We start from the raw sequence: 42,284 nt of genomic DNA on the forward strand, positions 1-42,284 counted from the left end.
GGGTGCGGGTCCAGGCTCGGAACGCGGAGGCGCCGCTGAGGGCGCCGTCCCGTGTGCCCACCCGTCCCGCCCTGCGGGACGATTGCCCACACGGGCAGCGGGGCGCGGGCCCACAAGGGGGGCGTACGGGCGAGCGGCCGGTCCCCGGGTGGGGCCGGCCGCTCGGGTGGGGTCAGGCCTCCGGCTGGGCCGCGGCCTTCTTCGTCGTCCGGCGACGAGGCGCCGCCTTCTTGGGCGCCTCGTCCGAAGCCGCCGCCTCGACCACCGCAGCCGCGGCCTTCTTGGTCGTGCGGCGCCGTGCCGGAGCCTTCGGCTCGGTCTTCGGCGCGGAGGCCTCGGGCGCCTCGGCGGCGACCGCCTTCTTCGTCGTGCGGCGACGGGGAGCCTTCGGGGCCTCCTCGGCGGAGACCGTTTCGGCGGCCGGCTGGGCCGCGGCCTTCTTCGTCGTCCGGCGACGCGTCGCGGCCTTCTTCGGGGCCTCCTCCACGACCGGCTCGACGACCGGCTCGGCGACCGGCGCGGCCACGATGATGACCTCGCCGGCGGACTCGGCGGACACCGGGGACCCGGCGGGGCGGCGGGCCGCACGCCGACGGCGCGGCGCGGGCTCCTCCGCGACGGGCGCGGGGGCAGGCTCGACGACCGGGGCCTCGGCCACCGGCGCCTCGGCGGTCACCGGCGAACCGGCGGGCCGGCGAGCCGTGCGGCGACGGCGCGGCGCGGGGACCTCGGCGACCGGGGTCTCGACGGCCGGGGTCTCGACGACGGCCTCGGCCACCGGGGCGGCGACGGTCTCGACGACCGGCTCCGCGACGGCCTTCTTGGCCGTGCGGCGGCGCGGCGCCTTCTTCGGCTCCTCGACGACCACCGGTGCGGCCTCGACGACGGGCGCCTCGACGGAACGCTTGGCCATCAGCGCGACCGCGGCGGTCTCGGGCGTCTGGAACGACACGGTCTCCTCGACCTGACGCACCACCCGGGCACGACGGCGGCGCGGGGCCGGAGCCGGCTCCGGGGCGACGGGGGTCCGCTCGACCGGGGCGGCGACCGGCTCGGCGGCCGGGCGGGCGACACGGGCACGGCGACGGGGGGCCTTCGGCTCCTCGACGACGGGCGCCTCGGCGACCGGGGCCTCGAAGACGGGCACCTCGACCGGAGCCTCGACGACAGGGGCGACAGGAGCGACCGGAGCCTCGACGGCCTGCGTCTCGACCGCCTGCGCGTCGACCTGGGCCGCCACCTGCGCGGTGACCCGCGTCCGCCGGCGGCGCCGCGGCGTGCGCGGGCCGGCCTCGGAGGGAGCCTCGTCCGCCGGGGTCTCGACGGCCGGGGCCGTCGTCGCCGGGGCGTCGCCGAGCTCGCTGCCGCCACGGGTGCGGCGACGCTGGCGCGGGGTCCGCGTGCGGGCCGGGCGCTCCTCGGTCTTCTCGGCGCGCTCGGCACCCTTCGGGGCACGGCCACGGCGGCCGCCGGGCTCGCCCAGGTCCTCCAGCTCCTCCGCGCCCAGACCCGCGCGGGTCCGCTCGGAGCGGGGCAGGATGCCCTTGGTGCCCGCCGGGATGTTCAGCTCCTCGTAGAGGTGCGGGGACGAGGAGTACGTCTCGACCGGCTCGTGGAAGTCGAGGCCGAGCGCCTTGTTGATGAGCTGCCAGCGCGGGATGTCGTCCCAGTCGACCAGCGTCACCGCCGTACCCTTCGCACCCGCGCGGCCGGTGCGGCCGACGCGGTGGAGGAAGGTCTTCTCGTCCTCCGGCGACTGGTAGTTGATGACGTGGGTGACGCCCTCGACGTCGATGCCGCGCGCGGCGACGTCCGTGCACACGAGCACGTCGACCTTGCCGTTGCGGAAGGCGCGCAGCGCCTGCTCGCGGGCGCCCTGGCCCAGGTCGCCGTGGACGGCGCCCGAGGCGAAGCCGCGCCGCTCCAGCTGCTCGGCGATGTCGGCCGCCGTGCGCTTCGTACGGCAGAAGATCATCGCCAGCCCGCGGCCCTCGGCCTGCAGGATGCGGGAGACCATCTCCGGCTTGTCCATGTTGTGCGCGCGGTAGACGTGCTGCTTGATGTTGGCGACGGTCGCGCCCTCACCGTCGGGCGAGGTGGCCCGGATGTGGGTGGGCTGCGACATGTAGCGGCGGGCGAGACCGATGACGGCGCCCGGCATGGTGGCCGAGAACAGCATGGTCTGGCGCTTCGCCGGAAGCATGTTCATGATCTTCTCGACGTCGGGCAGGAAGCCCAGGTCGAGCATCTCGTCGGCCTCGTCGAGGACGAGGACCTTCACGTGCGACAGGTCGAGCTTGCGCTGGCCGGCCAGGTCGAGGAGACGGCCGGGGGTGCCGACGACGACGTCGACGCCCTTCTGGAGCGCCTCGACCTGCGGCTCGTACGCCCGGCCGCCGTAGATGGCGAGCACGCGGACGTTGCGCACCTTGCCGGCGGTCAGCAGGTCGTTGGTGACCTGCTGGCACAGCTCGCGGGTGGGGACGACGACGAGCGCCTGCGGGGCGTCGGTCAGCTGCTCGGGCTTGGCCCGGCCCGCCTCGACGTCCGTCGGGACGGTGACGCGCTCCAGGATGGGGAGGCCGAAACCGAGGGTCTTGCCCGTGCCGGTCTTGGCCTGGCCGATGACGTCGGTGCCGGTGAGGGCGACCGGAAGGGTCATCTCCTGGATGGGGAAGGGGGTGACGATGCCGACGGCCTCCAGGGCCTCGGCCGTCTCGGGAAGGATTCCGAGTTCTCGGAAAGTCGTAGTCAGGGTGCTGCCTCTTCTGTGAGACGCGGCGCGAGGCGAACGAAGGGGGTCTCACCGTGCCGGGATCCTCCGGCGGGATCAGGGGAGATCACCGCCGGGTGGCACGGGACCACTGCCGTCGCTCGAGCGTCGTACCGCTGAGGGTGACCCTTCCGCGGGTCCGCCGGAAGGGCTGTCGGGCCGGAGCCGATCGGGCCACCGACCGGGCATCCTCATTCATGAGTCGGCCCACCGAATACGTCCGAACGTGCGAAAGCATGTCCGCATACTCAGCAGGCGCCTTATCACTGTACCCCGGATTCGCGCATGTGTGTTGGGAGAAATCGTGATGAGGGCACGGTCACACTGACTGACCAGGGCCTTCCCGGGCCGCGCGAGCGGGCTATTGTGCGCTCCATGGAGACGCCTGACAACGCCACACCCACCGGGATCGCCGCCAAGGACTGGGCGGAGGCTTCCGCCGAGCCGCAGTACCGCGCCGCTGTGATCGACCTCCTCGGCGCCCTCGCCTACGGAGAGCTCGCGGCCTTCGAGCGGCTCGCCGAGGACGCCAAGCTGGCGCCGACCCTCGCGGACAAGGCGGAGCTGGCGAAGATGGCCTCGGCCGAGTTCCACCACTTCGAGCGGCTGCGGGACCGCCTCGCGGCCGTCGACGCCGAGCCGACCTCGGCCATGGAGCCCTTCGCGAAGGCGCTCGACGACTTCCACCGCCTGACGGCGCCGTCGGACTGGCTCGAGGGCCTGGTCAAGGCGTACGTGGGCGACTCGATCGCCTCTGACTTCTACCGGGAGGTAGCGGCCCGCCTCGACTCCGACACGCGCGGGCTCGTCCTCGCGGTGCTGGACGACACGGGCCACGGCAACTTCGCCGTGGAGAAGGTCCGCGCGGCGATCGAGGCCGACCCGCGCGTCGGCGGCCGGCTCGCGCTCTGGGCGCGCCGTCTGATGGGCGAGGCGCTCTCGCAGGCCCAGCGCGTGGTCGCCGAGCGCGACGCGCTCTCGACGATGCTGGTCGGCGGCGTGGCGGACGGCTTCGACCTCGCGGAGGTCGGCCGGATGTTCTCCCGGATCACGGAGGCGCACACCAAGCGCATGGCAGCCCTGGGCCTCGCGGCCTGAGACCGGTACGGATGTCCGGGCACCGGCCGGGCGGCGGTTGAACCCCGGCCGGTCGGCTCAGACGGTGGCTGATCGGCGCAGGCGGCGGGAGCTCGGGCGGATCAGGAGCGAGAGCAGTACGGCCGCCACGGCCACGGCGCCGATCAGGGTGGCGAGGAAGTGGCCGGGGCCGAGCGCCCCGTGCGTCACCAGCGCGCCGAAGACACCGCCGAGGGTCCCGGTGACGAGGACGATCGCCCGGACGGGGAGGCGGTCGGGCAGCCGGAGCACGGCGGCCCAGGCCAGGGCGAAACCGAGCAGAGCGGAGCCGAGGGCTTCCAGGAACACGGCGGATCACCTCGCGAGGGGTGCGGGGCGGGTGTTGCGGTCAAGGGCGTCCTACCCCCGGCGTTCGGAACGCAATCCTCCCGTACCCCCTGACGTGGCCAAACGGGTATATGAAAGGCCCGGTGGACCGAAGTCCACCGGGCCTTTCCCGTCCGATCCGGGGCTCAGAGCGCGCCGAAACCCACGCGGCGCACGGCGGGCTCGCCGAGCTCCACGTACGCGATCTTCTCGGCCGGAACGAGGACCTTGCGGCCCTTCTCGTCAGCGAGGCTGAGCAGCTGTGCCTTGCCGGCCAGCGCGTCGGCCACCAGGCGCTCGACCTCCTCGGCGGACTGCCCGCTCTCCAGAACGATCTCCCGGGGTGCGTGCTGCACGCCGATCTTGACCTCCACGGCTATGTCCCTCCGAACGGTCGCCTTCGCGCGGACACCCGCGCCGTACGCTGCACACATTAGCCCGGTGAGGGGACCCGCACGGGTCAGCCGCCGCACGCCAGGAGCGAACAGCGTCCGGGAATGTTCAGTGACCCTCAGCGCTCAGCTGGCCGTCGACCGGGTGCAGCGGGAAGCCCGCGATGCCGCGCCAGGCCAGCGAGGTGAGCAGCCCGACCGCCTTGTCGCGGGGGATGCCGGAGCCGCTCGACAGCCAGTAGCGGGCGACGACCTGCGAGACCCCGCCGAGCCCCACGGCCAGCAGCATCGACTCGTCCTTCGACAGGCCGGTGTCCTCGGCGATCACATCGGAGATGGCCTCCGCGCACTGCAGGCTGACCCGGTCCACGCGCTCGCGTACGGCGGGCTCGTTGGTCAGATCGGACTCGAAGACGAGACGGAACGCGCCTCCCTCGTCCTCGACGTACGCGAAGTAGGCGTCCATCGTCGCCGCGACCCGGAGCTTGTTGTCCGTGGTGGAGGCCAGCGCCGTGCGCACCGCCAGCAGGAGGGACTCGCAGTGCTGGTCCAGCAGGGCGAGGTACAGCTCCAGCTTCCCGGGGAAGTGCTGGTAAAGCACCGGCTTGCTGACACCGGCCCGCTCGGCGATGTCGTCCATGGCGGCGGAGTGGTACCCCTGGGCGACGAAGACCTCCTGGGCCGCGCCGAGCAGCTGGTTCCGTCGGGCACGTCGCGGCAGGCGCGTGCCCCGAGGGCGTGCTGCCTCTGTCTGCTCGATGGCGCTCACGCGGCCTCCCAAAAATCGATCCATGCGCGCTGTCGCGCCGCGCCGCCATCGTACTTTTGGGTAACCCGGCTGTGCGCGGTGCGAACGCAGAATTTCACGGACCGGACGCCCAGGTCGACAGCCGATTCAAGATTAAACCGAACAAATCAGCGGGGAGTCGTCCGCTCAGCGGTAGTCGTCCTCGTCCAGGGCGACGACTCGCGCCTGTTCGGACGCGTCGGCCTCGTTCGCCGAGTCGCGCTCGAGATGGGTGGGCTGCTCGTCCTCGCGCTGCTGGAGTTCGGTGTGCTGCTCGGCAGCGTCGGCCTCCGGGATTTCCTGGTCCAGCACGTCGACCTCTTCCTCGGTGAATGTGTCCGGCTCGCTCGGATCGGCAGTCATGCGGTTCCTTCCGGGGTGCGGGTCGCGGTGCTCCCGATGGCCCTCTCTTCGAGCCTAGGAGCGAACGCGCCATGCCGCATACGCACCTGTGACCGCACCCACACACGACGGCGCGTGATCGTCTCGTAATATTGCGGCCATGTCCTCGACCGAGCTGCCGGAAACCCGGACCGCCGCCGCACCGACGACGTCGCGGACCCGCGCCGTACGGATCGCCGACGGCGAGGAGCTCCGCTCCGTCGCGCTGCCCGGACTCACCCTCACGGTGCGCGCCCGGCCCGGGAACCGCCCCGGTCTGCCGCCCGCGCTGTACGTGCACGGCCTCGGCGGCTCCTCGCAGAACTGGTCCGCCCTGATGCCGCTGCTCGCGGACCACGTCGACGGCGAGGCGGTCGACCTGCCCGGCTTCGGCGACTCCCCGCCGCCCGACGACGGCAACTACTCGGTCACCGGGCACGCCCGCGCCGTCATCCGGCTCCTCGACGCCGCCGGACGCGGACCGGTCCACCTCCTCGGCAACTCGATGGGCGGCGCCGTCGCCACCCGCGTCGCCGCCGTCCGGCCCGACCTGGTCCGCACCCTCACCCTCGTCTCGCCGGCCCTGCCGGAGCTGCGGGCCCAGCGCACGGCCTGGCCCACCGCGCTGCTCGCGGTGCCCGGCGTCGCCTCGTTCTTCGCGAGGCTCACCAAGGACTGGACGGCCGAGCAGCGCGTCAAGGGCGTCCTCTCCCTCTGTTACGGGGACCCCGGCCAGGTCACCGAGGAGGGCCTCCGGCACGCCGTCGAGGAGATGGAGCGGCGCCTGGAGCTCCCCTACTTCTGGGACGCCATGGCCCGCTCCTCGCGCGGCATCGTCGACGCGTACACCCTCGGCGGGCAGCACGGACTGTGGCGCCAGGCCGAACGGGTCCTCGCCCCGACGCTCCTCGTCTACGGTGGGCGCGACCGACTCGTCTCGTACCGGATGGCCCGCAAGGCGGCCGCCGCCTTCCGCGGCTCGCGCCTGCTGACCCTCCCCGAGGCGGGCCACGTGGCGATGATGGAGTACCCGGAGACGGTCGCCCAGGCCTTCCGGGACCTGATCGCCGAAGACGGCGGGAGCTGATCCGGGGCGTGGGACGACATAGCCGCAAGGGCGCCGCGCCCTCGGTGTCCGAGACCGGCCGACAGCCGGCGGCCGAACCGGCCCCCTCGGGCCCGCCGCCCGGCACGGGCCGCCGCCGCAGGGCCACACCCGGCCCCGCCCAGGCCGGACCGGCCCCCCAGGGGTACGGGACGCCGGCCCACGGCACGCCGATGTACGGGACGCCGCAGTACGACGGCGGGCCTGCGCAGGGCACCCCGGCGCACGGCACCCCGCAGTACGGGACGCCCGGCCAGGGGACCACTCCGCGGTACCGGACCCCCGGGGCACCTGCGCAGGGCACCCCTCAGTACCGGCCGTCCGCCCCCGGCACCCCCGCGCACGGGACTCCGCAGTACCGGCCGTCCGCCCCCGGCACCCCCGCGCACGGGACTCCGCAGTACCGGCCGTCCGCCCCCGGCACCCCCGCGCACGGCACTCCGCAGTACCGGCCGTCCGCCCCCGGTACTCCCGCCCACGGCACCCCCCAGTACCGCACCCCCGCCCCCGCCGACGGCTCCCTTGCCCACGCCACCCCCGGCACCCCCGCCCACGGCGTTCCCGTGCTCGGGGGGTCCGTGCGGGGTGGGCACCCGGAGCACGACGAGGGCTTCGGGCCGCGGCCCGCGCCCGTCGGGCCCCGGCACGGGGGAACCCGGACCGTCGCGCCCGAACAGGGCGAGGTCCAGGCGCCGTTCATCCCCGGGCCCCGTCATGAGGAGGAGGGGGACGGGACCGAGGCCGCCCCCGGGCGGAGCGGGGTCGGGCGTACCCTCACCGGCGTCGCGGCCGCCGCCGTCGCCACCGTGCTCGCGGTCGTCGTCGCCGGGCAGGTCGCCGACCGGGACGAGGCCCCGCCCGTCACCCGCGCCGCGGAGCCGACCGAGCGGCCCACGGACGACTCCGCGTCCCGTTCCGACGACCGGGCCGTCCCGTCGGAGCCGGCGCCGGCCGTCACCCCGCCGACGTACGAGCAGCTGATGACCCGCCAGTTCCCGATCGACCCGAAGCTGAAGGGCTCCGGGGACTTCGAAGCCGTGCCGGGCCTGGCGAAGGCGCCCGGCAAGGGGCGGCTGATCCGCTACCGGGTCGACGTCGAGAAGGGCATCGGTCTGGATCCGCAGCTGTTCGCCGACGCCGTGCAGAAGACCCTCAACGACAAGCGCAGCTGGGCCGGCCAGGGCGAGATGACCTTCGAGCGCATTTCCAGCGGCGAGCCGGAGTTCGTGATCACCCTCGCCAGTCCGGGCACCACCGGAGAGTGGTGCAAGAAGTCCGGGCTCGACACCACCGTCGACAACGTCTCCTGCGACTCGGCCTCCACCCAGCGCGTGATGATCAACGCGTTCCGCTGGGCGCAGGGCTCGGCGACCTTCGGTCCGAAGGCGATGTACGCCTATCGCCAGATGCTCATCAATCACGAGGTCGGACACCGGCTCGGGCACGGTCATGTGAGCTGTCGTACACCGGGCGCGCTCGCTCCGGTGATGCAGCAGCAGACGAAGTCCCTGGACATCGACGGGATCAAGTGCCGTCCCAACCCCTGGGTGTATCCGACGAGTTGACCCCCCCGTCCGGAGGGTGGCTGTCCGCATTCCGAGACGGTTGTCTCGGGATCGGGCGGATGCGCGTTGACATCGCTCACGCGTTCGTCCATATTTCTCGGCATGTCGCACCGTCACGCCGTTTCCGAAAGCGCCGCCCTTGAGCTGGCGCTGTTCGGCGTGACCGGACACACGGTCGCCGACATTCTCTGTAGCTGACGCAGCCCGAGCGCTCGTCGGCTTTCTGTTTTTCGCCGCGCCCGGGTACTTCGTTCCCGCAGGCGCCGTTCCCCCCTTTCGGGCCGATTCCCCGCGCCTGCGGAATTCTCCTTCCCTTTCCCGCAGTTCTCGCCGTTCCCCCGAGAGGTCTCTTTCCGATGCGCCATTCGTCCGTCATCTCCCGCCGCGTGGCAGCGGCCGCCGTCAGTGTCGTCCTGGCCTCGGGCGCCGCCGCCTGCGGTCCCGAGGACGCCGGCGCCAAGGGCGGAGCCTCCGGGAAGGCCGGCGGCGCCCCGCAGAAGGGCGGCACGCTGACCGTCCTCAACAACGAGGCCCAGAGCGACTTCGACCCGGCCCGCCTCTACACCTCCGGCGGCGGCAACGTCCCCTCCCTCGTCTTCCGCACGCTCACCACCCGCAACCGCGAGGCGGGCGCCGCCGGCACCCAGGTCGTCCCCGACCTCGCCACCGACACCGGCCGCCCCAACAAGGACGCCACCGAGTGGACGTACACGCTGAAGGAGGGCCTGAAGTTCGAGGACGGCACGGCCATCACCAGCGCCGACATCAAGTACGGCATCGAGCGCTCCTTCGCGGCCGAGCTCTCCGGCGGCGCGCCCTACCTGCGTGACTGGCTCGTCGGCGGCGACACCTACCAGGGCCCGTACAAGGACAAGAAGGGGCTGGCGTCCGTCGTGACCCCCGACGCGCGGACCATCGTCTTCAAGCTGAAGAAGCCCGAGGGCGAGTTCCCCTTCGTCGCCACCCAGACCCAGTTCGCCCCCGTCCCGAAGACCAAGGACGCCGGCGCCAAGTACGAGGAGCACCCCGTCTCCTCCGGCCCGTACAAGGTCGTCAAGAACGAGAACGACGGCGAGCACCTCGTCCTGGAGCGCAACGAGCACTGGGACCCCAGGACCGACGAGGAGCGCAAGGCCTACCCCGACAAGATCGACGTCAGGTCCGGGCTCGACGAGGCCGTCATCAACCAGCGGCTCGCCACCTCCTCCGGCGCCGACTCCGCCGCCGTCACCACCGACACCAACCTCGGCCCCGCCGAACTCGCCCAGATCGGCTCCGACAAGGCGCTCGCCGCCCGCGTCGGCACCGGCCACTTCGGCTTCACCAACTACATCGCCTTCAACCCGAAGGTGAAGCCCTTCGACAACCCGAAGGTCCGCCAGGCGATCTCGTACGCCGTCAACCGCACCAGCGTCGTCAACGCCGCCGGCGGCTCCGCGCTCGCCGAGCCCGCCACCACCTTCCTGCCCGAGCAGAAGGCCTTCGGCTTCACGGCGTACGACCACTTCCCGGCCGGCAAGACGGGCAACCCGGAGAAGGCCAAGGAGCTGCTCAAGGAGGCCGGTTACCCGAACGGGCTGACCGTCACCCTGCTGCACTCCACCGCGCAGAACCGCACCACGAGCCCCGAGATCGCCACCGCCGTCCAGGAGGCCCTCGGCAAGGCCGGCATCACCGTCAAGCTCGACGGACAGGAGCCCAACTCCTTCAACGAGAAGCGCTGGAGCGTCAAGGACGCCCCCGGCCTCTTCCTCTCCCGCTGGGGCGCCGACTGGCCGGCCGGCGGCCCGTTCCTCGCGCCGATCTTCGACGGACGGCAGATCGTCACCAACGGCTCCAACTACAACCACGCGCAGCTGAACGACCCGGCGGTCAACAAGGAGATCGACGAGATCAACAAGCTGACCGACCTCAAGGCCGCCGCCGACCGCTGGGGCGCCCTGGACAAGAAGATCGGCGAGCAGGCCCTGGACGTGCCGCTCTTCCACCCGGTCTACAAGCGGCTCGTCGGCAAGGACATCAAGAACGTCGTCATCAGCGACTGGACCGGCGTCCTCGACATCTCGCTGGTCGCGGTCAAGTGACCCCGACGACCGCGGCACCGGCGCCCGTGGCGGGCCTTCCCGCCACGGGCGCCGCCCGGCAGGTGTGGCGGAGGCTCCGCACCCGCCCCGCCGCCCTCGCAGCCTCCTCCGTCCTCGCCCTGCTCGTCCTGCTCGCCGTCGCCGCGCCGCTGCTCGCGGCCCTCTCCGGCCAGGACCCGCACACGTACCACGACGAGCTGGTGGACTCCGCACGCGGCGGCGTCCCGCACGGCTCCTTCGGCGGGATCAGCGCCGACCACTGGCTCGGCGTCGAACCCGGCACCGGCCGCGACCTGTTCGTCCGGCTCCTGTACGGCGCCCGCATCTCGCTGCTCGTCGCCATCGGCGCCACCGTCGTCCAGGTCCTCGTCGGACTGCTCGTCGGCCTCGCCGCCGGACTCGGCAACCGCTGGGTCGACGGGGCCCTCGGCCGGATCACCGACGTCTTCCTCGCGCTGCCGTTCCTCGTGCTCGCCATCGCGCTCACCGCCGTCGTGCCCCGCGACTTCCCCCGCCCGCTGCTGCTGATCCTGGTCATCGGGCTGCTCGGCTGGGCCGGCACCTCCCGGATCGTGCGCGCCCAGACCCTCACCCTCAAGGGCCTGGACTTCGTCGCCGCCTCCCGGCTCACCGGCTCGGGACGGTGGCGGACCGCCCGGCGCGAACTGCTGCCCTCGCTCGCCGCGCCCGTCATCACGTACGCGGCGATCCTCGTCCCCACCAACATCGTGTTCGAGGCCTCGCTCTCCTTCCTCGGCGTGGGCGTCACCCCGCCCACCCCGTCCTGGGGGCAGATGCTGTCCACCGCGCAGACCTGGTTCCGGGCCGACCCGGCGTACGTGCTGCTCCCGGCCGGACTGCTCTTCACGACCGTGCTCGCCTTCACCGTCCTCGGCGACGCCGTCCGCACCGCCCTCGACCCGCGCGAGGCCGGCCGGCTCGGCGTGGGCACGCGAAAGGAGACCTCCCGATGACCCGCTACGTCCTGAAGCGGCTCGCGGGCGCCGTGTTCGTCCTCCTCGCGCTCTCCGTCCTGGTCTACGCGCTGTTCTACGTCGCGCCCGGCGACCCGGCCCGGCTCGCCTGCGGCGAACGCTGCAACCCGCAGCAGATCGCCCAGGTCCGTGAACAACTCGGCCTGAACCAGAGTGTGTTCGCCCAGTACCTGCACTTCCTGCAGGGCGTCGTCGCCGGCCGCGACTACTCCACCGGCACCGGAGTCCTGCACTGCGACGCGCCCTGCCTCGGCCTCTCGTACCAGACCGACCAGCAGGTCACCGAACTCATCCTGGACCGGCTGCCCGCCACCGCCTCGCTCGCCCTCGGCGCCATGGTGATCTGGCTCGTCGTCGGCATCGGCACCGGACTGCTCTCCGCGCTCCGGCGCGGCGGACTCACCGAGCGGACCCTCACCGTCCTCACCCTCGCCGGCACCGGCACGCCCGTCTTCATCCTGGGCCTGCTGCTGCTCATGGCGGTCTGCGCCTACCTCCAGTGGCTGCCCTTCCCGACGTACGTGCCGCTCGGCGAGGACCCCGAGCAGTGGGCCTGGAACATGCTGCTGCCCTGGCTCACCCTCGGCTTCTTCGAATCCGCCAAGTATGCCCGGCTCACCCGTAGCTCCACCCTGGAGACGCTCGCCGAGGACCACATCCGCACCTTCCGCGCGTACGGGGTGGGGGAGCGGTCCGTCGTCACCCGCCACGCGCTGCGCGGCGCCGTGCCGCCGGTCATCGCGCTCAGCGCCATCGACCTCGGCACCATGTTCGGCGGGGCCGTGCTGACCGAGTCGCTCTTCGGCATCCCCGGCCTCGGCAAGACCCTCATCGACGGCGTCCGCCACATCGACCTGCCGATCGTCGTCGGCATCGTGCTCCTCACCGGAGTCGCCGTGGTCCTCGCGAACGTCGTCGCCGACCTCCTCTACGCCCTCGCCGACCGAAGGGTCGCCCTGACATGACGCTCCGCACCACCACTCCGCTCGTGGAGGTCGACGGCCTCACCGTCGAGTTCGACGGCGGCGCCCGGGCCGTCGACGGACTCTCCTTCACCCTCGCCGAGGGCCGCGCGCTCGCCCTCGTCGGCGAGTCCGGCAGCGGCAAGTCCACCGTCGCAGGCGCCCTCCTCGGCCTCCACCGGGGCACCGGAGCGCGGGTCGGCGGCACCGTGCGGGTCGACGGCATCGACGTCGCCGCCGCCACCCCCGCCGAGCTTCGGCGGCTGCGCGGCGGGGTCGCCGCCATGGTCTTCCAGGACCCGCTGTCCGCCCTCGACCCCTACTACGCCGTCGGCGACCAGATCGCCGAGGTGTACCGGATCCACCATCCGGTATCCGGAAAGGCCGCCCGGGCCCGCGCCGTCGAGGTCCTCGACCGGGTCGGCATCCCCGACGCGGCCCGCCGCTCCCGCTCCCGCCCCCACGAGTTCAGCGGCGGCATGCGCCAGCGCGCCCTCCTCGCCATGGCCCTCGCCTGCGAGCCGCGACTCCTCGTCGCCGACGAACCCACCACCGCCCTCGACGTCACCGTCCAGGCCCAGATCCTCGACCTGCTGCACGAGCTGCGGCGCGAGACCGGCACCGCGCTGCTCCTCGTCACCCACGACGTCGGCGTAGCCGCCGAGAGCGTCGACGAGGTGCTGGTCATGCGCGGCGGACGCGAGGTCGAGCGCGGACCCGTCGGCGAGGTGCTCGGCGCGCCCACGGCGCCGTACACCCGCAGCCTGCTCTCCGCCGTGCCCCGGCTCGACGGCCCGGAACGGACCCCCGCCGAGAAGGGCGAGGTCCTGCTCGAAGCGGTCGGCCTGCGGCGGGAGTTCGGGCGGGGCAAGAGCGCCGTGACCGCCGTCGACGGGGTCTCCCTCACCGTCCGCGCCGGCGAGACCCTCGGCGTCGTCGGCGAGTCCGGCAGCGGCAAGACCACCCTCGGCCGGATGCTCGTCCGGCTCCTCGACCCCACCGGCGGCGAACTCCGGTACGGCGGCCGGGAGATCGGCGCCCTGCCCGACCGGGAGCTGCGCCCGTACCGCCGCGAGCTCCAGATGGTCTTCCAGGACCCGGTCGCCTCCCTCAACCCGCGCCGCTCCGTCGGCGAGTCGATCGCCGACCCGCTGCGCGTGGCGGGGGAGCGGGACGAGACCCGGATCCGGGGCCGGGTGCGCGAACTGCTCGACCGGGTGGGGCTCGACCCCGACCGGTACGAGGCCTATCCGCACGAGTTCAGCGGCGGCCAGCGCCAGCGCGTCGGCATCGCCCGCGCGCTGGCCGCCGAACCCCGGATCGTCGTCTGCGACGAACCCGTCTCCGCCCTCGACGTCACCACCCAGGCCCAGGTGACCGCGCTGCTCGCCGAGCTCCAGGCCGAACTGGGCCTCGGACTGGTCTTCATCGCCCACGACCTCGCGGTCGTCCGGCAGGTCAGCGACCGGGTCGCCGTCATGCGCGGGGGCCGGGTCGTCGAACAGGGCACCGTCGCCGAGGTGTACGGCGCGCCCCAGGATCCGTACACCCGCCGGCTGCTCGCCGCCGTCCCCTCGCTCGACCCCGTCCTCGCGGCGGAGCGCCGGGAACGCCGCCAGGAGCTGGCCGCCGCCTGACGCTCCGTGACCTTTCCACCGCGTAGCGCGACAGAACGCGACCGTGGTGGGAAAGTTACGTGCATTCACCCCTTCCGGTGGTGCGACGGACAACCGTCCGTCGCACCACCGGTGTCTCCGCTTACGTTCTTCCCGCTGTGAGTCACCGGAGCCGCCGGTGACCGCCGTCAAGGGAGATCGGGGGTGCACACGTGCGGATCGGACTGCTCACGGACGGTGGCTACCCGTACGCCACGGGTGAGTCCGGACGGTGGTGCGAACGGCTCGTCCGCGGGCTCGGACAGCACCGCTTCGACCTCTACGCCCTCGCCCGCACCGACACCCCGCCGCCGCCCCTGCCGTCGAACGCGCGCGTGGTCCGCACCACCGACCCCGGCGGAGCCGACACCGCCCCGGCCGGCTGCGGGCACCGCGCCTCCCGCCGGGCCTACGGACGCCACGAGCGGCGCCGCTTCACCGAGGCCTACCACCGGCTCGCCACCGGACTCTGCGCCGAGGGCGACGCGAGTTCCCCCGCCGAGGAGGGGGCGACCGCCTTCGCCGAAGGGCTCTACGCCCTCGCCGAACTCGCCCGCCAGCGCGGCGGACTGCCCGGTGCCCTCCGCTCCGACGACGCCGTCCGCGCCCTGGAGGCCGCCTGCCGTGCGCCCGGCGCACGCCGGGGCGCGGCCGCCGCCGGACTCCGCGACCACCTCGCCTTCGCCGAACACCTGGAGCGGGCCCTGCGCCCCCTCTCCCTCGACTGGTACGGCGACGACGCGCTCGGCGCGGCCGACCTCTGCCACGCCGCCGCCGGAGGCACCACCGCCCTTCCCGGGCTGCTGGCCAAACGCTTCTTCGGCACCCCGCTGCTCGTCACCGAGTACGGGGTCCCGCTCCGCGCCCACTACCTCTCCGCGGCCGGCGCCGAGCACTCCGCCCCCCTCCGCGCCCTGCTCGCGGCCCTCCACGGCCGGCTCGCCGGCGAGATCTACCGGCAGGCCGCCCTCCTCACCCCCGGCAACGCCCACGCCCGCCGCTGGCAGGAGAAGTCCGGCGCCGACCGGGCCCGCATCCGCACCGTCCACCCCGGCATGGCAGCCGAACGCTTCGCCGAGGTCGGCGAGGACGAGGAGAGCGGCGACCCCGCCACCCTCGTCTGGGTCGGCCGCGTCGAACCCGCCAAGGACCTCATCGGCCTCCTCCACGCCTTCGCCGAGATCCGCGCCCGGCAGCCCGACGCCCGCCTCCGGATCGTCGCCGTGCCCGTCCGAGAACCCGGCGCCGGCGCCTACCTCACGTACTGCAAGGGGCTCGCGGCCCAGCTCTTCCCCGACGAGGCCCCCGGAGCGCACGCCGTCGGCGAGAACCCCGTCACCTTCGAGGAGCTCGGCGGCCCGGAGGCGCCCACCCTGGAGGACACGTACGCCTCGGGCGCGCTCGTCGTCATGTCGAGCCTCGTCGAGGGCTTCCCCGCGAGCCTGGTCGAGGCGATGTTCTGCGCCCGGGCCACCGTCTCCACCGACGTCGGCGCCGTCGTCGAGATCATCGGCGGCACCGGCCTCGTCGTCCCCCCGCGCAACCCCCGGGCGCTCGCCGACGCCTGCCTCGCGCTGCTCCGCGACCCCGAGCGCCGCTTCCGGCTCGGCGCGGCCGCCCGGGCCCGCGCGCTCGAACTCTTCACGGTCGAACAGAACCTCGCCGCGTTCCGCGGCATCTACCTCGAACTCCTCTCCCACGCGCCGGTGCGCCACCGCCCCGGGGACGGCGTCCCCTTCGCCCACCCGGCCGAGGCCCATGTGCCGGGCAGCTGGGCGCACAAGGCCGTGACCGCGGGGACAGGAGCCCCCGATGCCTGAAGGAGGCACACCCATGCGCGGCTCCGCCGCCCCGACGAGCCCCGGAGCCTGGGACGCCCGCTCCGAAGCCCTCCTCGGCACCCCGGCCCTCACCGCCGCCGGCAGCCTGGACCTGCGCGCGCCCGCCCCCGAGGACGACGCCGCCCCCTCCGGGATAGCCCCGGTCCCGGCAGAGACCACGCCGAGACCCGCACGACCGGCCACGGCCCGGCCCGCCCCGGAGCCGGGTCCGGAGTCCCCGGACGCGCGCCGCGCACCGGCGGGCGGGCCCGATGCCGTGCCGGAAGCCGTGTCCGGGCGGCGGCCCGCCGACCACGGCGGCTCCCCGGTGCGGGGTGCAGCGTGGCGTGCGGAGCCGGAGACCGCCCCGGCGGGCCCGCCGCCCGCCGCCCCCCGCCCCCGCCGCGGGAACGCCGACCCCGTCAAGGTGCTCATGCACCGGCACCGGGAGCTCTGCGAGCGGGCCGTCGACCCCCTGGAGATCGCCGCAGGACTCGAAGCGCAGGGCTTCACCGACCGGACCGCCGCACGCTTCCGGCACCGGGACGTGTTCTCGCTCGCCGAAGAGCTGTACGCGCGCGTGCCCCGCGGCCAGGAGAAGCCCGCGCCCCTCGCGGAGCCGGAGCCGGCCCGTGCGCCCTGGGCGCTCGCCGTCCTCGCCCCCGGCGGGGTCGCCGGGCTCACCGGACTCGGCCTCGCCCTCACCTACGGGCCCGTGCGGCTCGCCGTCGGGGCCGCCGGGGCACTCGCCCTCGGCGCCGCCCTGGTGCTCGCCGTGCGCCGGGGCCCCTTCCGTGCGCCCGACGGAGGGACCGTCCCCGCCGCCCGGCTCTGGACCCTCTGGCTGCTGGCCTACGCGGCCGGCGGCGACGGACTCCTGGAGGAGGTCCTCAGTGGCGGCCCCGACGGGGCCTGGGCCCTCGACCCCGCGCCGCTCCTGGGCCTCGCCCTCGCCGTCGCCCCCGCCGCCTGGGGCGCCCACCTCTTCGCCCGCCGCGCCCGCCGCCGCCTCGCCGACAGCCGCGGCCTCGCCGACTTCGCCGCCGCCACCCGGCCGCTGCTCCTCGGCACCGTGACCCTCCAACTCCTCGCCCTCACCGCCCTGCTCACCCTCACCGGGTTCAGCCCCGGAGCCCTCGCCCTCGGGGCGCTCCTGCTGCTCGCCCGGCTCCTCACCGTCCACGGCTCCGCCGAGACGGCCGCCGCCGCCCTCGCCGCCGCCACCGCCGGCGAGGCCCTCGCCCTCGCGAGCGTCCTCGCCGCCCGCGTCCCCGTCCCCGGCTTCGACGCGCTCGCCGCCCCGGTGCGCGCCCTCGTCGAGACCTGGGGACCCGAGGCCGTACCCACCCTCGTCTGCGGCGCCGCCGCGCTCGGCCTGCTGGCCCACGCGACCGGCACCCTCACCCGGGCATCGGCCCACGCCGCCCGGTGACCGCCAGCCCCGGTCTCGGTGACCAGAGCAACCCCCAGCCGCCGAGCCGCCCGTGAAGAACCCCTCCACACCCGCGGAGCCGACGCCGCGGGCGTGCCCCGCCACCTCTCTCATCACCCCGCAAGGAGAACGAAGACCATGACCCCTCCACCCCAGGCACCGGCCGGTCGGCACTCAGGGGCCGCACGATGAGGGTGCTACTGCTCGGAGCCAACGGGTTCATCGGCCGTTTCGTCGCCGACCGGCTGCTCGCCGACCCGGCCGTCCACCTGACCGCGCTCGGCCGGGGCGACGACGCCGACGTGCGCTTCGACCTCGCCTCGGGCAGCCCCGGCGCGCTCACCCGATTCCTGGACGCCGTCCACCCCGGGGTCGTCGTCAACTGCGCCGGAGCCACCCGCGGCGGCGCCCGCGAGCTGACCCGGCACAACACCGTCGCCGTCGCCACCGTCTGCGAGGCCCTGCGCCGCAGCGGCTGCGGGGCCCGGCTCGTCCAGGTCGGCTGCGCCTCGGAGTACGGGCCGAGCCAGCCCGGCTCCTCCACGGCCGAGGACGCGATCCCGCGCCCCGGCGGACCGTACGGGGTGTCCAAGCTCGCCGCGACCGAACTCGTCCTCGGCTCCGGGCTCGACGCCGTCGTCCTGCGGGTCTTCTCCCCGGTCGGCCCCGGCACGCCCGCCGGCTCCCCGCTGGGCCGCCTCGCCGAGGCGATGCGCCGCGCGATGCAGGCCGGGGACGGCGAGCTCAAGCTCAGCGGTCTCGGCGTGCAGCGGGACTTCGTCGACGTACGGGACGTGGCGCGGGCCGTCCACGCCGCCTCCCTCTCCGCCGCCCAGGGCGTCGTCAACATCGGCACCGGGCGCGCGGTCCGGCTCAGGGACGCCGCCGCCGTCCTCGCCCGGGTCGCGGGCTACGCGGGCAACCTGCACGAGCTGGACGGCCCGCACGGCATCCCGCAGCGCCCGATGATCGGCGCCCCCCGCACCGAGGGGACCATCGCCGACCAGCTGGGCTCCGCCCCGTACCCGTACCCCGACGGCTGCGGGCCCTGGCAGCAGGCCGACGTCCGCACCGCCCGCGACCGGCTCGGCTGGCGGCCCCGGATCAACCTGGAGGAGTCCCTCGCCGACATCTGGATGGAGGCGGCGTGTCGCATCTGACGACGACCACGGCCACCGGCGCGGTCCAGGCGCTCGGCTTCGGCGTCCCCGGCTACGCCCATCCGCTGCTCGCGCCCGTCGAGTGGGCCGAGCTGACCCGCCCCGGGACCCCGCTGCACTGGGCCGTGCTCAACGTGGCGGACGGCCCCGGCAGCCGCCCCGACCCGCACTGCCTGGAGGCGGCCGGGAAGCTGCGGAACGCCGGGGTGAAGGTCCTCGGACACCTGGACCTCGCGTACGGCTCCCGCCCGCTCGGGGAGCTCGTCTCCGAGGCCCACCGCTTCCTCGACTGGTACAAGGTCGACGGCTTCTACCTGGACCGCGCCCCCGCCGACCGGGCCGACCTGGCAGGGACGCGGCGGCTCACCGCCACCCTGGAGACCGTGCTGGGCGGCGAGGCCCACCTCGTCCTCGGTCACGGCACCCACCCGCACCCGGGGTACGCCGAGGCCGCCGACCAGCTGGTGACCTTCGCCGGCTCCTGGGTGGACTACCGCTGGTCGCAGGTGGCGGAGTGGACCGCCGAGTACACGGAGGCGAAGTTCGTCCACCTCGTCCACGGCGTGCCGCGCACGCACCTGGACGAGGCCCTGCGGATCGCCCGCTGGCAGGGGGCGGGGACGATCTTCTTCACCGACCGCGCGGGGGGTCCGGGACAATCCACCGCATTCCACTCGCTGCCCGGCTACTGGGACGAAATCGTCTCGCGGATCGGAATGGGTGTCTCGGAATGAGAAGGGGCGTGGCAGTGTTACGGGGAGAACAACCGTACTCATCCCGACCAGCTGTATTGATGAGGTCTCCGTGACGCTGCCACCCCTGGTCGAGCCGGCCACCGAGCTCACCGTAGACGAGGTCCGCAGGTACTCCCGCCACCTGATCATCCCGGACGTCGGGATGGACGGGCAGAAGCGCCTGAAGAACGCCAAGGTGCTGTGTGTCGGCGCCGGCGGCCTCGGCTCCCCGGCGCTGATGTACCTGGCCGCCGCCGGCGTGGGCACGCTCGGCATCGTGGAGTTCGACGAGGTCGACGAGTCGAACCTCCAGCGCCAGATCATCCACAGCCAGTCCGACATCGGCCGCTCCAAGGCCGAGTCGGCCAAGGACTCGGTCCTCGGCATCAACCCGTACGTGAACGTGATCCTGCACGAAGAGCGGCTCGAGGCCGACAACGTGATGGACATCTTCAGCCAGTACGACCTGATCGTCGACGGCACGGACAACTTCGCCACGCGCTACCTCGTCAACGACGCGTGCGTGCTGCTGAACAAGCCGTACGTGTGGGGCTCGATCTACCGCTTCGACGGCCAGGCCTCCGTCTTCTGGTCCGAGTACGGCCCCTGCTACCGCTGCCTCTACCCGGAGCCCCCGCCGCCGGGCATGGTCCCGTCCTGCGCCGAGGGCGGCGTCCTCGGCGTGCTCTGCGCGTCGATCGGCTCCATCCAGGTCACCGAGGCCATCAAGGTCCTGGCCGGCGTCGGCGACCCGCTGGTCGGCCGCCTGATGATCTACGACGCCCTGGAGATGCAGTACCGCCAGGTGAAGGTCCGCAAGGACCCCAACTGCGCGGTCTGCGGCGAGAACCCGACCGTCACCGAGCTCATCGACTACGAGGCCTTCTGCGGCGTCGTGTCCGAGGAGGCCCAGGAGGCGGCGCTCGGCTCCACGATCACTCCGAAGCAGCTCAAGGAGTGGATCGACGCGGACGAGAAGATCGACATCATCGACGTCCGTGAGCCGAACGAGTACGAGATCGTCTCGATCCCGGGCGCGCGGCTGATCCCGAAGAACGAGTTCCTGATGGGCAACGCCCTCCAGGACCTCCCGCAGGACCGGCGGATCGTCCTGCACTGCAAGACGGGTGTCCGCAGTGCGGAAGTCCTCGCGGTGCTCAAGTCCGCGGGCTTCGCGGACGCGGTCCACGTCGGCGGCGGCGTGATCGGCTGGGTCCACCAGATCGAGCCCGAGAAGCCGGTCTACTGAGACGCGAGCAGGCAAGGCCCCGGACCCGAGGTCCGGGGCCTTCCCGTTTCCGTCCTCACTTGCAGACCGTGCCCGAGGCCGGGACCTTGCCGTCGAGCAGGTACTGGTCCACGGCCCTCTTCACGCACGCGCTCCCGCCGTTGTAGGCGCCGTGGCCCTCGCCCTCGTACGTCAGCTCCACGCCGACGCCCTTGCCGAGCGCGTTCACCATCGCCCGCGCCCCCTCGTACGGGGTGGCCGGGTCGCCGGTGTTCCCGACGACGAGGATCGGCGCCGAGCCCGGCGCCGAGACGTCCGGGTGCTCCCAGATCCCGGGCACCGGCCACTGCGAGCAGCCCGCCAGCGCCCAGCCCATGAAGTCGCCGAAGACGGGGGAGGCCTCGCGGAACTGGGGCAGCCGCTCCTTGGCCTGCCCCAGGGTGTAGCGCTCCTTGAAGTCCACGCAGTTGATGGCGGCGTTCGCGGCCTGGATGTTGCTGTACGAGCCGTTCTCGCCGCGCCCGTTCATCGAGTCCGACAGCGAGAGGAGCAGCGCCCCGTCGCCGCCGTCGGCCGCGTCGAGCCCCTGCTCCAGATACGGCCAGAACTCCTTCGAGTACAGGGACTGCACGATGCCGTTGGTGGCCTGCGTCTGGGTCAGCTTGCGGGAGCCGATGCCGGGGATGGGCTCCTTGTCGAGGGCGGTGAGGAGGTCGGTGATGCCCGCCTCGATCTCGGAGACGCTGCTGCCGGGCAGGGTGCACTCGTCGGCCCGGTCCACACAGTCCTGGGCGAAGTTGTCCAGGGCGAGCTGGAAGCCCTTGGCCTGGCCGATCGCGCCGTCCTCGACGCCCGCGTCCGGGTCGACGACCGCGTCGAAGACGGCCCTGCCGACGTTCTCGGGGAACATGTGGGCGTAGACGCCGCCGAGTTCGGTGCCGTACGAGATGCCGAAGTAGTGCAGCTTCTCGTCGCCGAGGACCTGGCGCATCAGGTCCAGGTCCCGGGCGGCGTTCTCGGTGCCGACGTGCGGCAGGGCCGCGCCCGCGTCGCGCTCGCAGCCCTGCGCGTAGCGCTTCTGGGCGTCCGACAGCGTCCGCTCCTCCGCGGTGTCGTCGGGCATGAAGTCCAGGGCGTAGTAGGCGTCGAGCTCCTTGTCGGTGGCGCACTCGACGGGGTCGCTGCGGCCGACCCCGCGCGGGTCGAAGGAGACCAGGTCGTAGCGGCCGCGCAGGGACTCGTAGTCGTCGGCGAAACCGGGCAGGCCGGTGATGCCGGAGCCGCCGGGCCCGCCGAAGTTGAAGATCAGCGAACCGATCCGCCGGGCGCTGTCACGGGCCCTGGCGCGGATGAGGGCCAGCTCGATGGTCTCGCCCTCCGGCGCCGACCAGTCGAGCGGGGTCTGGAGGAAGGAGCACTCCCAGACGGTGCCGCCGGGCAGCGGGGAGGGCGGGGCGCCGCCGCCCTCGGCGGCGGACGGCGCCGGGCACGGCGCCCAGGACAGCTTCTGCGCGGTCAGCCCCGAGAGCCCGGCCGTGCCGGTCGGCTTCACCGGGTCCGCCGACTCGCCGCCCGCGTCCGAGCAGCCGGCGGCGAGCAGCACGGTGGTGGCGGTCAGCAGAGCGGCGCGCTGGGCGGCGGAGATCGGCATAGGCCCATCGTGGTCCGCCGCCCGGGCCCCCGCGCGGGACGGGGGGCCAAGCGGGTGGCGTACTCGGGGTCCTACAGGGCTTCCCGCTTGGTCAGCCAGTTGAAGCAGATCCACCCCGGCAGCACCGGGAGCCACAGGGTCAGCAGGCGGTACAGGAGCACCGCCGGCGTCGCGACCTCGAGGGGCAGGCCCACCGCCACCAGACCGACGGTGAGCGCGCCCTCGACCGCGCCGACACCGCCCGGCGTCGGCGCGGCCGAACCGAGCGCGTTGCCCGCGAGGAAGACGACGGCCACGCTCGCGTAGCTGATCGACTGGTGGCCGTGCCCGAAGGCCCGGATGGAGGCGTCGAGGCAGAGCACGAACACGCCGGTGAGGAGCAGCATCCCGCTGATGCCCGTCGCCAGTTTCACGGGCCGCTGGAGCACGTCCAGCATGCGCGGCACGACACCGGCGAACAGCGAGCGCAGCCGCGTCGAGACGAACTTGCGCATGAACGGGATCGCCGTCACCACCAGGACGAGCACCGCGACCGTCAGGAGTCCCGCGATGACCGTCCTCGACGGGGTGAAGGACTGCGACTTCTCGGTGCCCGTCAGATACCCGAAGGAGAGCAGCAGCAGGATGTGTGCCCCCAGCTGGAAGAGCTGCGAGGCGCCGACGCTCGCGACCGCGAGGCCGGGGCGCACTCCCGAGCGCTGGAGGAAGCGGGTGTTCAGCGCGACGCCGCCGACCGCCGCGGGGGCGACGATCTTCACGAAGGAGCCGGCGACCTGCGCCGCCACCGTCCGCCAGAACCCGACCCGCTCGGGCACGAAGCCGAGCAGGGCCATCGCCGCCGCCACGTAGCTGAGCGCCGAGAACAGCACCGCGGCCGACACCCAGCGCCAGTCCGCCTCGCTGACCGTCGACAGCGGCGTACGGGCGATCTGCGAGAGCAGGAAGTACGCGGCGACCGCGCCCGCGATCAGGCTGACCAGGGTCCGCGGCTTGATCCGCTCCAGACGGACCGGCTCCACCGGGGCCTGCGGGCGGATCAGCAGCACCTGCTGCCGGATCTGCGCGAGCAGGTCCTCCTCGCGCGCCTCGTCGAGGGCGGTGTCGAGGGCCCGCTTCTCGGCCTTCCTGTCCGCCTTCTTCTCGGCCTTCGTCTCGGCCCGCAGGGCCGTCTTGTCCGCCGCCTCGGCCTTGGCGAGCTCCCGCTCGTGCTTGGCCGCCTCCGAGGCCGCGAGCACGGCCTCCCGCTCCCGCGCGGACCGCTCCCGCGCCAGCTTCCGCAGCGTCGCGCGCGTGGAGCGGCTCAGCGCGATGGGCTGGAGCAGCGGCAGACAGTCGGCGACGGCGTCCGGGCCGAGCACCTCGACGGCCGCGGCGACCGCCCGCTCCGCGCCCACCCGCAGACCGAGGGTGGTGAGCAGCTGGGCGACGTCCATCCGCAGCACCAGGTCGCCGGCCGCGATCTCGCCGCCCCGCAGATCCGTGAGGATCACCCTGCCGGAACGATCCACCAGGATGGCGTCCCCGGTGAGCCGGCGGTGCGCGATCCGGCGCGACTGCAGCGCCCGGACCTGCCTCCAGGCGCTCAGGACCAGCTCGTCCGTGATCTCGGCGTCGTCGAGCGAGTCCAGACTCCGGCCGCCGATGTGCTCGTACACGAGCATCACCGCGTCCGGGCCGAGCTCCGAGGTGGCGATCAGCTTCGGCGCGTTCGCCCCGGCGGCGATCGCCGCGTACGCGAGGAGCGCCTCCTGCTCCAGGGCCTGGCGCAGCGAGACGATCGAGCGGCGGGTGGTGATCGCCCGCAGGGTGATCCGCCGCCAGGCGCGGTAGAAGAAGCCGTGCGCCTGCTGCTCCCGGTCGACGACGGTGACGTCGAGCGGCCGCCCTTCCTCCAGGGTCACGATGTACCGGCGGCCCCGGTCCCCGCTGTCGGCCGCGTCCGGCACGCCCTCGGCGCGCAGCGCGGTCACGGGCCGGAAGCCGACCCGGCGCAGGCCGGCGAGGAGGGTCTGCCCGGTGGGCCGGACGTTCGGCGAGCCGACGGCGTAGAGCGTGCCGTACGCGACCGTCCAGCCGATCAGTACGGTCAGGATGATCGAGAGGGCCGTGGTGTAGCCGGCCACCAGCATCGTGAACGCGTCCAGCAGCAGCACCACCCAGAGCGACACCCGCCAGCGGGGTCTGCGGGCCATGCCGACGGCGGTCATGTACGCGATGACCGGCGCGAGGTAGTTGTGCACCGGGTCCGTGAGCCCGCCGCCGGACTGCGGCTGGGTCAGCGCGTCCTGGATGGTGCCGGGCGCGGCCTGGGCGACCCAGAGGTCGGTGGCGAGGGTGACGCCGTGCGCCAGGACGGCGGCGAGGACGCCGTCGGCGATCCGCAGCCCGTCGCGTTTGATCAGCCGCTCGATGGCGAAGGCGACCGGTACGAGCAGGACGGCGATGGAGGAGACGAGACCGGCGATCTTGACGAACACGTCCGGGGTGCCGGTCGCGCCCTTGTTGATGTCCTGCTCGAGACCCGAGGTCGTGGCGTGGGCGAAGGCGGCGACGGCGATGACGAGCCCGATGGCGAGCAGGCCGACGAGCAGCCGCATCAGGTCGGAGGGCCGGTGCACACGGGCGGCGAGCAGCGGCTCGTCGCCGGAGACCTTCTCGGGCACGTCGGGCTGAGCCCCCTCAGGAGGCTTCGTGTCCATCACCATGTCCGTCTCTGCATGCGCGTCTTGTCGATCTTGTTCGTGTTCTTGTACTTGTCGCTCTTGATCTCGTATCACCAGTCACCGCCCGGACGATGGTGGCACGAAGAGCCGCCGGGCGGAGGCATCAGGGCCATGTCGGTGCGGTGAGGCAGGATGGGGCGGATGAGCATGGAGGAGCCTGTGGGGGAGACCGCCGGGAAGCCCGTCGGGGAGACCGGAGAGCTGCCCGAGTACGCGGAGCGGGTGCTCGACGTGGCCGACGCGATCCCTCCCGGCCGCGTCATGACCTACGGCGACGTGGCCGAATGGCTCGGCGAGGGCGGACCCCGCCAGGTCGGCCGTGTGATGGCACTGTACGGCGGGACCGCCCCCTGGTGGCGAGTGGTCCGCGCCGACGGCACGCTGCTCCCGGGCCACGAGCCGAGGGCCCTCGCCCACTACCGCGAGGAGGGCACCCCGCTGCGTACGGCGGGGGCGGCGGCCGAGGGGCACGTACCGAGGATCGACATGCGGCGGGCGCGCTGGGACGGCGGTGCGGGCGAGGGGCCGGCGATCGGCGGGGACGCCGGTCGGGACGCCGGTCGAGGTGCCGGAACTCACACCTGAGGGAGGAGCCCCGGTCATCCAGGCCGGGGCCCCGGCCGGGACGGGTCCGCGGGGGTGGACGCGGTACGGAGTACGGCTCGTCGGCGGCCCGCTTCGCGTAACGTCGACGTTCGCGTCTCCCGAGGCGGCGGCCACGGCACAGGGCCGCCTCACCCGCACCACCACACCCACCAGGACCGGCGAACCACGTGAGCTCCTCCTCCACCACCCGGCATACGCCGCCGCACCAGGGACAGCCGTACCCGGGTCAGGGACGGCAGCGGACCCCGGGCGCCTACCGACTGGTGCGCACCACGCCGGCCCCGCTGGATCCCCCTCAGCTGGACGCAGTCCAGCGGGAAGTGGTTGACCACACCCGCGGACCTCTCCTCGTCCTCGCCGGACCCGGCACCGGAAAGACGACCACCCTGGTCGAGGCCGTCGCCGCCCGCATGGAGAACGGCGCCGACCCCGAACGCCTCCTCGTCCTCACCTTCAGCCGCAAGGCCGCCGTCGAACTCCGCGACCGCATGGCCGGGCGGCTCGGCGGCCGCCGCCCGCCGCAGGCCACCACCTTCCACTCGTACTGCTACGCCCTGATCCGCGCCCACCAGGACGCCGAGCTCTTCGCCGAACCGCTCCGGCTGCTCTCCGGACCCGAGCAGGACCTCGCCGTCCGCGAACTGCTCGCCGGCCAGATCGACCTGGAGAAGGCGGGCCTCGGACGCGTCCGCTGGCCCGACGAACTCCGCGCCTGCCTCACCACCCGCGGCTTCGCCGACGAGGTACGGGCCGTCCTCGCGCGCTCCCGCGAACTGGGCCTCGGGCCGGACGCCCTGGCCCGCTTCGCCGACCGGGTCGGCCGCCCGGACTGGAAAGCGGCCGCCGGCTTCCTCGCCGAGTACCTCGACGTCCTCGACCTCCAGGGCGTCCTCGACTACAGCGAGCTCGTCCACCGGGCCGTACCGCTCGCCCGGGACGCCCGCATGCCCGCGTACGACGCGATCTACGTCGACGAGTACCAGGACACCGACCCGGCGCAGGTCCGGCTCCTGCACGCGCTCGCGGGCGGCGGCCGCAGCACGGTCGTCGCCTTCGGCGACCCCGACCAGTCCATCTACGCCTTCCGCGGCGCCGACGTGAACGGCATCCTCGACTTCCCGGCCACCTTCGGCGGGTCGACCGTCCGCGTGCTGCGCACCTCGCGCCGCTCGGGCGCGCGGCTCCTGGCGGCGACCCGGCTGCTCGCCCAGCGGATGCCGATGCCCCGGCTCCCCGCCGACAAGGTCCGCGCCCACCGCGAGCTCGCCCCGACGCGGGACGGGGGCCGGGCGGAGGCGTACACGTACCCCACGGCCTCGGCGGAGGCCGAGAACATCGCCGACCTGCTGCGCCGCGCGCACCTGGAGGACGGTGTGCCCTGGCAGGACATGGCGGTCCTCACCCGCGCCGCCGCCTCCCTCCCGTCCCTCCGCCGAGCCCTGACCTCGGCGGGAGTCCCGGTGGAGACAGACGCGGCGGACACCCCCCTCCGCCACGAACCGGCGGTGGCTCCACTGCTCCTTGCGCTGAGGGCCGTGGCAGGGGCCGCGGGCGAGCCCGCGCCGGAGCCGGCCGACACCCCCGACTGGCTCCCCGTGGAGACCGCACTCGAACTGCTCGCCTCCCCCCTCGCCGGCGTGGACCCCGCCGACCTCCGCCGCCTCGGCCGCGCCCTCCGGGACGAGGAGCGCGCCGCGGGCAACAAGGTCCCGCCCCCCTCCGACGTCCTCCTCGCAAGGGCCCTCGCCGAGCCGGAGCGCCTGGTGGCGCACGACCCGGCCTACGCGCGCGGCGCCCAGCGTCTCGGCCGGCTGCTGAAGGAGACCCGCACCCTCCTGCAGGACGGCGGCACCGCCGAAGAGGCCCTCTGGGTCCTCTGGAGCGGCACCCCCTGGCCCGGCCGCCTGGAGCGCGCCGCCCTCCGCGGCGGCACCGCGGGACGCAACGCCGACCGTGACCTCGACGCCGTCTGCGCGCTGTTCGAGACCGCCGCCCGCGCCGAGGAGCGCGTCGGCGGCCGAGGCGTCCTCAACTTCCTCGAAGAGCTCGACGCCCAGGACATCGCCGCCGACACCCTCACCCGCCGGCACACCCGCCCGGACGCGGTCCGTCTGATGACCGCCCACCGTTCCAAGGGCCTGGAATGGAGCTTCGTCGTGATCGCCGGCATGCAGGAGGGGCTGTGGCCGGACCTCCGCCGCCGGGGCTCCCTCCTCGAAGCGGACCGCATCGGCCGCGACGGCCTCGCCGAACCCCTCACCCCCGGCGCCCTCCTCGCCGAGGAGCGCAGGCTCTTCTACGTGGCCGCCACGCGCGCGCGTGACCGGCTCGTCGTCACGGCCGTGAAGGCCGCCGCCGAGGACGGCGACCAGCCGTCCCGCTTCCTCACCGAGCTCGGCGCCGAACCGAAGGACGTCCCCGGCCGCCCCCGCCGACCGCTCGCCGTCGCCGCGCTCGTCGCCGAGCTGCGCGCCACCACCGTCGACCCGGAGGCCTCGCCCGAACTCCGGGAGGCGGCCGCCGACCGCCTCGCCCGGCTGGCCGCGCTCACCGACGAGGACGGGCAGCCGCTGGTCCCGGCCGCGCACCCGGACCGCTGGTGGGGCCTGTTCGAGCCCACGCACAGCACGGCGCCGCTGCGCGAGCGCGACCGGCCGGTGGCCCTGTCGCCGAGCTCCCTGGAGAACCTCGTCGGCACCTGCTCCCTCCAGTGGTTCCTCGGCCGTGAGGTCAAGGCGGCGGCCCCCGCCACCGCCGCCCAGGGCTTCGGGAACGTCGTCCACGTCCTCGCCGACGAGGTCGCCTCCGGCCGCACCCCGGCCGACCTCGACGTCCTCATGGCCCGGCTCGACTCCGTCTGGGACGCCCTCGCCTTCGACGCGCCCTGGAAGTCGGCCCAGGAGAAGCAGCACGCGCGCGTGGCCCTCGAACGCTTCCTGAGCTGGCACGTCATGGACCGCGGCGGCCGTACCCCCGCAGCCTCCGAGCACGGCTTCGACGTGACCCTGGAGGCGGGGGAGTACGAGGTCCGCATCCGGGGCTCCATGGACCGCGTCGAGACCGACGAGCACGGGCGCGCGTACGTCGTCGACTTCAAGACCGGCAAGTCCGCCCCCACCAAGGACGAGGTCGCCCACCACCCGCAGCTCGCCGTCTACCAGCTCGCGGTGCGCGAGGGCGCCCTCGACGAGGTCTTCGGCGGCGACCGCCCGGAGCCGGGCGGCGCCGAACTCGTCCAGCTGCGGCAGGCCGCCCCGAAGAAGGAGGGCGGCGACGCGCTGCCCAAGGTCCAGGCGCAGGAGCCGCTGACCGGGGAGTGGGTCGGCGAGCTGCTCGCCAACGCGGCGGGCCGGGTCCTCGACGAGCGGTTCACCCCGAGCACCGGCCAGCACTGCACGACCTGCGCCTTCCGGGCCTCGTGCAGCGCCCAGCCCGAGGGCCGTCAGGTCGTCGACTGACCCCGGATCGTGTGCGGAGCGTCACGTCGTCCTCCGTACATCCCTCACCCCCGCTCACCGGTCTCCCTTTGCGCGCCCACCTGAAGGCGTGGTGAAGAGAAGCTGTGAAAGACGCTGTGAGGAGTACGCGCATGAGGGCCAACCGGAAGCTCTGGGCGGCGGCGACGGTCTGTGTGGCCGTGGTCGCGGGTGTCACGGGCTGTTCCATGGGCGACGACAAGGCCGCCGACCCCTTCGCGGGACTCACGGCCGACGCCATCGCCGACAAGGCCGTCGAGACGACGAAGTCGGCCACCGCCTTCCACATGAACGGCAGCGGCAAGACCGACGGCGAGGAGATGACCGTCGACTTCGCCGTCGACGACAAGGGCAACTGCAAGGGCACCATGACGGCCCCCAAGGGGGGCAAGGCCGAGATGCTCGCCACCGGCGGCGACAGCTACATGAAGGGCGACGACGCCTTCTGGAAGTCCAGCGGCGGCGAGGAGGGCGCCTCCTCGGAGGAGTCCGACTCCATGTCCGCGCTGCTCAAGGGCCGCTGGATGAAGATGCCCGCCGGGGCCGCAGAGGACGAGGACAACTTCTGCGACCTGAAGAAGATCGTCAAGGACATGGACGAGGAGACGCCGCGCAAGGGCCTGACCCGCGAGGCCGACGCCGACGTCGACGGCAAGCCGGCCGCCGTCCTCACCAAGAAGGACAAGGACGAGACCACGACCTTCTACGTGGCCAAGGACTCCGCGAAGCCGTACATCCTCCGCGTCGTGACGACCGGCGGCGACGACCCGGGCACGGTCACCCTGAGCGACTTCGGCACGCCGGTGACCGTCACCGCCCCGCCGGCCGGCGACGTCGTCGACATGGAAGAGCTGATGAAGGGCGCCTCCTGACGCACCCCGGGCCGTGAGGCCCAGAAGTCGCGGGCACGCGCGCGTGGGGCGACGCTGGTGGGAGCCTCGGGGAACCGCGAGGAGGTACGCATGGCGTCCCACTCCCACCGAAAGCTCCGCGCCGCGGCCGTCGTCTGCGCCGCCGTCGTCGTCGCGGGACCCGTGACGGCGACGGCCCACGCGGCGGCGCCCGCGACGACGGCGGGCCCCGGGGCGGCCGTCGTCCCCTCCCCGGACCCGTTCGCCGGCCTCACCGCCGACCAGATCGCCGAGCGGGCCGTCACCGCCACCCGGTCCGCGACGTCCCTGCGCATGACCGGCAAGCTCGTCAGCGAAGGACAGCCGCTCGGCATCGACTTCGCCGTCAACGACAAGGACGAGTGCACCGGCCTCATCAAGATCAAGGACGGCACCGCCGAACTGCGCCGGCTCGACGACATCACGTACATGAAGGGCGACGAGGCGTTCTGGCGGGCCTCCATGGCCTCCCAGGGCATGCCGGAGCCGCAGATCACCGTCACCCTCGAACTCATCAAGGGCCGCTGGCTCAAGATCGCCCCCGGACAGCCGGGCAGCCAGGACCTCGGCAGCGTCTGCGACCTGAAGTCGCTCCTCGCCGACCTGGACAAGGACAAGGAACAGCGCAGCGGACTGACCCGCGGACCGGACGGCAAGGTCCACGGCACACCCGTCGCGACCCTGGTGAAGAAGAAGACGGGCGGCGAGACCACCACCGTGTCCGTCTCCCGGACGGGCAAGCCGTACATCCTGAAGATGGTCAAGACGGGCGGCGACGAGCCCGGCGCGATCCTGCTCTCGGACTACGACAAGCCGGTCGTCGTGAAGGCCCCGCCGGCCGACGAGACCGTCGACCTCTCCAAGCTGGACGGCGGCGCACCCGCCTAGAACCCGCCCCCTCCTCGCGTAACACCCCAGGTCAGAGGCGCACGGGGCCGGAGTGTCAGTCGGCCCCGTTAGCCTCTTTGAGGTGACCGCACACCTCACCGACCCCGAGCAGCTCAAGGAGGTCCTCGGCATCCCGTTCACCCCGGAGCAGACGGCCTGCATCACCGCGCCGCTCGCCCCGCAGGTCGTCGTGGCCGGAGCCGGCTCCGGCAAGACGACGGTGATGGCGGCCCGCGTGGTCTGGCTGGTCGGCACGGGCCAGGTCGCCCCCGAGCAGGTCCTCGGTCTCACCTTCACCAACAAGGCCGCCGGCGAGCTCGCCGAGCGCGTCCGCACCGCCCTCGTCCGCGCCGGCGTCACCGACCCCGACGTCATCGACCCCGACAACCCCCCGGGCGAGCCCCGCATCTCCACCTACCACGCCTTCGCCGGGCAGCTCCTCACCGACCACGGCCTCCGCATCGGCCTGGAGCCCACCTCCCGGCTCCTCGCCGACGCCACCCGCTACCAGCTCGCCGCGCGCGTGCTGCGCGAGGCCCCCGGCCCGTACCCCGCGCTCACCCGCTCCTTCCCGACCCTCATCACCGACCTGCTCGCCCTCGACGCAGAGCTCGCCGAGCACCTCGTACCACCCGATCGGCTCCTCGCGTACGACTCCGAGCTCCTCGACGCCCTCGCCGACGCCAAGCTCAGCAACGCCGAACTGCGCAAGATCCCCGAGGCCTCCGCCGCCCGCCGCGAGCTCCTCGACCTCGTCGTCCGCTACCGCGCCGCCAAGCGCTCCCGCGACCTGCTCGACTTCGGCGACCAGATCGCCCGCTCCGCCGAGCTCGCCACCACCCGGCCCGAGGTCGGCGCGATCCTCCGCGAGGAGTTCAAGGTCGTCCTGCTCGACGAGTACCAGGACACCTCCGTCGCCCAGCGGCTGCTGCTCTCCGGACTCTTCGGCCAGGGCCCGGCCGGCCGCAGCACCGGACACGCCGTGACCGCCGTCGGCGACCCCTGCCAGGCCATCTACGGCTGGCGCGGCGCCTCCGTCGCCAACCTCGACGACTTCCCCGAGCACTTCCCGCACGCCGACGGCAGCCCCGCGAGCCGCTACTCCCTCTCCGAGAACCGGCGCAGCGGCGGCCGCCTCCTCGACCTCGCCAACGGGCTCGCCGCCCCCCTGCGCGCCATGCACGCGGGCGTGGAGGCGCTGCGCCCCGCCCCCGGCGCCGAGACCGACGGCACCGTCCGCATCGCCCTCCTGCGCACCCACGCCGAGGAGATCGACTGGCTCGCCGACTCCCTCGCCCACCTCGTACGGACCGGCCGCGAGCCCGGCGAGATCGCCGTCCTGTGCCGCACCGCCACCGACTTCCCCGCCATCCACGCCGCCCTCGTCGCCCGTGACGTGCCCGTCGAGGTCGTCGGCCTCTCCGGCCTGCTCCACCTGCCCGAGATCGCCGACCTCGTCGCCGTCTGCGAGGTCCTCCAGGACCCGGGGGCCAACGCCGCCCTGGTCCGCCTCCTCACCGGCCCCCGCTGGCGCATCGGCGCCCGCGACCTCGCCCTCCTCGGCCGGCGCGCCCGCCTCCTCGTCCACCGGGGCGGCGAGGAGGCCGACCCCGAGCAGCGGCTCGCCGCCGCCGTCGAGGGCGTCGACCCGGCCGAGGTCGTCTCCCTCGCCGACGCGCTCGACACCTTCCTCGACTCCGGCGGCGCCGCCGACGACGGGCTGGCCTTCTCCGCCGAGGCCCGGGTCCGCTTCGCGCGCCTCGCCACCGAACTGCGCGCCCTGCGCACCTCCCTCGCCGACCCCCTCATGGACGTGCTCCACCGGGTCCTCGCCGCGACCGGCCTGGAGGTCGAGCTCTCCGCCTCCCCGCACGCGCTCGCGGCCCGCCGCCGCGAGACCCTCGGCCACTTCCTCGACATCGCCGCCGGCTTCGCCTCCCTCGACGGCGAGGCCAGCCTCCTCGCCTTCCTCGGCTTCCTGCGGACGGCCGTCCAGTTCGAGAAGGGCCTCGACAACGCGCTGCCGGGCGGCGAGAACACCGTGAAGGTCCTCACCGCCCACAAGTCCAAGGGCCTCGAATGGGACGTCGTCGCCGTCCCCGGCCTGGTCACCGGCCAGTTCCCGAGCGCCCGCGCCCGCGAGTCGTGGACCTCCCAGCCCCAGGTGCTCCCGCACGCCCTGCGCGGCGACGCGGCGACCCTGCCGGGCATCGACACCTGGGACGCCAAGTCCCTCACGTCCTTCAAGAACGCGATGCGGGACCACCAGCACACCGAGGAGCTCCGCCTCGGCTACGTCACCTTCACCCGCCCCCGCTCCCTCCTCCTCGGCTCGGCCCACTGGTGGGGCCCGGCCCAGAAGAAGCCCCGGGGCCCCTCGGACTTCCTCCGGGCGCTGTACGAGCACTGCGAGGCGGGCCACGGCGAGATCGAGGCGTGGGCCGAGGAACCGGAGAAGGACGAGGAGAACCCGTCGCTGACGGAGGCGGGCAAGGACCAGGCCTGGCCGCTGCCGCTGGACGAGGAGGCGCTGACCCGCAGAAGAAAGGCGGCGGAACTCGTCCGTCGCCACTTGTCGGCCGGCGAAGCCGAGAGCTCGGGGGAGGGCGGGCACCACCCCACCAGCACGGCGCCCGACCTCCCGGACCCCGATCCCGAGGACCTCTGGCCCGACGAGGAGGAACCCGTCTGGGACGAGGAGGCCCTCCCGGAGGACCTCCACAAGGACGCGATCCCGGCCCCCCGTGAAGAGCCCCGGCCCTCGGAGCCGTACAAGGAACTCACCCCCGAGGACACGAAGACCATCGCCTCCTGGGACCGGGACCTCACCGCCCTCACGACCGAGCTGAAGCGCGCCCGCGCGACCACCCGTGACGTCCTCCTCCCCGCGTACCTCTCCGCCTCCCAGGTGCTGCGCCTCGCCGCCGACCCCGACGGCTTCGCCCAGGAGCTGGCCCGGCCCATGCCCAAGCCGCCGCAGCCCGCGGCCCGCCGGGGCACCCGCTTCCACGCCTGGGTGGAGTCCCGCTTCGAGGAGCTTCCGCTGCCGTTCCTCGGCCCGGAGGAGCTGCCCGGCGGCGAGGACTTCGCGGGCGAGCCGGAGATCCTCGACGAGCGGGACCTCGATGAGCTCAAGGAGGCCTTCGCCCGCACCCCGTACGCCCACCGCACCCCGTACCGCGTCGAGGTCCCCGTGCACCTCTCCCTCGCGGGCCGGGTCGTGCGCGGCAGGATCGACGCCGTCTACCGGGACCCGGACTCCGGGCGGTACGAGATCGTCGACTGGAAGACCAGCCGGGACCGCTCGGCGGACCCCCTCCAGCTCGCGATCTACCGGCTCGCCTGGGCCGAGCAGCACGGCCTCGCGCCCGAGGACGTGGCCGCCGCCTTCGTGTACGTCCGAACGGGTGAAGTGGCCCGTCCCGCCCGCCTGCCCGGCCGGGCGGCCCTCGAGGCCATCCTGCTGGGAGGGGCACCCCCGGACGCCGGATAGGCTCGGGGCATGAGCGAGACCCCGGACAGCGCCGTCCGCACCGTACGCACGTACGTCGAGCAGCACCGTGCCGCCTTCCTCGGCGACCTGGCCGAGTGGCTGCGCATCCCCTCTGTGTCGGCCCAGCCGGACCGTGCCGGGGACGTACGGCGCAGCGCCGAGTGGCTCGCCGCCAAGCTGACGGAGACCGGCTTCACCACGGTCGAGGTGTGGGAGACGGACGGCGCTCCCGCCGTCTTCGCCGAGTGGCCCTCCGGGGACCCGGACGCCCCGACCGTCCTCGTCTACGGCCACCACGACGTGCAGCCCGCGGCCCGTGAGGACGGCTGGCACACGGACCCGTTCGAGCCGACGGTGGTCGACGGCCGGATGTACGCGCGCGGGGCGGCCGACGACAAGGGGCAGGTGTTCTTCCACACCCTCGGCGTCCGCGCCCACCTGGCCGCCACCGGCCGCACCGCGCCCGCCGTCAACCTCAAGCTGATCGTCGAGGGCGAGGAGGAGTCCGGCTCCCCGCACTTCCGCGCGCTGGTCGAGGAGCACGCCCAGCGGCTCGCGGCCGACGCCGTGATCGTCTCCGACACCGGCATGTGGTCCGAGACGACCCCGACCGTCTGCACGGGCATGCGTGGGGTCGCCGACTGCGAGATCGAGCTGTACGGCCCCGACCAGGACATCCACTCCGGCTCCTTCGGCGGCGCCGTGCCGAACCCGGCGACCGTCGCGGGCCGGATCGTCGCGGCCCTCCACGACGAGCACGAGCACGTCGCGATCCCCGGCTTCTACGACGGGGTGACGGAACTCACGGAGGCCGAGCGGGCCCTCGTCGCCGAGCTGCCCTTCGACGAGGAGGCCTGGCTGCGGACGGCCAAGTCCCACGGCACCCTCGGCGAGGCCGGCTTCACGACCCTGGAGCGGGTGTGGGCCCGGCCCACCGCCGAGGTCAACGGCATCGGCGGCGGCTACCAGGGCCCCGGCGGCAAGACGATCGTCCCCGCCTCCGCCCAGCTGAAGCTGTCGTTCCGGCTCGTCGCGGGCCAGGACCCGGCCAAGATCGAGCTGGCGGTACGGGACTGGCTGGCCGGGCTCGTCCCCGCCGGCATCCGGTACGAGATCGTCTTCGGCGCCCCGACCCGCCCCTGCCTCACCCCCCTCGACCACCCTGCCCTCAAGGCGGTGGCCGGGGCCATGAGCAGGGCCTTCGACGGCGCCAAGGTCCGCTACACCCGCGAGGGCGGCTCGGGACCGGCCGCCGACCTCCAGGACGTCCTGGGGGCGCCCGTGCTGTTTCTCGGCATCTCCGTCCCGTCCGACGGCTGGCACGCCCCCAACGAGAAGATCGAGCTCGATCTCCTCATGAAGGGCGTCGAGACGACCGCGCACCTGTGGAGCGACCTGCCCGCCGCCCTCCATACCGCTGCGCGCTGAACCCACACACCGATCCGGGGGAGTTGGAAGCACCTGTGAGCACCTTGAAGAACGCGTCGAGCCCGAACCACGCGCCGGCGGACCGCCCGATCTCGCTCACCGCCCCGAGCGGCATCGACCGCGCCGCCCACCACCGCCTCGACGAGGCGTGGCTGGCGGCGGCCTGGAGCCACCCCACGACCCGGGTCTTCGTGGTCTCGGGCGGTCAGGTGCTGATCGACGACGGGCCCGACGGCACGACCGAACTGGTCATGACCCCGGCGTTCGAGGCACCGGTCACCGAGACCCACCGCTACTTCCTCGGCACGGACGCCGACGGCGTCTCGTACTTCGCGCTCCAGAAGGACTCCCTGCCCGGCCGCATGGACCAGTCGGCGCGCCCGGCCGGGCTGCGCGAGGCCGGTCTGCTGCTCTCCGACCGCGACGCGGGCCTGATGGTGCACGCGGTGGCCCTGGAGAACTGGCAGCGCCTCCACCGCTTCTGCTCGCGCTGCGGCGAGCGGACGGTCGTCGCGGCCGCCGGTCACGTCCGCCGCTGCCAGGCCTGCGGCGCCGAGCACTACCCGCGCACCGACCCGGCCGTGATCATGCTGGTCACGGACGAGCAGGACCGGGCGCTGCTGGGCCGCCAGGTGCACTGGCCGGAGGGCCGCTTCTCGACCCTCGCCGGTTTCGTGGAGCCGGGCGAGTCCATCGAGGCGTCGGTGGCCCGCGAGGTCTTCGAGGAGGCCGGTGTCACGGTCGGCGAGGTCGAGTACATCGCCAGCCAGCCCTGGCCGTTCCCGTCCAGCCTGATGCTGGGCTTCTTCGCCCGCGCCACGTCCTCCGAGATCAACGTGGACGGCGAGGAGATCCACGAGGCCCGCTGGTTCTCCCGCGAGGACCTGGCCGCCGCCTTCGAGTCCGGCGAGGTCCTGCCCCCGTACGGCATCTCGATCGCCTCCCGCCTGCTCGAGCGCTGGTACGGCAAGCCCCTCCCGAAGCCGGGCGACGTGCTCTGAACGACGGGGACCCCCGGCCTCCGGGCCGGGGGCCTTTCGGGCCGCCTCCCATCCCCGGGCCGGGGGCCTTTCAGGCCGGCCTCCCCCTCCCCGGGCCGGGGGCCTTTCGGGCCGGCCCCCCCTCCCCGGGCCGGGGAGAAGCCAGTGGGAGCCGCCCTGTTCGTCCGGGACGGGCGCCGGGGGCCTGTCAGACCAGCCTGCGAGACTCCGGGGCATGTCTCTCGCTGATCTCACCCTCGACCAGTGGCGGTCCTTCGACCTGCCCGCCGCACGCCGCCTCGCCGAGGAGGCCGCGGGCCGGGTGGAAGGCCGGGTGACCCTGGTCGACACGACGGAACACCTGGGTGCCCCGCTGCACCGCGTCCGGATCGAGCGCGAGGGACAGGAGTTCGCCCTGATACCCGGAGGGCCGGTGACCCTCGGCTTCGACCCGGACGGCTGGCGACCGACCGCCTGGCAGACCGCCGACTACGCCGGGAGCCTGGAGCAGGGCTTCGGCGCCGGGCCCGATCTGCGGGCCCATCTCGCGCAGGTGCTCAGCCCCCGCCGGAACGTGGTGCTCGCCACGGTGCTCATGGCCGTCGAGGACGAGGACCTGACCGAGGAGCCCGCCGACATGCCTGCCGTGCTCGCGGCGCGCGGGCTGCGGATGCCGAGCTCCGACGAGTGGGAGCACGCGTGCGGGGCCGGGGCGGAGACCCTGTTCCGATGGGGGAACGACTGCCCCCTCGACAGCCTCCCGTACGGGGACGGCCCGGGCCCGCGGAACGAGCCGAACGCCTTCGGCCTGCGCGTCGCCTACGACACCTACCGCTCCGAGCTGACGAGCGACGTCACCGCCGTCCACGGCGGGGACGGCGGCGAGTCGGTCTGCGGCGGCTACGGTCAGCTGCTCGCGTGGCTGCCCCTGGCCACCGCCCACCGCAACCCGGCCATGGCGGAGTTCGTCTACGGCCCCGACGCACTCCACGAGGACTGCTCCACCCGGCCCGTCCTCGCGCTCTGAAACCGCCGGCCCGGCCGACCGCCGCCGCACGGAAAGACCCCCGACCGGCACCGGGCCGATCGGGGGTCTCGTGGCGCGAGGGTCAGGCGACGAGGGCCTGCTTGACCTGGGCCAGGCTCGGGTTGGTCATGACGACCTCGTCGCCACCGGCCGTCGGGACGACCCGCACGGTGGGAACGGTCTGGTTGCCGCCGTTGGCCTTCTCGACGAACGCGGCCGAGTCGGGGTCCTGCTCGATGTTGATCTCCGTGTACGCGATGCCCTCGCGGTCCAGCTGGCTCTTCAGCCGGCGGCAGTAGCCGCACCACGTCGTGCTGTACATCGTCACAGTGCCCTGCATGGCCTGGCGCTCCTCTGGTCGGTGTCGGCGTCCGTGTCGGTGCCGAGAGGAAGAACGTACGCCCCGGCCCGGCCATTCCCGGAATTCGTATGACCGGCGGCACGTGCCTGTGGACAGTCCTCCGCACCGACCCCGCCCGACCTGGCAGCATGGCGGGGTGACAGCAGCAACGCACTCCACTCTCTTCCCGCAGGTCCCGGAGACGGCCGACGCGGTGCTCGACGGGCTCGACCCCGAGCAGCGCGAGGTCGCCCTTGCCCTGAACGGGCCGGTGTGCGTCCTCGCCGGAGCCGGTACGGGCAAGACGCGGGCCATCACCCACCGCATCGCGTACGGGGTGCGGGCGGGCATCCTGCAGCCCGCGAGCGTGCTGGCCGTCACGTTCACCAACCGGGCCGCCGGCGAGATGCGCGGCCGGCTCCGGCAGCTCGGCGCGGGCGGCGTCCAGGCCCGCACGTTCCACTCGGCGGCCCTCCGACAGCTCCAGTTCTTCTGGCCGAAAGCAGTCGGCGGCGAGCTGCCCCGGCTCCTGGAGCGGAAGATCCAGCTGGTCGCCGACGCGGCGGCCCGCTGCCGGATCCGGCTCGACCGGAACGAGCTCAGGGACGTGACCAGCGAGATCGAGTGGGCCAAGGTCACCCAGACCGTCCCCGCCGACTACCCGGCCGCCGTCGCCAAGTCCGTCAGGGAAGCCCCGCGCGACCCGGCCGAGATCGGCCAGATCTATTCCATGTACGAGCAGCTGAAGCGCGACCGCTCCGTGATCGACTTCGAGGACGTGCTGCTGCTCACCGTCGGCATCCTCCAGGACCGGCACGACATCGCCGACCAGATCCGCCGCCAATACCAGCACTTCGTCGTGGACGAGTACCAGGACGTCTCCCCGCTCCAGCAGCGACTGCTCGACCTGTGGCTCGGCGACCGCGACAACCTCTGCGTCGTCGGCGACGCCAGCCAGACGATCTACTCCTTCACCGGCGCCACCCCCGACCACCTGCTGAACTTCCGCACCCGGCACCCCGGCGCCACCGTCGTCAAGCTGGTCCGCGACTACCGCTCCACCCCACAGGTCGTCCACCTGGCGAACGGGCTGCTCAGCCAGGCCCGCGGCCGGGCCGCCGAGCACCGCCTCGAGCTGATCTCCCAGCGTGACCCGGGCCCCGAGCCGGTCTACACGGAGTACGCCGACGAGCCCGCCGAGGCCGAGGGCACCGCCCGCCGCATCCGCGACCTCATCGCCGCCGGCGTCCCCGCCGGCGAGATCGCCGTCCTCTACCGGATCAACGCCCAGTCCGAGGTCTACGAGCAGGCCCTCGCCGACGCCGGAGTGCCCTACCAGCTCCGCGGCGCCGAGCGCTTCTTCGAGCGCCAGGAGGTACGGGAGGCGGGCATCGCCCTGCGCGGCGCCGCCCGCGCCGGGGGCAACGACTCGCTCCTCGACGACGCCGAGGACCTCCCCGCCCAGGTCAGGGCCGTCCTCTCCACCAAGGGCTGGACCAGCACGCCGCCCGCCGGGTCCGGCGCCGTCCGCGACCGCTGGGAGTCCCTCGCCGCCCTCGTCCGGCTCTCCGAGGACTTCGCCCGCGCCAAGCCCGGAGCCACCCTCTCCGACCTGGTCGGCGAACTCGACGAGCGGGCCGCCGCCCAGCACGCCCCGACCGTGCAGGGCGTCACCCTCGCCTCGCTGCACGCCGCCAAGGGCCTCGAATGGGACGCCGTCTTCCTGGTCGGCCTCACCGAGGGCATGATGCCCATCACATACGCCAAGACCGACGAGCAGGTCGAGGAGGAGCGCCGCCTGCTGTACGTGGGCGTCACCCGGGCCCGGGTCCACCTCACGCTCTCCTGGGCGCTCTCCCGCTCCCCGGGCGGCCGCGCCAACCGGCGGCCCAGCCGCTTCCTCAAGGGGCTGCGGCCCGGCTCCGGCTCCCTCGGCACCCTCGGCGGCGGCGCCGGCTCCGTCGAGCGGGGGAGCGGACCCGTCCGGCGCAAGGCGCGCGGCCCGGTCCTGTGCCGGGTCTGCGGTGCCACGCTCACGGAGGCGGGCGCGATGAAGCTGATGCGCTGCGAGGACTGCCCCTCCGACATGGACGAGGCGCTGTACGAGCGGCTGCGGGACTGGCGGTCGGAACAGGCCAGGGAGCTCGGCCAGCCGGCGTATTGCGTGTTCACCGACAAGACGCTCATGGCGATCGCCGAGCGCGTCCCCGCCACCGACGGGGAGCTCGCCTCGATCGCCGGCGTCGGCGTCCGCAAGCTCGACCGCTTCGGAGCCGAGGTCCTGGCCATCTGCGCAGGTGAGGACGGCGGGACGAGCGAGGACGAGGTCTGAGGAAAACTCGTCGGAAAAATAGTTTGCGCCCGCCCCGTCAAGCCCCATAGGTTCTTAACCACGGAAACAGCGCTTCTTCGAAGCCCTGTCTTCGTGCTGTACTTGTCCAAATAAACATGAGGGTCCGGCTCGCACCCGAGCCCTCCGAGACGCCGAGAGGAGGCGATTCCAGTGATCAGCACCACCATTCAGACCCGCACCGCCAGCTCCATCAGCAACGTCAGCATCGTCGGCACGGCCAAAATGACCGATCGCTCGGTCGTCTCCGCCTGCTCGCTCGGCCTCTCCGCCTCGGCGCTCATTGGCACCGGTCTGCCCGTCGCCGGCCTGCCCGTCACCGGTCTTTCCGGTCTCGGTGTGGCCGCGCCGGCTCCGCGCAATGAGCGACCGACCAAGGCACTGGAAGCAGGAGTAGCAGGCAAGGCCACGGCCTATGGCTTTGCGGCGACCGGTGCCGGAACCCAGCAGCAGACGACGACGCAGCACCACATGATGTGGGCCTTCCGTGGGCTCGAACCCTGGAGTGATCCAGTCTGATCCATGATCAGACCGGCGCCTTCAGGGCCGCGGAACCCCACCCGGGATCCGCGGCCCTTCTGTTTGTCCTCGAACGGGGACGACGGCGCGAAGGGGCCTCGGGAAAGACACCGCCCGGTACCAGCCGAAACCCCGGCCAACAGGCCGGAACGACCAGACGAGGAAAGACCACCGTGCAACTCGAAGCGCACGCCCCGTCCGTACCGCATTCCGAATCGATCCCCCTGCCCGGCCTCACGGAGGACCCCGCTTTGACCCCCCTCACCGCGCTCACCGCGCTCGACGACGCCATCGAGAACCTCGGCGTCCCCGTACCCTGTCGCGCCTACGACCCCGAGGTCTTCTTCGCGGAGTCCCCGGCCGACGTCGAGTACGCGAAGTCCCTCTGCCAGACCTGCCCGCTCGTCGCGGCCTGCCTGGCCGGCGCCAAGGAGCGCCGCGAGCCCTGGGGCGTCTGGGGTGGCGAGCTCTTCGTCCAGGGCGTGGTCGTCGCCCGCAAGCGGCCCCGTGGCCGCCCGCGCAAGAACCCGGTCGCGGCATGAGCGCCACCGGAACCATCGACCGCCCCCTCACGCACGATCCCCAGAAGCAGGCCCCGATGACCTCTTCCACCAGCGAGCCCGCCGGCTCCGCGACCCCAGTCTTCTCCCCCGCCGCCGCGCACACCGCGCGACAGAACAGGACCCGTGAAATGCAACTCGCCCCAGAAGCCCTGGCCCGTGCCCATATGCACGAGCGACAGCGTGAGGCCGACGCGGAACGCCAGGCCGTGCGCCTGGTCGCCGCCCGGCGCATGCAGCGCCGCGCCGAGCGCGTCTCGCTGCGCGCGCGCCGTGCGCTCGCCATGGCCGTCATGCACTGAGCATCACCGTGATGCCTCCGCGGGGGCCGGTCCGAACGGACCGGCCCCCGCGGTGCGTTGTCCGGTCCCGGGCGTCCCCGCGGGCTATCGTCACCAGGGTGAACGACGCCGCCCGTACCCCCGATGCACCCTTCGTCTGCGCGCGCTGCGGCAAGACCACGGAGACGCTGCCGCTGACCTGGACGTGCTCGGTGGAGAACGGCCGGCGGCAGTACTTCTGCGAGGACTGCGCCCGGGCCAACATCCGCGCGACCGAAGGCCGCCTCGACTCCACGTGGTGGTAACCCACCCCCCCCGTTGCGGGCCGCGCTCCCGCCCGTTGTGGGCATGCGTTCCTCCCCCAGACTTCGTCCGTGAGGTGCCCCCAGGGCGATGGGGGTCCCCCCTGCTCGAGCGAAGCCGAGAGCTTGGGGGAGGGTGGGCACAACGGACGGTGCCCTTACCGGCGCCGGAGGCTCACGTGCATGGACCCGCACCCCGTGCGCAGTGCACTGGTGGTGCGGGTCCAGGCTCGGAACGCGGAGGCGCCGCTGAG

The 42,284-nt window shown here is 73.5% G+C and carries 34 protein-coding genes; 26 read left to right on the forward strand and 8 right to left on the reverse strand.

Translation table 11 applies throughout. The features are described from left to right. Positions 1-172: 172 nt before the first annotated feature. The gene (locus ABT041_RS35940) at positions 173-2,662 is read right to left on the reverse strand and encodes a DEAD/DEAH box helicase (RefSeq protein ID WP_351192582.1); all 2,490 of its coding nucleotides are present in this window, start codon (positions 2,660-2,662) and stop codon (positions 173-175) included. A 486-nt stretch (positions 2,663-3,148) separates the two neighbouring features. On the opposite strand from ABT041_RS35940, the gene ABT041_RS35945 reads away from it, so the two are divergent. Next, positions 3,149-3,871: a ferritin-like fold-containing protein gene (locus tag ABT041_RS35945; RefSeq protein WP_351192584.1), complete on the forward strand. Its 723-nt coding sequence runs from the start codon at positions 3,149-3,151 to the stop codon at positions 3,869-3,871. Between the two features lie 57 nt (positions 3,872-3,928). Here the strand turns inward: ABT041_RS35945 and ABT041_RS35950 are convergent, their stop codons facing one another. The 4 genes from ABT041_RS35950 to ABT041_RS35965 form a co-directional block, all read right to left on the reverse strand. Further along, positions 3,929-4,198, reverse strand: coding sequence for a hypothetical protein (locus ABT041_RS35950; RefSeq protein ID WP_351192586.1), 270 nt, complete (start codon positions 4,196-4,198; stop codon positions 3,929-3,931). A 164-nt stretch (positions 4,199-4,362) separates the two neighbouring features. Continuing rightward, positions 4,363-4,590 carry a DUF3107 domain-containing protein gene (locus ABT041_RS35955; protein WP_351192588.1) on the reverse strand — a complete coding sequence of 76 codons (228 nt, stop codon included), beginning with the start codon at positions 4,588-4,590 and terminating at the stop codon, positions 4,363-4,365. A gap of 127 nt (positions 4,591-4,717) precedes the next feature. After that, positions 4,718-5,377: a TetR/AcrR family transcriptional regulator gene (locus tag ABT041_RS35960; RefSeq protein WP_041131117.1), complete on the reverse strand. Its 660-nt coding sequence runs from the start codon at positions 5,375-5,377 to the stop codon at positions 4,718-4,720. Between the two features lie 165 nt (positions 5,378-5,542). After that, positions 5,543-5,758, reverse strand: a complete 216-nt coding sequence (locus ABT041_RS35965; RefSeq protein WP_351192590.1) for an Rv3202a family protein — start codon at positions 5,756-5,758, stop codon at positions 5,543-5,545. 139 nt (positions 5,759-5,897) lie between these two features. On the opposite strand from ABT041_RS35965, the gene ABT041_RS35970 reads away from it, so the two are divergent. The 12 genes from ABT041_RS35970 to moeZ all read left to right on the forward strand — a co-directional run bounded on the left by ABT041_RS35970 (position 5,898) and on the right by moeZ (position 20,537). Beyond that, entirely contained in the window at positions 5,898-6,863 is a 966-nt protein-coding gene (locus tag ABT041_RS35970; protein ID WP_351192593.1) for an alpha/beta fold hydrolase, read from the forward strand. A gap of 8 nt (positions 6,864-6,871) precedes the next feature. Next, a complete protein-coding gene (locus tag ABT041_RS35975) occupies positions 6,872-8,446 on the forward strand; it encodes a DUF3152 domain-containing protein (RefSeq protein ID WP_351192595.1) in 1,575 nt (524 codons plus the stop codon). A gap of 102 nt (positions 8,447-8,548) precedes the next feature. Then, positions 8,549-8,644 carry an Ms4533A family Cys-rich leader peptide gene (locus ABT041_RS35980; RefSeq protein ID WP_351192598.1) on the forward strand — a complete coding sequence of 32 codons (96 nt, stop codon included), beginning with the start codon at positions 8,549-8,551 and terminating at the stop codon, positions 8,642-8,644. A gap of 158 nt (positions 8,645-8,802) precedes the next feature. Next, positions 8,803-10,530: an ABC transporter substrate-binding protein gene (locus tag ABT041_RS35985; protein WP_351192600.1), complete on the forward strand. Its 1,728-nt coding sequence runs from the start codon at positions 8,803-8,805 to the stop codon at positions 10,528-10,530. Then, positions 10,527-11,504, forward strand: a complete 978-nt coding sequence (locus ABT041_RS35990; protein ID WP_351192603.1) for an ABC transporter permease — start codon at positions 10,527-10,529, stop codon at positions 11,502-11,504. The genes ABT041_RS35985 and ABT041_RS35990 overlap by 4 nt, the downstream gene beginning before the upstream one ends. Further along, positions 11,501-12,490, forward strand: coding sequence for an ABC transporter permease (locus tag ABT041_RS35995; RefSeq protein WP_351192605.1), 990 nt, complete (start codon positions 11,501-11,503; stop codon positions 12,488-12,490). Before ABT041_RS35990 ends, ABT041_RS35995 begins: the two co-directional genes overlap by 4 nt. Beyond that, positions 12,487-14,124, forward strand: coding sequence for an ABC transporter ATP-binding protein (locus ABT041_RS36000; protein WP_351192608.1), 1,638 nt, complete (start codon positions 12,487-12,489; stop codon positions 14,122-14,124). Before ABT041_RS35995 ends, ABT041_RS36000 begins: the two co-directional genes overlap by 4 nt. 191 nt (positions 14,125-14,315) lie before the next feature. Then, a complete protein-coding gene (locus tag ABT041_RS36005) occupies positions 14,316-15,962 on the forward strand; it encodes a glycosyltransferase (protein ID WP_351192611.1) in 1,647 nt (548 codons plus the stop codon). A gap of 13 nt (positions 15,963-15,975) precedes the next feature. Further along, complete coding sequence (locus ABT041_RS36010; RefSeq protein WP_351192613.1) at positions 15,976-17,394, forward strand: hypothetical protein; 1,419 nt, start codon at positions 15,976-15,978, stop codon at positions 17,392-17,394. A 188-nt stretch (positions 17,395-17,582) separates the two neighbouring features. Further along, a complete protein-coding gene (locus tag ABT041_RS36015) occupies positions 17,583-18,554 on the forward strand; it encodes an NAD-dependent epimerase/dehydratase family protein (protein WP_351192615.1) in 972 nt (323 codons plus the stop codon). Beyond that, a complete protein-coding gene (locus ABT041_RS36020) occupies positions 18,542-19,288 on the forward strand; it encodes a spherulation-specific family 4 protein (RefSeq protein ID WP_351192618.1) in 747 nt (248 codons plus the stop codon). Before ABT041_RS36015 ends, ABT041_RS36020 begins: the two co-directional genes overlap by 13 nt. A gap of 70 nt (positions 19,289-19,358) precedes the next feature. Next, entirely contained in the window at positions 19,359-20,537 is a 1,179-nt protein-coding gene (moeZ, locus tag ABT041_RS36025) for an adenylyltransferase/sulfurtransferase MoeZ (RefSeq protein ID WP_351192621.1), read from the forward strand. A gap of 55 nt (positions 20,538-20,592) precedes the next feature. Here the strand turns inward: moeZ and ABT041_RS36030 are convergent, their stop codons facing one another. Both ABT041_RS36030 and ABT041_RS36035 read right to left on the reverse strand, forming a co-directional pair. Then, positions 20,593-22,167 carry an alpha/beta hydrolase gene (locus ABT041_RS36030; protein ID WP_351192624.1) on the reverse strand — a complete coding sequence of 525 codons (1,575 nt, stop codon included), beginning with the start codon at positions 22,165-22,167 and terminating at the stop codon, positions 20,593-20,595. A gap of 71 nt (positions 22,168-22,238) precedes the next feature. Continuing rightward, entirely contained in the window at positions 22,239-24,872 is a 2,634-nt protein-coding gene (locus tag ABT041_RS36035; RefSeq protein WP_351192627.1) for a lysylphosphatidylglycerol synthase domain-containing protein, read from the reverse strand. Positions 24,873-25,031: 159 nt separating this feature from the next. Between ABT041_RS36035 and ABT041_RS36040 the strand changes: the two genes are divergently transcribed. The 8 genes from ABT041_RS36040 (at position 25,032) to ABT041_RS36075 (ending at position 37,678) form a co-directional block, all read left to right on the forward strand. Then, complete coding sequence (locus ABT041_RS36040; RefSeq protein WP_351192629.1) at positions 25,032-25,475, forward strand: MGMT family protein; 444 nt, start codon at positions 25,032-25,034, stop codon at positions 25,473-25,475. A gap of 188 nt (positions 25,476-25,663) precedes the next feature. After that, on the forward strand, positions 25,664-28,954 hold the full coding sequence (locus tag ABT041_RS36045) for an ATP-dependent helicase (RefSeq protein ID WP_351192632.1): 3,291 nt from the start codon (positions 25,664-25,666) through the stop codon (positions 28,952-28,954). 131 nt (positions 28,955-29,085) lie between these two features. Next, entirely contained in the window at positions 29,086-29,844 is a 759-nt protein-coding gene (locus ABT041_RS36050; RefSeq protein ID WP_351192634.1) for a hypothetical protein, read from the forward strand. A gap of 90 nt (positions 29,845-29,934) precedes the next feature. Beyond that, positions 29,935-30,750, forward strand: a complete 816-nt coding sequence (locus ABT041_RS36055) for a hypothetical protein (RefSeq protein ID WP_351192637.1) — start codon at positions 29,935-29,937, stop codon at positions 30,748-30,750. A gap of 82 nt (positions 30,751-30,832) precedes the next feature. Further along, positions 30,833-34,243 carry an ATP-dependent helicase gene (locus ABT041_RS36060; protein WP_351192639.1) on the forward strand — a complete coding sequence of 1,137 codons (3,411 nt, stop codon included), beginning with the start codon at positions 30,833-30,835 and terminating at the stop codon, positions 34,241-34,243. Positions 34,244-34,252: 9 nt separating this feature from the next. Next, complete coding sequence (locus ABT041_RS36065; protein ID WP_351192642.1) at positions 34,253-35,671, forward strand: dipeptidase; 1,419 nt, start codon at positions 34,253-34,255, stop codon at positions 35,669-35,671. A 35-nt stretch (positions 35,672-35,706) separates the two neighbouring features. After that, positions 35,707-36,672 carry an NAD(+) diphosphatase gene (nudC, locus tag ABT041_RS36070; RefSeq protein ID WP_351192645.1) on the forward strand — a complete coding sequence of 322 codons (966 nt, stop codon included), beginning with the start codon at positions 35,707-35,709 and terminating at the stop codon, positions 36,670-36,672. 214 nt (positions 36,673-36,886) lie between these two features. Next, positions 36,887-37,678 (forward strand): hypothetical protein, encoded by a 792-nt coding sequence (locus ABT041_RS36075; protein WP_351192647.1) that lies wholly within the window; start codon positions 36,887-36,889, stop codon positions 37,676-37,678. Between the two features lie 82 nt (positions 37,679-37,760). On the opposite strand, the gene ABT041_RS36080 is transcribed toward ABT041_RS36075, so the two are convergent. Continuing rightward, the gene (locus tag ABT041_RS36080; RefSeq protein ID WP_351192650.1) at positions 37,761-38,018 is read right to left on the reverse strand and encodes a mycoredoxin; all 258 of its coding nucleotides are present in this window, start codon (positions 38,016-38,018) and stop codon (positions 37,761-37,763) included. A gap of 157 nt (positions 38,019-38,175) precedes the next feature. On the opposite strand from ABT041_RS36080, the gene ABT041_RS36085 reads away from it, so the two are divergent. From ABT041_RS36085 to ABT041_RS36105, 5 genes are all read left to right on the forward strand, one after another. Continuing rightward, a complete protein-coding gene (locus ABT041_RS36085; protein WP_351192652.1) occupies positions 38,176-40,350 on the forward strand; it encodes an ATP-dependent DNA helicase UvrD2 in 2,175 nt (724 codons plus the stop codon). Positions 40,351-40,521: 171 nt separating this feature from the next. Continuing rightward, on the forward strand, positions 40,522-40,887 hold the full coding sequence (locus tag ABT041_RS36090) for a hypothetical protein (RefSeq protein WP_351192655.1): 366 nt from the start codon (positions 40,522-40,524) through the stop codon (positions 40,885-40,887). A gap of 173 nt (positions 40,888-41,060) precedes the next feature. Beyond that, positions 41,061-41,429, forward strand: a complete 369-nt coding sequence (locus tag ABT041_RS36095) for a WhiB family transcriptional regulator (protein ID WP_351192658.1) — start codon at positions 41,061-41,063, stop codon at positions 41,427-41,429. Then, positions 41,426-41,749 carry a putative WhiB-interacting protein gene (locus ABT041_RS36100; RefSeq protein WP_351192661.1) on the forward strand — a complete coding sequence of 108 codons (324 nt, stop codon included), beginning with the start codon at positions 41,426-41,428 and terminating at the stop codon, positions 41,747-41,749. Before ABT041_RS36095 ends, ABT041_RS36100 begins: the two co-directional genes overlap by 4 nt. 98 nt (positions 41,750-41,847) lie before the next feature. Then, positions 41,848-42,033: a hypothetical protein gene (locus ABT041_RS36105; RefSeq protein WP_351192664.1), complete on the forward strand. Its 186-nt coding sequence runs from the start codon at positions 41,848-41,850 to the stop codon at positions 42,031-42,033. The last annotated feature ends 251 nt before the right edge of the window (positions 42,034-42,284 follow it).

The organism is Streptomyces sp. NPDC002825 (genome assembly GCF_040295385.1).
Lineage (GTDB): Bacteria > Actinomycetota > Actinomycetes > Streptomycetales > Streptomycetaceae > Streptomyces.

Bases quoted from the DNA above. Each gene is read 5' to 3' on its own strand.
- ABT041_RS36010 (WP_351192613.1), top strand. From the start codon at position 15,976: ATGCGCGGCTCCGCCGCCCCGACGAGCCCCGGAGCCTGGGACGCCCGC.
- ABT041_RS36035 (WP_351192627.1), bottom strand. From the start codon at position 24,872: ATGGTGATGGACACGAAGCCTCCTGAGGGGGCTCAGCCCGACGTGCCC.
- ABT041_RS35980 (WP_351192598.1), top strand. From the start codon at position 8,549: ATGTCGCACCGTCACGCCGTTTCCGAAAGCGCCGCCCTTGAGCTGGCG.
- ABT041_RS36050 (WP_351192634.1), top strand. From the start codon at position 29,086: ATGAGGGCCAACCGGAAGCTCTGGGCGGCGGCGACGGTCTGTGTGGCC.
- ABT041_RS36030 (WP_351192624.1), bottom strand. From the start codon at position 22,167: ATGCCGATCTCCGCCGCCCAGCGCGCCGCTCTGCTGACCGCCACCACC.
- ABT041_RS36100 (WP_351192661.1), top strand. From the start codon at position 41,426: ATGAGCGCCACCGGAACCATCGACCGCCCCCTCACGCACGATCCCCAG.
- ABT041_RS36065 (WP_351192642.1), top strand. From the start codon at position 34,253: ATGAGCGAGACCCCGGACAGCGCCGTCCGCACCGTACGCACGTACGTC.
- ABT041_RS35995 (WP_351192605.1), top strand. From the start codon at position 11,501: ATGACCCGCTACGTCCTGAAGCGGCTCGCGGGCGCCGTGTTCGTCCTC.
- ABT041_RS36000 (WP_351192608.1), top strand. From the start codon at position 12,487: ATGACGCTCCGCACCACCACTCCGCTCGTGGAGGTCGACGGCCTCACC.
- ABT041_RS36080 (WP_351192650.1), bottom strand. From the start codon at position 38,018: ATGCAGGGCACTGTGACGATGTACAGCACGACGTGGTGCGGCTACTGC.
- ABT041_RS36075 (WP_351192647.1), top strand. From the start codon at position 36,887: ATGTCTCTCGCTGATCTCACCCTCGACCAGTGGCGGTCCTTCGACCTG.
- ABT041_RS36015 (WP_351192615.1), top strand. From the start codon at position 17,583: ATGAGGGTGCTACTGCTCGGAGCCAACGGGTTCATCGGCCGTTTCGTC.
- ABT041_RS35940 (WP_351192582.1), bottom strand. From the start codon at position 2,662: ATGACCCTTCCGGTCGCCCTCACCGGCACCGACGTCATCGGCCAGGCC.
- ABT041_RS35965 (WP_351192590.1), bottom strand. From the start codon at position 5,758: ATGACTGCCGATCCGAGCGAGCCGGACACATTCACCGAGGAAGAGGTC.
- ABT041_RS36055 (WP_351192637.1), top strand. From the start codon at position 29,935: ATGGCGTCCCACTCCCACCGAAAGCTCCGCGCCGCGGCCGTCGTCTGC.
- ABT041_RS35970 (WP_351192593.1), top strand. From the start codon at position 5,898: ATGTCCTCGACCGAGCTGCCGGAAACCCGGACCGCCGCCGCACCGACG.
- ABT041_RS35945 (WP_351192584.1), top strand. From the start codon at position 3,149: ATGGAGACGCCTGACAACGCCACACCCACCGGGATCGCCGCCAAGGAC.
- ABT041_RS36040 (WP_351192629.1), top strand. From the start codon at position 25,032: ATGAGCATGGAGGAGCCTGTGGGGGAGACCGCCGGGAAGCCCGTCGGG.
- ABT041_RS35985 (WP_351192600.1), top strand. From the start codon at position 8,803: ATGCGCCATTCGTCCGTCATCTCCCGCCGCGTGGCAGCGGCCGCCGTC.